Below are 55,322 nucleotides of genomic sequence, written 5' to 3'. Positions count from 1 at the left end.
TAATTGCAGCGCGACTGCCGTGCGCCTGGCGAAAACGCTTATTGATAATTTGTAGATAATTTATCGACAATGTACGCTAGGAAGGAATGGCACCGGCACCGTCTGTGCATCTTTCGTGCGCTTATTTCCGACCGGTCAAACCGTCCCCTGATCGATCCAACATGCCGAATTCTGACCCTCGCATTTTTCCTCTCGGTGACGAAGCGCTCGTCTGCGAAGCGCCGCCGCCCGCCACGCTCGAGGTCCAGCGCCGCGTCTGGGCCGTCGCCGCGCTCGCGCGCGGCTGGGCGCCGGTGCGCGAAGTGGTGCCCGGCATGAACAATCTGACGATCACCTTCGATCCGCTCTCGGCCGACGCCGCGGCGCTCGCGCTCGCGCTGCGCGACGCATGGCGCGAGGCCGAAGACGCGAGCGCGGCAGGCCGTGAAGTCGAGATACCCGTGGTCTACGGCGGCGAAGACGGCCCCGATCTCGAAGCGGTCGCGCAGCATTGCGCGCTCGCCGCCGCCGACGTCGCCGCGCGCCATGCCGCGGGCGTCTACACGGTGTTCTTCCTCGGCTTCCAACCCGGCTTCGCCTATCTCGGCGGTCTCGAACCCGCGCTGCACACGCCGCGCCGCCGCGAGCCGCGCCTGGCCGTCCCCGCCGGATCGGTGGGCATCGGCGGCGAGCAGACGGGCATTTATCCGGCCGCCTCGCCAGGCGGCTGGCAACTGATCGGCCGCACCGCCGCGAAGTTGTTCGACCCTTCGCGCAATCCGCCTTCGCTGCTCATGCCAGGCGACCGCGTGCGTTTCACCATCGCGGAGCTCCACGCATGATCGAAGTATTGCGCGCGGGCCTGCTCACCACGGTCCAGGATCTCGGCCGCCCCGGCTACCGGCATCTGGGCGTCGCCACCGGCGGCGCGCTCGATACGCTCGCACTCGAGGTGGGCAACCGTCTCGTCGGCAACCGGCCCGACGCCGCCGGCGTGGAAATCACCTTCGGCCCCGTCGCGCTGCGCTTCGCGCGCGCCACCCGCATCGCCATTACCGGCACCGACTTCGGCGCGACGCTCGGCGGGCGCCCGGTCTGGTCGTGGTGGAGCCTGCCCGTGGCCGCCGGCGAGGAACTCGTGCTGAACGGCGCGAAGCGCGGCATGCGCGCCTATGTGTGCGTGGCCGGCGGCGTCGACGTGCTGCCCATGCTCGGCTCGCGCAGCACCGACCTCGCGGCGGGCTTCGGCGGCCTCGCAGGTCGCGCGCTCAAGGACGGCGACCGTCTCGCCACGGGCGCCTCGTTCGCGCCGGGCCGCGAGCGCGCTGCGCTCGACCCGGGCGCGCCGGCCTTCGGCGTGAAGGCGCCCGTGTGGTGCAACTTCGCGCTCGCGGACGAGCCGCATCACCGGCGCGGACGCCATCCGGACGGCATGGCCTGGGCCGTGCCCGTGCGCGTGCTGCGCGGCCCCGAGTACGACAGCTTCACACCCGAGGCGCAGCGCGCGCTCTGGTCCGACGAATGGCAGATCACGCCCAACAGCAATCGCATGGGCTTTCGGCTCACGGGCACGCCGCTCGTGCGCGCGAACGGCGTGGATCTGCTGTCGCACGCGGTGCTGCCGGGCACGATCCAGGTGCCGCCGAGCGGCCAGCCCATCGTGCTGATGGCCGACGCGCAGACCACGGGCGGCTACCCGAAGATCGGCTCCGTGATTCGCGCCGACTGGTGGAAGCTCGCCCAGGTGCGGCTCACCGGTGGCGTGCGTTTCGTGGAAGCGACGCCGGCCGCCGCGCGCGCGGCGCTGGAAGAGGAACGGGCGTATTTGCGGCAGATCGACACCGCGATCGCCATGCACGACGAACGCCTTGCGAACCGCCGCGCGAACGCGGCCGCGAGCGCGTGATTTTCAAGCACCATCGGTAAGACAGGCAGTAAGAGGAACCCATCATGACCACCATCGATCTGAACGCCGATCTCGGCGAAGGCTGCGGCTCCGACGAGGCGCTGCTCGACCTCGTGAGCTCCGCCAACATCGCGTGCGGCTGGCACGCGGGCGGCGCCAACGCCATGCGCGAATGCGTGCGCTGGGCCGTGGAGAAAGGCGTGTCGATCGGCGCGCATCCGAGCTTCAACGACCCCGAGAACTTCGGCCGCAAGGAGATGAACCTGCCGCCCGAGGAAATCTACGCGGGCGTGCTGTATCAGCTCGGCGCCCTCTCCGCCATCGCCCAGGCCGAAGGCGGCCGCATCGCCCACGTGAAGCCGCACGGCGCCCTCTACAACCAGGCCGCGCGTGACCCGCAGATCGCCGAGGCCATCGTCTCGGCCGTGCACGACTTCGATCCGTCCGTGACGGTGTTCGCGCTCGCGGGCAGCGGCCTCGTGACGGCGGCGCGCGAGGCGGGGCTCGTCGCGATCGAGGAAGTGTTCGCCGACCGCGGCTATCGCGCGGACGGCTCGCTCGTGCCGCGCAGCGAGCCGGGCGCGTTGCTCGACGACGAAGACACGGTGCTCGCGCGCACGCTCGCGATGATCCGCGAGCAGCGCGTGCAGGCCGTGAACGGCGCCTGGGTGCCGCTGAACGCGCAGACCATTTGCCTGCACGGCGACGGCCCGCACGCGCTCGCGTTCGCACGGCGCATCCGCACGGCGCTGGACGACGCAGGCATCGGCGTGCGCGCGGCGGGGGCCGGCGAAGTTTGACCCACGCGCGTTCGAACGCAGCAAAGCGCGCGGCATGCGCCGCGCGCCGCTAGAGACGTATCACCGAAGGTTTTCACAAGGCAAACCCCCGGCAGCGCAAGCTTGCCAGGCGTAGTTGTACCGAGCAGGTTCGTAGTTGTGCGAATGGCCGACAGAGCCACGAAGTCAACGCCGCTATCCGCGGCAATCAATGACAAGCCAATACGTTTGGAGATCTACATGCAGAGCACCGTCAACTTATGGCCGCTGATCGGCGTGGCCGTCATCATCGCCGGCTTCTTGCTACGCTTCAATCCGATGCTGATCGTCGCCGCGGCGGCCGTCGTCACCGGCTTTGCCGGGGGCTTTCCGGTGGCGAAGATTCTCGCCGCCATCGGCACCGGCTTCATCAAGACCCGCAACATTCCGCTCATCATCCTGTTGCCGCTCGCCGTGATCGGGCTGCTCGAGCGCCACGGCCTGCGTGAGCGCGCGCAGATCTGGATTGGCAGCATCAAGGCGGCCACCGCCGGGCGTCTGCTGATCGTCTATCTGCTCGTGCGCGAGCTGACCGCCGCGGTCGGCTTGACGGGCCTCGGCGGCCATCCGCAGATGGTGCGCCCGCTCATCGCGCCGATGGCCGAAGGCGCCACCGAAAACCGCTTCGGCAAGCTGTCCGACGCCGTGCGCTACAAGCTGCGCGCCTACTCGGCCGCGACCGACAACGTGGGTCTCTTCTTTGGCGAGGACATCTTCGTCGCGTTCGGCGCGATCGTGCTGATGGTCACGCTGCTCAAGGAAGCGGGCGTTTCGGTCGAGCCGATCCACGTGGCGTTCTGGGGCATTCCGACGGCGATCTGCGCGTTTCTGATTCACGGTTTCCGGCTCTGGCTGCTCGACCGCAAGCTCGAACGCGAACTGGGCGCCATGCGCAACGCGAGCGACGCCAAGGCTGCAAACCGTGCACAGGGAGACGAAGCATGACGCTCACCCTCAACTGGCTCTTCTGGCTGCTCGGCATCGTGCTGCTGATCGTCGGCGGCATGATCGTGATGGATCGCGAGCATCCGCGCCGCTTCACGGCAGGCGGCTTCTGGCTGCTCTACGCGCTCATCTTTCTCGTCGGCGATCTGCTGCCCGCCGAAGTCGTGGGCGTGCTCGTGCTCGCCATGGCGCTGATCGCCGGCCTCGGCGGCGTGACGGCCGCGAAGCCCAAGGTGCTCGCGCTCGAAACGCGTATCGCCAGCGCGAAGCGACTGGGCAACAAGCTCTTCGTGCCCGCGCTCACCATTCCCGTCATTACCGTCGTGCTCACGCTCGCGGCCAGCCATCTCGTCTTCGGCGGCAAGCCGCTCTTCGACCCGAAGAACGTCACGCTGATCGGCTTCGGCATCGGCTGCGTGATCGCGCTCGCGATTGCCTGCATCATCACGCGCGACAGCGTCGGCCAGTCGATGAAGGAAACGCGCCGCCTCGTCGACGCGCTTTCGTGGGCCGCCGTCCTGCCGCAGATGCTCGGCATGCTCGGCCTCGTGTTCTCGGACGCGGGCGTCGGCAAGGCCGTCGCGCACGTGACGACGTCGTACATCAACATGGACGTGCGCTTCGTGGCCGTGGTGGTCTATTGCGTGGGCATGGCGCTCTTCACGATCATCATGGGCAACGGCTTCGCCGCGTTTCCGGTGATGACGGGCGGCGTGGGCGTGCCGGTGCTGGTGGGCGTGTTCCACGTCAATCCGGCGATGATGGCCGCCATCGGCATGTTCTCGGGCTACTGCGGCACGCTCATGACGCCGATGGCCGCGAACTTCAACATGGTGCCCGTCGCGCTGCTGGAGCTGCCCGACAAGAACGCGGTGATCCGCGTGCAGGTGCCCACGGCGCTCGGCATCCTCGCGGCGAATATCGTACTGCTGAACGTGTTCGGGTTTTGACCCGCGTACGCATGCGCTCGCAAGAAGAGCCGGCGAAAGCCGGCTTTTCCGCATTCAGGCCGCGCGCGAGCACAAGATGCGAGCGCAAAGGCCCGGCCTGGCTCAACCCGGGTCGACGTTGAACCCACGCTGGCGCAACAGCTGGAGCACGCCTTTAGGTCCGCCCAGATGCAACGCGCCGACGGCGACGAAGAGCGGCTTGTTGGGCGCCACGTACTGCTGCATGCGCGAAACGAAGCGCCGGTTGCGCTCGTAGACGATGCGATTGTCGACCGACGCCGCCACCCGCGCGTCGTGCGAGAGCTTTTCGGTGCGCGCCGATTCCCATGCGGCGATCGCATCGGCGTCGCCCACGCGCCAGAGGTGCAGCAGCGTCTGCACGTCGGACACGTTTTGCGCCGGCGTCTGCGCGAGGTCCTGGGCGAGCATCTCGCGCTGCTGCGCGAGGCTCAGGTTCGTAAAGGCGCGCATCTGCTCGCCGAGCGTCTCCAGGCCGACGATGCGGCGGCCCTTCCAGCGCAGGAACACGTTCTGCAACTGCGCCTCGGTGCCGAACTCGGTCTGCAGGCCGGCGCTCAGCGAATCGTAGGTTTCCACCAGCAGCGAGGCGAGCCACGGCCGCATCTTGCGGATCTCGGCGAGCGCCTCGGGATTGCCGCGCATGCGCGCCTCGAGTTTCTGCCAGAGCGGATCGGGCAACAGGCCCGGCAGGCAGGGCCGTTTGCACACCCCGTATTTCGAGACGTCGTCCTGGGAAACCAGCAGATCGTCGGGGGAAAGCTCGAGCGCGAGAATGGGCGACGCGGCGAGCGCCGCGAGAATCTGCGGGCGAAACGGCTGGGCGGGCGGGTAGTCGGCGGGGTCGCCCACATGGAGCGTGCCGAGCAGATAGATCGTGAGGTTGCCGCGCGTGGCGACATAGAACGGCATGCGCGCAGGCTGGGTGCGCACCGGGCCGCCAGCCGTCGTGCCCGATGCGTAGCTCGGCACGGCGGGCGCGGCGTGAAAGCCGGGAATGCCGCCGTTCGCGCCGCGTGAGGTGCCGGGCGGCATGGGCACGGCCGGATGCACACCGGGCGTGTTGGCGACGGCGCCGCCGGCGAACACCGGGCCCGAGGCGCCCGCGAGAACGCCGATCGCCAGGACCAGCGTGAGCGCCGCGCGCGCCGCAGCGCTCGACGCCTGCTTCAACGCCGCACGCAACGCCACCGCGAATGCCACACCAAAAGCCACACCGAATGTCACCCGAACAGCCGTACCCAGCCCGGCCGCCACGATAACGGCGGCAGCCGGAACGATTGAAAGAGCGGCGGAGAAAACGGTGGGAAAACCAGTGAAAAAGGCGGCACGACGGCCGCCCATCAACTGGCGGCGCGTAGCAATAAAACGACGCGCCGCCGTCGCTTCAGGCCGGCATGGGCCGCCCATCCTCTTCCCCCACCTCCTCTGCACGATGGCAGGATACCTGACGGCCGTCCACTTCGCGAAGAACAGGCACTTCCTTACGACACCGCTCGACTGCGTATGGACAACGTTGATGGAACGTGCAACCAGACGGCGGGTTGAGCGGCGAAGGCAATTCGCCCTCGAGCTTGATCTTCACGCGGCGGTCCGCTTCGAAGATCGCGGGCGTGGCCGAGAGCAGCGAGCGCGTGTACGGATGGCGCGGCCGCGAGATCACCGTGTCCTTGTCGCCCAGTTCCGCCACCCCGCCCAGATACATCACCATCACGTCGTCGGCGATGTGCTCGACCACGGCCAGGTTGTGCGAGATGAACACGTAGCTCGTGCGGAACTGCTCCTGCAAGTCCATGAACAGATTGAGAATCTGCGCCTGGATCGAGACGTCGAGCGCGGAAACCGGCTCGTCGGCCACGACGATCTGCGGGTCGAGAATCATGGCCCGCGCGATCGCCACCCGCTGGCGCTGGCCGCCCGAGAACATGTGCGGATAGCGCTTGGCGTGCTCGGGGCGCAGGCCGACGATGCGCATCATGTGCGCGATGCGGTCCGCGCGCTCGTTTGCCGTGAGGCGCGTGTTGATGGCGAGCGGCTCGCCTAGCGTCTGCTCCACGGTCTTGCGCGGATTGAGCGAGGCGAACGGATTCTGGAACACCATCTGCACGCGGCGGCGCAGCGCGGCGATCTTCGCGGCGTTTGCGTGCGCAACGTCCTCGCCGTCGATGGTCAGCTTGCCCGCGGTGGGCGGCTCGATCATCGTGAGCTGGCGCGCGAGCGTCGATTTGCCGCAGCCGGACTCGCCCACCACGGCGAGCGTGCGCCCGCGCGTGAGCGAGAACGACACGCCGTTGAGCGCCTTCACGGTGCCCGTGCCGAACATGCCGCGCTTGACGGTGTAATGCTTCTTGAGATCGTCGGCGACGAGAACCTTGTCGTCCTGATGGTCCTGACGAGCCGCGTGTTGCTGGACTGCGTTCATCGCGCGCCTCCACTGGATTGAGTCACCGCCGCGTTCAGCGGCTTGATGCAGCGCACTTGCGCATAGCCGCTTTCATCGGTCACCGCGTCGAGCGCGGGCCGCGCCTTCATGCAGTCATCCACCACATACTTGCAGCGCGGCGCGAACAGACAGCCGCTCGGCCGGTCGTCGCGGCCGGGCACCATGCCGGGCAGCGCGGCAAGCCGCATCGCCCCCTTGTTGTGTTCGGGAATCGCGGCGAGCAGCGCTTCCGTGTACGGATGATGCGGACGCGAAAAGATGTCCGGCACGCGGTTCGTTTCGATGATCTCGCCCGCGTACATCACGGCCACGCGTTGCGCGACTTCCGAAACCACGGCCAGATCGTGCGAGATCAGCACGAGCGCCATGCCGCGCTCCTTCTGCAGACGCACGAGCAGTTCCATGATCTGAGCCTGGATCGTCACGTCGAGCGCCGTGGTGGGCTCGTCGGCGATCAGCAGCTTCGGGTTGCAGGCCACGGCCATCGCGATCATCACGCGCTGGTTCATGCCGCCCGACATCTGGTGCGGGAAGTTGTCGATGCGGTTCTTCGCGTCGGGAATGCCGACCTGGTCGAGCAGTTCCAGCGCGCGCGCGTTGAGCGCGGAGCCGCGCAGCCCTTCGTGCAGCTTGAGCACTTCCTTGATCTGATAGCCGACGGTGTAGCTCGGGTTCAGGCTCGTGAGCGCGTCCTGGAACACCATGGCGATGTCCTTGCCGACGATGCGGCGGCGGTCCTTGCCGGTGGCGTTTAGCAGATCGCGGCCGTCGAAGGTGATCGAATCCGCGCTCACCTTGCCGGGGGCGTCGATGAGGCCCATCAGCGCCATCATCGTCACGCTCTTGCCCGAGCCCGATTCGCCGACGATGCCGAGCACTTCGCCAGGCGCGACCGACAGATTGACGCGGTCGACGGCGGGCAGGCCGTTGAAGTTCACCGCCAGATTACGGATGGTCAAAAGTTCGTTGTTCATGTCAGTCCTCGCCGGGCCGCCCCAAGAGGACTGACGCCCCCTCGGGGGGCAACGACCGAAGGGAGTGTGGGGGTCGTTTTCATGTCAGGCCATCCGCTTGAGCTTGGGATCGAGCGCGTCGCGCAGCCCGTCGCCGAGCAGGTTGATCGCGAGGACCGAAATGAGGATGGACAGACCCGGCATCGTGACGATCCACCATGCGCTGTCGATGTAGTCGCGCGCCGAGGCGAGCATCGCGCCCCACTCCGCACGCGGCGGCTGTACGCCGAGGCCGAGGAAGCCGAGCGCGGCGGCGTCGAGAATCGCCGAGGAAAAGCCGAGTGTCGCCTGCACGATGAGCGGAGCCGTACAGTTGGGCAGCACCTGCGAGAACATCAGGCGCAGCGTGCCGGCACCGGCCACGCGCGAAGCGGTCACGTACTCCTTGTGCAGTTCGCCGAGAGCCGAACCGCGCGTGAGACGCACGTAGCCGGGCAGCGCCACGATCGCGATCGCGAGCATGGTGTTCGTGAGACCCGGTCCGATGATCGCGACCACGGCCACCGCGAGCAGCAGCGAAGGCAGCGCGAGCAGCACGTCCATGAGACGCATGATCGGCGTGTCGGCCCACTTCTCGAAGAACGCGGCGACGAGCCCGAGCACGATGCCCGGAACCAGCGCGAGCACGACCGAGACGCAGCCGATCCACAGCGAAAGCCGCGCGCCGTACATGAGACGCGAGAGGATGTCGCGGCCCGCTTCGTCGGTGCCGAGGATGAACTTCCAGTTGCCGCCGTCGAGCCAGGCGGGCGGAATCTTCACGTAGTCGCGGTATTGCTCGATGGGGCTGTGCGGCGCGATCAGCGGCGCGAAGATCGCGATGACGATCAGCGCGAGCACGATCACGCCCGCGCCCACGGCGCCCCTGTTGCGCGAGAAGTTCGCCCAGAATTCGCGCAGCACGAGTGCGCGGCCCGAAGGCGGCGTAACGGCGCGAGGCACGGTGTTCTGAATGTCAGCCATCATGCCTCCTGGTGTTGAATGGTGTGTTGTGGGGTTCGCATTTTCATGGCTCGCTTACCTCGTATGTCGAATGCGCGGGTTGAGCACGCCGTACAGCAGATCGACGAACAGGTTCACGACGATCACGAGCGTCGCGATCATGAGAATGCCGCCTTGCACCACCGGGTAGTCGCGCCGGCTGATCGCGTCGATCAGCCATTTGCCGATGCCGGGCCAGGAAAATAGCGTTTCGGTAAGCACCGCGCCCGCGAGCAGCGTGCCGACCTGCAGGCCGATCACGGTCACCACGGGAATGAGCGCGTTGCGCAGCGCATGCACGACGATCACGCGCACGGGCGAAAGACCTTTGGCGCGCGCGGTGCGGATGTAGTCCTCGCGCAGCACTTCGAGCATGGACGAGCGCGTCATGCGCGCGACCACGGCGAGCGGAATCGTGCCGAGCACGATGGCCGGCAGGATCAGGTGGCTCAGCACCGACCTGAACGCGCCTTCGTCGGTGCCGGGCAGCAGCGAATCGATCAGCATGAAGCCGGTCACGTGCGGAATGTCGAATTCCACCGCGATGCGGCCGGACACCGGCGTCCAGCCGAGTTTCGACGAGAACACCATGATGAGGATGAGCCCCCACCAGAAGATCGGCATGGAGTAGCCGGTGAGCGCGGTGCCCATGACGCCGTGATCGACGGCAGTACCGCGCCGCAGCGCCGCGAACACGCCGGCGGGCAAGCCGATCACGAGCGCGAAAACGAGCGCGCAGATCGACAGCTCGACGGTGGCGGGAAAGCGCGCGAGAAACTCGCCCATCACGCTCGTGTTGGTGATGATCGAGGTGCCGAGATTGCCGTGCACGGCGTGCCAGACGTAGTGCACATACTGCATCGGCAGAGGCTCGTCGAGCCCCAGGCGGTGCATCGCCTCGGCGTGCATTTGCGGATCGACGCCGCGCTCGCCCATCATCACTTCGATGGGGTCGCCCGGAATCAGGTGGATGAGTGCGAACGCAAGGATGGTGATCCCGATGAACGTGGGTATGACCATGCCGATGCGGCGCAATACGAAGCGGAACATGTGGTGTTCCCCCAAAAGCTTGAAATGAAACGCAACCGGCGACAGGGGCTCGTGACCCCGGTCGCCGGACCATTTTCCGCCGGTCCTGGCTGATATGCGGACCGAGCGGAAAGTCTTACCCGATTATCCTTACTGCATGCCCACGCCGTCGAAGCGCGCGTAGCCAAGCGGCTCGATGCGCATGTCGGTCACCTTCTTGCTGACCGGCTGGTAGACGGTCGAGTGAGCGATCGGCGAGAACGGCAGTTGCTGCGCGAAGATCTGCTGCGCTTCCTGGTAGAACTTGGTGCGCTGCGCCACGTCCGAGGTCTGACGGCCCTTCTGGATCAGGTCGTCGAACGGCTTGTAGCACCACTTGCCGAAGTTGTTGCCGTTCACGGCTTCGCAGCCGAGCAGCGTGCCGAGCCAGTTGTCCGGGTCGCCGTTGTCGCCCGTCCAGCCGATCAGCATCGAATCGTCTTCGCCTGCGTGAGCGCGCTTGATGTACTCGCCCCACTCATACGTCACGATCTTCGCCTTCACGCCGATCTTCGCCCAGTCGGCCTGGATCATTTCGGCCATCAAGCGTGCGTTCGGGTTGTAGGCGCGCTGCACGGGCATGGCCCACAGCGTGATCTCGAAGCCGTTGCCCTGACCCGCCTTCGCGAGCAGCGCCTTGGCCTTTTCCGGATCGTACGAATTGGCCGGCAGGTTCTTGTAGTACGACCACTGCGTCGGCGGCATCGGGTTGGTTGCGAGCTGGCCCGCGCCCTGGTACACCGAGTCGATGATCGCCTTCTTGTTGATCGCCATGTCGAGCGCGTGGCGCACGTCCGCGTTATCGAGCGGCTTGTGCGTGACGTTGTACGACAGGTAGCCCAGGTTGAAACCCGGCTGCGACGGCATCGCGATGTTCGGCTCGGCCTTCAGCGGCGCGATGTCGGCGGGACGCGGATAGCTCATCACCTGGCATTCGTCGCGCTTGATCTTCTGCACGCGCACGCTGGCGTCCGGCGTGATCGAGAAGATCAGCTTCGAGAGCTTCACAGCGCCCGGCTTCCAGTAGTCGGGGTTGCCGTCGTAGCGGATCGTCGCGTCCTTCGTGTAGCTCTTGAAGATGAACGGACCCGTGCCGACCGGGAACTGGTTGATGTCGGCGGCCTTGCCGGCCTTCATCAGTTGATCCGCGTATTCAGCCGAGAGGATCGAGGCGAATTCCATCGCCATGTTCTGGATGAACGGCGCGTTCGGCTCGTTCAGCGTGAACTTGACCGTGTACGGGTCGACCTTTTCGACCTTGGCGATCAGCTTGTCGAGGCCCATGTCGGTGAAGTACGGGAACGACACCGGGTACGCCTTGCGGAACGCATTGTTCGGGTCGAGCATGCGGTCGAACGAGAACACGACGTCGTCCGCATTGAATTCGCGCGTGGGCTTGAAGAACGAGGTGGTCTGGAACTTCACGCCATGACGCAGATGGAACGTGTAGGTCTTGCCGTCCGGCGAAACGTCCCACGATTCTGCGAGACCCGGTTCGACCTTGGTGCCGCCGCGCTCGAACTCGACGAGGCGGTTGTAGACGGTGAACGTATTCGCGGTGAAGTCGGTGCCGGTCGTGTATTGGGCCGGGTCGAAGCCAGCGGGGCTGCCTTCCGAGCAGTAGACGAGCGTCTTGTTCGGAATGCTTTGCGCGGCGTGCGCGAGCGGGGCTCCAGCAATCGATGCCGCTGCGAGCGCCACGAGAGACGTCATTCGTGCAGCACGCAACAGTTTGTTTTCTTTCATGTTTCCTCCAGTTCAGTGCCGGCTTGCGCCAGCGTAGCGCGATCTTACACAGCAGGTGCCGCAGTCACAAGCAAGCCAAAAGTCCCGTCGCTTGTGGAAAACGCCGGGTTGACAGGCGTTGCGGTTGCAGCATGCTGCGGTGCAACGTAGCTTCACCCCCCTTTTTCTCTTGCCGATCAGGAACATAGCGCGCCGAAATGCCGCGCGCAGCCGGGGCGCGCAGCCTTGCTGATGCAAATCGCGCAATCGCGTCTCAATAAAAAACCGCGCGGCCCGGGAGTCCGGGAACCGCGCGGTTTGTTGCCGTTTGGCGGGTCGAGCGTGCGGGCCCTAGAAGCCCAGCCGCTCGCAAATGGCCTTGGTGGCCGGCGCCGCGTTGAGCGTGTAGAAGTGGATGCCCGGCACGCCCGCCTCGACGAGACGGCGGCACAGGTCGGTCACCACGTCGAGCCCGAATGCGCGGATCGACTCGCGATCGTCGCCGAAGCTTTCCAGACGCTTGGCGACCCAGCGCGGCACTTCGGCGCCGCACATCTCCGAAAAGCGCATGAGCTGCGAGTAGTTCGTGATCGGCATGATGCCGGGAACGATGGGAATATCCACGCCCAGTTTCTTCGCGTCGTCGACGAAGCGGAAATACGCGTCCGCGTTGAAGAAGTACTGCGTGATCGCCGAATTGGCGCCCGCTTTCACCTTTTGCGCGAACGCTTCGAGGTCGTGACGCGGCGAACGCGCCTGCGGGTGGTACTCGGGATACGCGGCCACTTCGATGTGGAACGCGTCGCCGGTTTCCTCGCGGATGAAGGCGACGAGTTCCGACGCGTAGCGCAGTTCGCCCACCGCGCCCATGCCCGAGGGCAAGTCGCCGCGCAGCGCCACGATGTGGCGGATGCCGTGCGAGCGGTACTCGCCGAGAATCGCGCGCAGGCTCTCTTTCGAGGAGCCGATGCACGAGAGATGCGGCGCCGCCTCGATGCCAGCCTTCGCGATGTCGACGACGGTGTCGAGCGTGCCCTGTTGCGTCGACCCGCCCGCGCCGAACGTCACCGAGAAAAACTTCGGCTTGAGCGTGGCAAGTTCCGCCCGCGTAGCGCGCAGCTTTTCCAGGCCGTCCGGCGTCTTCGGCGGGAAGAATTCGAATGAGAGTTCGATCGGTTTCATGTTGATGAGGCCAGTGAGGCCGGGCCGCGAACGTGGGCGGCCCGGCCCGCGTCAGCCGAGGCTGCGGTTGCCGAAAATCAGCGCCGACAGCAGCCACGACACGATGCTGTACAGGATCGAGCCGAAAAATGCCGACCAGAAGCCCGACACCTCGAAGCCCTTGAGGAGCGACGCCGCCAGCCAGAAGCACAGCGCGTTCACCACGAGGATGAAGAGGCCGAGCGTGAGGATGGTCACGGGCAGCGTGAGCACGATCAGCAGCGGGCGCAGCACGGCGTTGATGAGGCCGAGCACGATCGCGACGATGAGCGCGGTGCCGAAACTGCGAATATGGATCGACGGAACGAGCCAGGTGATGATCAGGAGCGCGAGCGCGTTGATCAGCCAGGTCAGCAGCACGGTCATAAGGACTCCTTTTGCGTCGTTGCTTTTGTATCGCCAGGTGCCGGCGGCGGATGCCGCCCGCAGTCCCCACGCGTTGCGCGCGCAGGGATTGGGGTCAGCATCCGCCTGACCGCTTAAAGCGGGCTTAAAACAGCGACCCGCTTTGTATCGCGTTGTATCGGCTTAATAGCGATAGTGGTTCGGCTTGAACGGACCGTTCTTGTCGACGCCGATGTACGAAGCCTGGTCGTCCGACAGCACGGTCAGGTTCGCGCCGATGCGCGCGAGGTGCAGGCGTGCAACCTTTTCGTCCAGGTGCTTCGGCAGCACGTACACCTTGTTCTCGTACTTCTTGCCCTGCGTGAACAGTTCGATCTGCGCGAGCGTCTGGTTCGTGAACGAGTTCGACATCACGAACGACGGGTGGCCCGTGGCGCAACCGAGGTTCACGAGGCGGCCTTCGGCCAGCAGGATCACGCGCTTGCCGTCCGGGAAAATGATGTGGTCGACCTGCGGCTTGATGTTTTCCCACTGGTACTGGCGCGTCGACGCAACGTCGATTTCCGAGTCGAAGTGGCCGATGTTGCAGACGATCGCGTTGTGGCGCATCGCCTTCAGGTGATCGTGGTTCAGCACGTGGTAGTTGCCCGTGGCCGTCACGAAGATGTCGGCCTTGTCGGCGGCGTATTCCATCGTCACGACGCGGTAGCCTTCCATCGCCGCCTGCAGCGCGCAGATCGGATCGATTTCCGTGACCCACACCGTGGCGCCGAGACCGCGCAGCGACTGCGCGCAGCCCTTGCCCACGTCGCCGTAACCGGCCACGACCGCGATCTTGCCCGCGATCATCACGTCGGTCGCGCGCTTGATGCCGTCCACGAGCGACTCGCGGCAGCCGTACAGGTTGTCGAACTTCGACTTCGTGACCGAGTCGTTGACGTTGATGGCCGGGAACGGCAGACGGCCTTCCTTCTCCATCTGGTACAGGCGGTGCACGCCGGTCGTGGTTTCTTCGGTCACGCCCTGGATGTGCGAAAGGCGCTTCGAGTACCACTGCGGATCGACGTCGAGGTGCGCGGCGATCGACTTGTAGAGCGCGACTTCCTCTTCGTTCGTCGGCTTGGCGATGACCGAGCGGTCCTTTTCAGCCTTCGAGCCGAGGATCAGCAGCAGCGTGGCGTCGCCGCCGTCGTCGAGGATCATGTTGGCGAACTCGCCGTTCGGCCATTCGAAGATGCGGTGCGAGAACTCCCAGTACTCGTCGAGCGATTCGCCCTTGAACGCGAACACCGGCACGCCGCCCTGCGCGATCGCGGCGGCGGCATGGTCCTGCGTCGAGAAGATGTTGCACGAGGCCCAGCGGACATCGGCGCCGAGCGCGGTGAGCGTCTCGATCAGCACGCCCGTCTGGATCGTCATGTGCAGCGAACCGGCGATGCGCGCGCCCTTGAGCGGCTGCTGCGCCTTGTACTCTTCGCGGGTTTGCACGAGGCCCGGCATTTCGGTCTCGGCGATATTGAGTTCCTTGCGGCCCCAGGCGGCAAGCGACATATCGGCGACGATGAAATCTTTGGCTTGATCTTGCGGAACTGCGGCGTTCATCACGCCCTCCTTTCTAAAAGTGACTAGAAATTAAAGACGTGAGCGCCGTTTCAGTGCGGTTGATTCAGTGGATTCAACCGGATTGAAGCACTTTCGAGCCTGGCGGGTTACAGAAAACCCGTCGCAACGCTCCTCGAAAGCGAGCCGAGATTGTAGCAAATCGGGATGGCGTCCGCGCGCGTGCGCATTGCCGATAAAAGCGGGCGCGAACGCGCCCGCAGGACTTTAAACCGGCAAGAAACTGAGCGCCGGCGCGAGCAGCACCATCACCACGCCCGCGATCATCATCGTGAGGCTCGCCACCACGCCTTCTTCGCTGCCCAGCTCGCGCGCCTTCGCCGTGCCCACGCCGTGCGCCGCCGCGCCGAAGAGCGCGCCGCGCGCGAGGCGCGTGCGCAGCGGCACGAGGCCCAGCACCAGTTCGCCGAACAGCATGCCGCACACGCCCGTGGCGATCACAAAGAGCGCGGTGAGGTCACGCGGCGCGTGGATCTTGTCCGACACCGCGAGCGCGAACGGCGTGGAGATAGAGCGCGTCATCAGGCTGCGCTGCAGATCGGGCGACAGGTGCAGGAGCTTGGCCAGCGCGAGCGAGCCGCCCACTGCCACGACGATGCCGACCGTCACGCCCACGGTGAGCGAGATCCAGTGGCGTTTGAGCAGGTCGCGGTACTCGTAGATCGGCACCGCGAAGGCCACGGTGGCCGGCCCGAGCAGCCACATGAGCCAGCGCGTGTCCTGGAAGTACACGGGGTACGGAATATGGAGCACCAGCACGAACACGCCGAGCACGGCGGGCACCGCAACGAGTGGCGTGAGCCAGGGCGAGCGAAAGCGCGCATAGAGCGCCTTCGAGGCGAAATAGAGCGCAACGGTGAGGATGAAGCAGCCGGCGGCGATGAGCCGCGCCGCGTCGTCGGCGAACAGGGACGAATAAAACGTGTTCATGACGGAATCATCCTCACTCTATTCAGGACGTTGCAGCCTCAAGCCCGCGCCAGATGGCGCGAGTGCCGCGAATCGCGCACGCGGCGCAGCGCGAGGCGCCGCTCGAGCTTCGCGGCCTGTTCGACCGCAAACGCCACGGCCACCATCACCATCAGCGTGCCGCCGACCACGACGAGCGCGAGTCGCCAGCCATCGGCGCGAAAGAGGCCGCCATACTTCACGGCTGCGACGGCAGCCGGAATGAAGAACAGCAGCATGTCGGAAAGCAGCCAGTCGGCGCCCGCCTTGACCCAGCGCGGCGTGACGCCGCCGCAAAAGAGCAGTGCGAGCAGCAGCACGAGGCCCACCACGCCACCCGGCACCGGCAGGTGCGTGAAGCGCGTGAGGGCGTCGGCGGCGTACCAGACGCCTGCGAGCAGCGCCGATTGCACGGTAATGCGGCCGATACGGCGCCCGAAGCTCGCCATGCCGCCCGCTTTACGCTCGGCGTTTTCGGAGACTTTCGCGGTCGCGTTGGAGGTAGTCATGGCAAACCCTAAGTGACACTGGAATGGAAGTCAGTATAGGGTGCAGCGCAGCATAAACATAATGACTTAAGATCATCTGCTACATTCCATATTGGAATGCACCAACTCTGCACCCGGCTGAGCGTGCTTCCTGCACATTTATGGAGTCCCGATCGTGGAACTGCGCGCGCTTCGCTATTTCATCGAGGTGGTGCGGCAACAGAGCTTCACCGCCGCGGCCGAAAAACTGCATGTCACCCAGCCGACCATCAGCAAGATGGTGAAGGCGCTCGAAGACGAGACCGGCACCCAGCTCCTGCTGCGCGACGCGCGCCAGATGGTGCTCACCGACGCCGGGCGCATCGTCTACCAGCGCGGCCAAAACGTGCTCGCCGCGCAGGCGCAGCTCCAGGCCGAACTCGCCGATCTCGGCACCCTCGGGCGCGGCGAACTCACCATCGGCATCCCGCCGATGGGCGGCTCGCTCTTCACGCCCGCCATCGCCACGTTTCGCCAGCGCTATCCGAAGATCGAGCTGAAGCTTTTCGAGCAGGGGTCGCGTGCCATCGAAGCCGCGCTGATCTCAGGCGAGCTGGAACTGGGCGGCGTGCTGCTGCCCGTCGATCCCGCACTGATCGACGTCCTGCCGATCTCGCACGAGGTGCTGTGGCTCGTCGCGCGGCGCGGCTCGCGCTGGGACAACAAGCTCGCCGTGCCGCTCGCGGAGCTGGCCGGCGAGCCGTTCGTGTTCTACGGCGAAAGCCTCGCGCTCAACGACGTCGTGCTGAACGCGTGCCGCACGGCCGGCTTCGTGCCGCAGGTGGTGGGACGCAGCGGCCACTGGGACCTGATGGCCGCACTCGTGCTCGCGGGCGTGGGCATTGCGCTGCTGCCCGCGCCGTACGTGCGCCGGCTCGACGCCGAGCGCTTCACCTGCCTGCCCGTGAGCGAGCCGCAGATCACCTGGGACATGGCGATCGGCTGGAAACGCAGCGGCTATCTCTCGCACGCGGCGCGCGCGTGGCTCGACGTCGCGCGCTCGGAGTATGGCAAGCCCTTCACGTTTCTCGACGACTTCGTCCATCCGCCGGGGATGGAAAAGCAGCCGGGCAAGCCTGGCTGAAGCCTGCGACGAGCGAAGGCGAACCCTCAGGCGTCGACGTGCTGAAGCGCCGTATCGCGCTCGCATCTCGTTTGTGCGATGAAGTCGGCCGCCCGCTCGCCGATCATCACGCAAGGCGCATTCGTGTTGCCGCCGATGAGTGTCGGCATGACCGAGGCATCGGCGATGCGCAGCCCCGTCACGCCGCGCACGCGCAACTGCGGATCGACGACGGAACGCGCGTCGCCGCCCATGCGGCAGGTCGCGACGGGGTGATAGATCGTGTCGGCATGGCGGGCGATCGTCTCGCGCAAGTGCGCGTCGCTCTGCTCGCCATGCGTGTAGAGTTCGCGGCCGCCCAGCTGCGCGAGCGCGGGCGCGTCGAGTATGCGCCGCGCGAGCCGTGCGCCCTGCACGAGCGCGTCGAGGTCGCGCGGATCGCAGAGAAAGCGCGGGTCGATCGTGGGCGCCACGCGCGCGTCGGCGCTCGCGAGCGTGACCGTGCCGCGGCTCGCCGGGCGCAGCACGCACACGTGCAGCGAATAGCCGTGGCCCCAATGCAGGCGGCGGCTGTGATCGTCGACGAGTGCCGTGCAGAAGTGCAGCTGCAGGTCGGGCCGGTCGAGTTCCGGGCGGCTCTTCAGAAAGCCGCCCGCCTCCGCCACGTTGGTCGTGAGCATGCCGCGCCGCCCCTGCAGATAGCGCACGAAGCCCGCCGTCATGCGCGCCGCGCCGCGCAGCGAGTAGCCCACGGTGTCGCTCGAACGCACGCGCTTGTTGAAGGTGAAATCGATATGGTCGATCAGGTTGCGGCCGACCTCGGGCGCGTCGTGGCGCACCGCAATGCCGAGCGCGCGCAGTTCGTCGGCGGGGCCGATGCCCGAGCACATCAGCAACTGCGGCGAGTTGAACGCGCCCGCCGCGAGGATCACCTCGGCACGCGCCCGCAGGGTCTCGATTGCACCGCCGCGCGCAAGCTCCACGCCGCTCGCGCGCGCGCCGTCGAAGCGCACGCGCAGGACCGTCGCATCGGCGATCAGATGCAGGTTCGGCCGCTCGCGCCCATACAGATACGCGCGCGCCACCGTGCAGCGTTCGCCGCCGCGCTGCGTCACCTGATAGAAGCCGACGCCCTCCTGTTCCTCGCCGTTGAAGTCGTCGTTCATACGAAAGCCCGCCTCGCGCGCGGCCTCGACGAAGCGCGCGGCCACCGGATTGCGCTCGCGCAGGTCGGCCACGCACAGCGGGCCGCCCGCGCCGTGCCAGGCGCTCGCGCCGCGCTCGTTGTCCTCGGCGCGCAGAAAGTACGGCAGCACGTCGCGCCACGCCCAGCCCGTGCAGCCGAGCTGCGCCCATTCGTCGTAATCGAGCGGATGGCCGCGCGTGTAGATCATCGCGTTGATGGTGCTCGACCCGCCGAAGCCGCGGCCGCGTGGCTGGTAACCGCGCCGTCCGGCGAGTCCCGGCTGCGGCACGGTTTCATAGGCGTAGTTGTTTTTAGTGCGAAACGGGACGAGCGCGGCGACGCCGAGCGGCATGTTGACGAACGGGTTGCGCGCCGTATGCGGCCCGGCTTCGACGAGCGCGATGCTCGCCTGCGGGCAACGGTCGGCCAGCCGGCCCGCCAGCGACGCGCCACCCGAGCCGCCGCCTACGATGATGTAGTCGTATTGCATCGTCTCCGTCTCCTGCCCCATGCCTGCCTCTTGCGAGGCCCGGCGCGCTAATTGCACGCTCGTTCGTTTTCGGCTTCAATGGCGCATTGTAGGAAGCGTCTGATTCGGAGGTCAGCTTTTATGTCAGAGCATCTCCTCTAAACCTGACAGCGGATCGACGCCTATGATGGAAGGCGGTTCAGCCGCCAGAGCTGAAACCCGCGAGATTCCAGCAAGCGGCAAAGGGAGGGCTGGAGCGCACAAGAATCACACACCTCACGGACGCTTCCCATGGAGCGGCCGCTGCGCACGCCTCCCCGTCACGAGAGCGAATACAACACGAACGGCCGCGCGTGAAGCACGCCGCACGCAGCAGCCTTGCATCGGAGACAGGCAGATGAACCCGACGGAAGTCACGCATCGCCCCGACACGACCCACGAAGTGACGAACCAGGCGCCGCCGCTCGCCGACTACAACCTCTTCACCACCGACGCAGCACTCGGCGAGGCCCTCGCGCGCGCTGGCGCGAACTGGCACCGCGAAACGCTAGCGCGCCATGGCGAGACGCTCGGCAAGGCGCAAACGCTCGCGCTCGCGGATCTCGCCAATCGCCATGAGCCCGAACTGCACACGCATAGCCCGCGCGGCGAGCGTATCGACGCGATCGAATTCCACCCCGCCTGGCACGAGCTGCTCACGCTGCTGCGCGAGCAGGGATTGCACGCGCTGCCCTATTCGGACCCGCAGCCTGGCGCGATGGCCGCGCGCTGCGCAGGCTACTTCCTGCACGCGCAGCTCGAATCGGGGTCGTTGTGCCCGCTGACCATGACGTTCGCGAGCATCGCCGTGCTGCAGCGCGAACCGGCGCTGTTCGAAACGCTGCGCGCGCCGCTCTACACGCGCGAGCACGACGCGCGCGACCTGCCGCTCGCGCAGAAGCGTTCGATGATGATCGGCATGGGCATGACGGAGAAGCAAGGCGGCTCGGACGTGCGCAGCAACCGCACCGAGGCGCGCCCCGCGGGCATCGAAGCCGGCCGCGGCGCGGCGTATCTGCTCACCGGCCACAAGTGGTTTTTCTCGGCGCCGCAGTGCGACGCGCATCTCGTGCTCGCGCGCACCACGGAGCACGACGGACTTTCCTGCTTCTTCGTGCCGCGCTACCGGCCGGACGGCACGAAAAACGCGGTCGATGTGCAGCGCCTGAAGAACAAGCTCGGCAACCGCTCGAACGCGAGCAGCGAAGTGGAGTTCTGCGATGCGTACGGCGTGATGATCGGCGACGAAGGCCGCGGCGTGCCGACCATCATCGAGATGGCGAACTACACGCGGCTCGACTGCGTGATCGGCAGCGCGGCGCTCATGCGCGCGGCGCTCGTGCAGGCGATCCACCACGCGCGCCACCGCAGCGCGTTCGGCCGCGTGCTCGCCGAGCAGCCGCTCATGCAAAACGTGCTCGCCGATCTCGCGCTCGAATCGGAAGCGGCGACGGCGCTCTTCATGCGGCTTGCGCGCGCCTTCGAAGACAGCGCCGAAGCGAAACCCGGCGATACCGACGACACGTTGCTCGAAGCACGCGCCTGGCGGCGCATCGTCACGCCGGCGGCGAAGTTCTGGGTCTGCAAGCGCGCGCTCGCGTTCACGGGCGAGGCCATGGAAGTCTGGGGCGGCAACGGTTACGTCGAGGAAGGGCCGATGGCGCGCTTCTATCGCGAAGCGCCCGTCAATTCGATCTGGGAAGGCTCGGGCAACGTGATGTGCCTCGACGTGCTGCGCGCGCTGGAGCGCGAGGCCGACGCCGCCCAGGTGCTCTTTCTCGCGTGGCGGCGCGACGCGCAGACTCACCCGGTCCTGAACGCCGCGCTCGACCGCCTCTCGGTGCTGCTCAATGGCGCGCCGGGCACGCGCGAGGCGAGCGCGCGGCGCATCGCACAGCAGATCGTGCTGATCGCGCAGGCCATGCTGCTGCGCGACGGTCCGCCGGAGATCGCCGAAGCGTTCATCGCCACGCGCCTCGACGAGCACGACGCCGACTGCGACCGCGTATTCGGCACGCTGCCCGCGCGCTTCGATCACGCCGCGATCATCGAGCGGGCGTTTCCGTCGCGCCCGGTGTGACCCTCAGCGCCTCAGATAATACGAACCGATTTTTCCGTTCGTCCGCGCCAAAGCGTGGGCGAACCCAAGAGGACCGACCATGAAGCAGGACCTGCCCGAAGACTTCGCGATCAACGCACACGACGCCCCCGACGACCCGCGCGCCGCGCTCGACACGCTGCTCGCCGCGCAGCGCGAAGCCTTCCTGCGCGACCCGTTCCCGTCGTGGGACGCACGCGCGCGCCATCTCAGGGCGCTGCGCGACGTGCTGTTCTCGAACCGCGACGCGCTCGCCGAGGCGATGAACGCCGACTTCGGCCAGCGTTCGAAGGCGGAGGTCGCGCTCGCGGAATTCGTCGTCCTCAAGCAGGAGATCGACGCGGCGCTCAGGCACGGCGCGCGCTGGATGAAGCCGCGCCGCAGACCGGTCGGTAAATGGCTGCTGCCCGGACGCGCGAAGCTGGTGCCGCAGCCGCTTGGCGTGGCGGGGATCGTGGTGCCGTGGAACTATCCGCTGCAGCTGGCCGCGAGCCCGCTCGTGTGCGCGCTCGCGGCGGGCAACCGCGCCATGATCAAGATGTCGGAGCTGACGCCGCGCACGTCCGCGCTGTTCGCGGAGCTGATCGGCAAGACCTTCGCGCGCGACCACGTGGCGGTCGTAAACGGCGACGCGTCGGTGGGCGCCGCCTTCAGCGCGCTGCCGTTCGACCATTTGCTATTCACCGGCTCGACGCGCGTGGGGCACGAGGTCATGCGCGCGGCTGCCGCGAACCTCACGCCGGTCACGCTCGAACTGGGCGGCAAGTCGCCCGTGATCATCGGTGAAGACGCGCGCCTGAACTACGCCGTGGACAGCCTGCTGCTCGGCAAGACGCTGAACGCGGGGCAAACCTGCATCGCGCCCGACTACGTGCTGCTGCCGCGCGGCCAGGAGGCGGCGTTCATCGCTCGCGCGCGCACGCGCTTCGCGCAGCTCTATCCGGACTTCGCGAACAACCGCGACTACACGTCGATCATCTCGGCGCGCCACTTCGAGCGCCTGCAACGCCTCGCCGACGAAGCTCAGGCGTGCGGCGCGCAACTGCACGCGCTCGGCACGCACGACGCGGCCACGCGGCGCTTCGCGCCCGTCATCGTGACGAACGCCGGCGCGCAGACGGCGCTCATGCAGGAGGAAATCTTCGGGCCGCTCTTGCCGCTCGTGCCCTACGACACGCTCGACGAAGCGTTGCGCTACGTGAATGCGCGCCCTCGCCCGCTCTCGCTCTATCTCTATGCCGACGACCCGCGCACGGTCGAGCGCGTGACGCACGAAACGGTGGCGGGCGGGATGTCGGTGAACGAGACGCTCATGCATATCGCCGCCGAGGGGCTGCCGTTCGGCGGCGTCGGCCCGAGCGGCATGGGCGCGTATCACGGCTACGAGGGCTTCGTCACGTTCTCGAAGATGAAGCCGGTCTTCACCCAGGCGCGGCTGAATGCGCGCGGGCTCATCGCGCCGCCCTACGGCAAGCGCGTCGCCTGGCTGATCAAGTTGATGTTGAGGGGTTGAAGGGCAGCGCGGGGCGGGTGCCGGCGATCCGGCGGATGTCGCTGATATCGCGTGGGGCGCCGCCGGCGGTCGCTCCGGCGGCTTGCGTTTGCGCGGCGGCTTTGACCTTCGCGTCGTTATCCGCTTCGAGGCGGTGCAGCCACGCCAGCAGTTCGGCCACCGCCTGATAGAGCTGCGGCGGGATCTTGGCGTCGAGGTCCACGCGCATGAGCAGCGAGACCATCTCCGGCGCTTCGTGCACGTAGAGGCCCGCTTCCTTCGCGCGTTGCACGATCATCTCCGCGACGAGGCCGTAGCCCTTCGCGACCACGCGTGGCGCGCCGTCGCCGTCGGGGGCGTCGTAGGCGAGCGCGGCGGCGCTCTTGCGGTGCGTGCGGCTCATCACAACTCCCAGTCGTGGTGGAGGCGGTGGCTCCGCTGATCGGTCGCGTCGGCGCCCGGTCGCGCGGCGGACGCCTCCGCCGCGGCGCCAGCCTGCGCGGTCTGCGTGGTGGATGCGGCGGAAGTGGTTTGTGCGGCGTAGGCGCTCGCAGCGCTCGCGGCCCTGGCCGCCTCGGCGGGACTTGCCGCCGCGCCGCTGCCGATCTCGCGGATCGAGAGCCCCGCGAGCGTGAGCCCGAGCGCTTCGAGCCGCCCGCGCAGCGATTCGCTTTCTGCGGTCAGGCGCGCGGCGCCGCCCGCATTCGCCTGCACGCGCACGGCGAGCGTCGAGCCTGTGAGCGTCAGTTCCGCGTCGACCGTGCCGAGCTTCGGCAGCGCAAGCGTGAGCCGCGTGCGCCATGGGATGTCGTCGGCATCCACACCGCCTGCACCCGAGTGCGGGTCGCGGGCATCGTAGTCGTCTTGCTGGATGCTCCAGTCCACCCGCACGCCCGGCCAGGCCTCGCCGTTCCAGCGAAACTCACCAGTGGCGAGCAGATCGAGCTGCTGGCGCACGAGCGGAATCACGGCCGGATGGACCGTCGGCCCGGCGCCCTGCGCGGCGGCCTCATGCATCGCGGGCAACAGGGTGTCGGCGAGCGTCGCGCGCGCCTGGGCCTGGTTCGCGGCCGCGTCGCCGTGCAGATCGGCCAGCCCGGGAAAGGCCCGTGCCAGTGCGGCATTGAGCGCGTTTGCCGCGTTCTGGGCATTGCCCGTTTCGCCGCGCACGGCGCCCGGCGCGTCGGCGAACGTCTCGGTCCATTGCACGTCGTCGATCTCGTCGTCGGCCGGGCTCCAGTCGAGCGGCAGTTGCGAGTGCGCGCCGAGCAGACGGTTTTGCGGCTCGTCGGCAAGGTCGGCGGGCGAGAGCTGGCCGCGCAACCATTGCGCGAGGTGGGCTTCGTAGAAGAGTCCGCTCGAGCTGACCGTCTGCGCGAGCGACGCCGCGAGCGCGGCGACCGGGCCGGCCTGTGCGGCGGCGGCGGTTTGCGCGGTTTGAGCGGTTTGGGTGGTTTGTCCGGCCTGCGGGTTTTGCGAGGACGCCGTCTGCGCGGAAGCATCGGTCCCGGCGTCGGCCGCCGCGGCCAGCGCCTCGCCGGCCAGACCCTGGGCCGCGAGCGCCACGTCCGCGAGCAGCGCCGCTTGTGCCGCCTGCGCCTGCTCGCCGGCGAGACCCGGCAGCGGCAACGTGGCCGCGCCGCCGGGCGCCGCGTCGGCAGCGGGGCTGGCCCAGAGCGGCGCGCGGCCCACTACGGCGGGCGTCGCTTCGCCGCCCGAGCGGATGATGGCGTCGAGCGCCAGCGCAACCGCCGAAAGGACGGTCTCGGTCGAGTCCTGCGTACTGCTGGTGTTGGTCGCGGTGTCGGCGAGTGCGGCAGTGCCCGTTGCGAGCGCGGAGACGCCCGTCTGCGCCGCGCCGGAGGCGCTCTGCGGCCCGACCGGCGTGAGCGCCGCAATGCGGCTCGCGAGGAGCGCGGCGGCTCCGGTGTCGATTCCGTTCATGGTGTTCCGGATCTGCGCACGGCGCTGACCTGCCGGTTCATGGGGCGTTGCGCGCCGTTGCCTCGCGAGGCGCCACGCGCCGCGCTAGCGGGCGCCGTAGATTTCCTGCAAGACCCGCGCGGGCTGCACGGTGCCGTAAAAGAGCGCCGAAAGCCGTGCCATGCAAGGGCTTGCGAGATCGCGAATGGCGGCGTCGTCGGCGAGGATCTGGCGGATCAGCTCGTACTTGCGAGCCCGTTCGGTAACCGTGAGCCGCACCGCGGCTTCGGCGTCCTTCAAGGCATCGACGAGGATCCGGTACTCCTCCTGCAAGCCGATCAGATCGTTCCAGTGCGCATCGCGCGCCGCATGGAGCATCTGCTCCGACACGGCCGCTATCGCTTCGTAGCGGGCGAAGTAGTCTGCTTTTGAACTCATCTCATCAATGAGCCGGACGCTGACGCGGATGCCTGTTCGGCCATCCTCGCCACTTCCGGCGCTATCCCCAACCAGGCTTCTTCGAGCGTAGCCAGCAGTCGATCGACCTCGACCAGCATGGTCTCGCTCTGTTTAATATTGGCTTCCAGCAGGCGCTTCGTCATATAGCTGTACAGCGCATTCAGGCGTTGAGCGATCTCGCCGCCCGCCTCGACGTTCAACGCGAGCTGAAGTCCGCTCTCGATAATCCGGATCGCCTTGGCGATCGCCTCGCAACGCGGCCCGACGTTGCCGGCCTGCAAATGCATACGTGCCTGCGCAATGGCCTGGCGCGCTCCCTGGTACAGGAGAACGATCAGCTTGTGCGGGCTCGCACCCATGACCCCCGTTTCGACGCCCACGCGTGCATAGGCGTTAGCTCCAGACTGGGCAGGGGAAAACATCGGCGCTTCTCCTTGATACGTTTGGCTTGAATGCGGTCGTCCGACGCGCTGTGCAAGCACGAGCGACGGACTCTTCTAGCCGGGTTATCGGAACGTAGGGGGAGAAGCTTTAGCGCGTTGCGCGGGCAAAGGCTTCGGGCACCGTCACACCTGAATCTGCATGATGTCGGTGTAGGCGGCCACGAGCTTGTTGCGCACCTGCAAGCCGAACTGGAAGCCGATGTTGGCTTTCTGCATGTCGACCATCACGTCGTTGAGCGACACGTTGTTCGCGCCCAGTTCGAACGCCTGCGACTCGCCAACAGCCTTCTGCTGGGCGTCGCTGATCTGGTCGAGCGACGACTTGAGCGCCGCCGCGAACCCGCCGGCCGTGGCCGCGCCCGATTTTTCGTCGGCTGCGGTGGGGCCGCCGGCCGCCTGGGTCGCCATCGACTGCATTTGCGCCAAGGCGGACGTGAGCGGGGATACTGGCACGGTCATGTTTGCTCCACGAAAAGAGGACGGCAGGGTATTCCGGGGACGAGCCCCAATGCCGGAGTTTCAGCGATTGCGCCGCAATCTTCAGCGATTGCACAGCGATCCTGCGGGCCCGGCCGAGACGGCGCGCCGACAGATGCCGAATCTGGAGGAGAGCATAGCAGCGGGTCCGTTTCGGCAGCCCCGAAACTAGGGGGAAAACCCGGCTCTATTCGCGCAATCGGCTTGCCAGTGGCCCCGGATAATGCGTCTCGTGAAAGTCTCCGCCATGCAAGGCGAGACCTGGAAGCCTCCGGAGATACCCGTCGCATGGATTCGACTGCCAATTCTTTGATCAACCCCGACGCCCGCATGGGCCTCGCCACCTCTGGCGCGGGCGCCGCGCCCGGCGCTGGCGCGGGCGCAGGCCTGGGCGGCGCGGATGACCTCGGCGGCGGCTTCGCGCAACGCCTCGGCTCGCTCTCGTCGCTGCGCAACGTGCGCGGCAACCCGCGCGCGCCGCTCATTTTTGCCGTGGCGGTGCTCGTGGCCGTGGTCGCGGGTCTCGTGCTGTGGTCGCGCGCGCCCGACTACAAGGTGCTGTACAGCAACCTGTCGGACCGCGACGGCGGCGCCATCATTACTGCGCTCCAGGCCGCAAACGTTCCCTACAAGTTCTCGGACGCCGGCGGCGCCATCCTCGTGCCCGCCGAGCAGGTCAACGAAATGCGCCTGCGCCTCGCCTCCCAGGGCCTGCCGAAGAACGGTTCGGTCGGCTTCGAGCTGATGGACAACCAGAAGTTCGGCATCAGCCAGTTCGCCGAGCAGGTGAACTACCAGCGCGCGCTCGAAGGCGAGCTCGAACAAACGATTCAGTCGATCGCGAGCGTGAAGTCGGCGCGCGTGCATCTGGCCATTCCGAAGCCCTCGGTGTTCGTGCGCGAGCGCGAAGCGCCCTCCGCCTCGGTGCTCGTGAACCTGTATCCGGGCCGCATCCTCGACGACGGCCAGGTCGCCGCGATCACGCACATGGTGGCTTCGGCCGTGCCGGACCTGCCGGTGCGCAACGTGACGGTGGTCGACCAGGACGGCAACCTGCTCACGCAGAGCGCCACGGGCGTAGGCCTCGATGCCTCGCAGCTCAAGTACGTGCGCCAGGTCGAGCACGACACCCAGGCGCGCATCGATGCGATCCTCGCGCCCCTGTTCGGCGCCGGCAACGCACGCTCGCAGGTGAGCGCCGACCTCGACTTCTCGAAGCTCGAGCAGACCTCCGAGGCCTACGGTCCGAACGCCAATCCGCAGGCCGCCGCCATCCGCAGCCAGCAGCAGAACATTTCGACGGAAATGCAGCAAAGCGGCGCGGGCGGCGTGCCCGGCGCGCTCACGAACCAGCCGCCGCAGCCGGCTTCGGCGCCCATCAGCGCGCCGGCGGGTGCCAACGGCGCGTCGGCTCCGGTGCCGGTCTCCGATCATCGCGACACCACCACGAACTACGAGCTCGACAAGACCGTGCGCCACTATCAACAAGCGCCGGGCGACGTGAAGCGCCTGTCGGTCGCCGTGATCGTGAACTATCAGCCGAAGATGGACGCCAAGGGCCACGCCACCATGCAGCCGCTCGACGCGCAGAAGCTCGCGCAGGTCGAGCAGCTCGTGAAGGACGCCATGGGCTACGACGCCAAGCGCGGCGACTCGGTGAACGTGGTGAACGCCGCGTTCCAGACCGAAGTGGACCCGAACGCGAACCTGCCGTGGTGGCGTCAACCGGACATCCTCGCCCTTGCGAAGCAGATTGCGACGTGGCTCGGCATTGGCGCGGTGGCTCTCTTCCTCTATTTCGTGATGGTGAAGCCGGCGCTGCGCCGCGCGTTCCCGCCGCCCGAGCCGGTTGCGCCCGCGCTGCCCGGCATGGGCGACGGCGAGCCGCTGATGCTCGACGGTCTCCCCGAAGCGGTGCGCATCGGCGGCACCGGCGCGGAAGGCGAAGACAGCGCGGAAAGCGAAGCCGCCCTGCTCGCCTTCGAAAACGAGAAGAACAAGTTCGAACGCAACCTGGAATACGCGCGCAACATCGCGCGCCAGGATCCGAAGATCGTCGCAACCGTCGTGAAAAGCTGGGTGAACGATGAACGCTGAAGGCGCAACCAAGAGCGCGCTGCTGCTCATGTCGATCGGCGAGCAAGAGGCCTCCGAGGTCTTCAAGTTCCTCGGTCCGCGCGAAGTGCAGAAAATCGGCGCCGCCATGGCGGCGCTCAGGAACGTCAAGCGCGAAGAGATCGAAGTCGTGCTGCAGGAATTCGTCAAGGAAGCCGAGCAGCACACCGCCTTCTCGCTCGACTCGAACGACTACATCCGCAACGTGCTCAACAAGGCGCTGGGCGAGGACAAGGCCGGCGCGATCATCGACCGCATTCTGCAAGGCGGCGACACGAGCGGCATCGAAGGCCTCAAGTGGATGGACTCGGGGTCGGTGGCCGAACTCATCAAGAACGAGCACCCGCAGATCATCGCGACGATCCTCGTGCACCTCGACCGCGACCAGGCATCGGAAATCGCTTCGTGCTTCACCGAGCGCCTGCGCAACGACGTGCTGCTGCGTATCGCGACGCTCGACGGCATCCAGCCGCAGGCGCTGCGCGAACTCGACGACGTGCTCACGAACCTCCTCTCGGGCAGCGACAACCTCAAGCGCAGCCCGATGGGCGGCATCCGCACGGCGGCCGAAATCCTCAACTTCATGACGAGCCAGCACGAAGAAGGGGTGATCGAGAACGTCCGCCAGTACGACGCGGAACTCGCACAGAAGATCATCGATCAGATGTTCGTGTTCGAGAACCTGCTCGACCTCGAGGACCGCGCGATCCAGCTGCTGCTCAAGGAAGTCGAGTCGGAGTCGCTCATCATTTCGCTCAAGGGTGCGCCGCCCGCGCTGCGCACCAAGTTCCTCTCGAACATGTCGCAGCGTGCGGCCGAACTGCTCGCCGAAGACCTCGACGCGCGCGGTCCGGTGCGCGTGTCGGAAGTCGAGGCACAGCAGCGCCGCATCCTGCAGATCGTGCGCAACCTCGCCGAGAGCGGCCAGATCGTTCTAGGCGGCAAGGCAGAAGACGCTTATGTCTGACACGAGCTCCGCGAACAGCCATCGCTCGGCGTACCAGCGCTGGGAGATGGCCTCGTTCGACCCGCCGCCTCCCCCGCCGCCGCCGCCCACGCCCGACGAAACCGCGGCGTTCGAGGCCCAGCTCCATGCGCTGCGCGACGCGGCCCACCAGGAAGGGTTGCGCTCCGGCCACGTGGCGGGCCAGGCGCTCGGTTATCAGGCCGGGCACGAACAGGGCCGCCAGCAGGGCTTCGAGCAGGGCCAGGCCGAGGCGCGCGCACAAGCTGCACAGCTCGCGGCGCTCGCCAGCCGTTTTAGCGACGCGCTCGAAACGGCGCAGGCCGGCGTGGCCGAGACGCTCGTGGAACTCGCGCTCGACATCGCGCAGCAGGTCGTGCGCCAGCACGTCCAGCACGACCCGACGGCGCTCGTCGCGGTCGCGCGCGAAGTGCTCGTGGCCGAGCCGCAGCTCGCCGGTTCCCCGCAGCTCGTGGTGAGCCCCGCCGATCTGCCGATCGTCGAGGCTTATCTGCTGGACGACCTTCAGACGCGCGGCTGGAGCGTGCGCACCGACCCGACCATCGAGCGCGGCGGCTGCCGCGCGCAGGCCGCGACGGGCGAAACCGACGCCAGCATCCGCACGCGCTGGGAGCGCGTCACGGCCGCGCTCGGCAAGGCACGGCCATGGTGAACCACCCGCAACCGCCGAGCCATCAGACCATCCACACGGGCGGTCTCACGCCGCTCGAGCAGGAACTCGCGCTCGCCTCGTTCGGCCCGCTCGCGAGCGACCCGGCACAGCTTGGCGCGTTGCTCGTGGGCGACCTCGACATTCCGGGCATTCCGGCCAAACGCGAGGCACGCGAGCAAGGCGCCATCGATGCGATCGACGCCGCGCTCGCCGCGGACGCCGCCGATGCGCCGCCAGGCATGACGGATCACGGCGCGCCGGTCGTGGCGGCCGAAACCCCGAGCGCACCCTACGTACCGCCGGCGAACTACGACCCGGCCAACCCGTTCCTGACCTCGTGGAACGCGCAACTGCGCGGCGTGCGCGAGCGCAATGCGCTCGCCCTGCCGCTGCGCGGCTGCGGGCGCCTCACGCGCGCGGCGGGCCTCGTGCTCGAAGCCGTGGGGTTGCGCCTCTCCGTGGGCGCCGAGGTGATGATCGAGCTGCCGCCGGGCAGCTCGCTGCCGATGGCCGAAGCGGAAGTGGTCGGCTTCGGCGGCGACAAGCTCTTTCTGATGCCGACGACCGAAGTCGCGGGCCTGTTGCCCGGCGCGCGCGTCTGGCCGCTGGAAACCGCGCCGATCGCCGACCCGAAGGCCGGTGCGAAACGCCTGCCGGTGGGCTGGGGCATGCTCGGCCGCGTGGTCGATGCCTCGGGCCGCCCGCTCGACGGCCTGGGCCCCTTGAACACCGAGGCCGACGCGCCGCTCACCTCGCCCGTCATCAATCCGCTGAACCGCGAGCCGATCCACAAGGTGCTCGACGTGGGCGTGCGCGCGATCAACTCGCTGCTAACGGTCGGGCGCGGCCAGCGCATGGGCCTCTTCGCGGGCTCGGGCGTCGGTAAATCGGTGCTGCTCGGCACGATGGCGCGCGCAACCAGCGCGGAAGTCATCGTGATCGGCCTGATTGGCGAGCGGGGCCGCGAAGTGAAGGAATTCATCGAGCAGATCCTGGGCGAGGATGGCCTTGCGCGCTCGGTCGTCGTGGCCGCGCCGGCCGACGTTTCGCCGCTCCTGCGCTTGCAGGCCGCCGCGTACACGACGTCGCTGGCCGAATATTTTCGCGACCAGGGCAAGCACGTGCTGCTGCTCATGGACTCGCTCACGCGTTACGCGATGGCCCAGCGCGAGATCGCGCTCGCCATCGGCGAGCCGCCCGCGACCAAGGGCTATCCGCCTTCGGTGTTCGCCAAGCTGCCGGCGCTCGTCGAGCGCACCGGCAACGGCCCCGAGGGCGGCGGCTCGATCACGGCGTTCTACACCGTGCTCACCGAAGGCGACGATCAGCAGGACCCGATCGCCGACTCGGCGCGCGCGATTCTCGACGGCCATATCGTGCTTTCCCGCGCGCTCGCCGAAGCGGGGCATTATCCCGCCATCGACATCGAGGCCTCGATCAGCCGCGCGATGACCGCGCTGATCGACGACCAGCATCTGAACCAGACGCGCGCGCTCAAACAGATGCTTTCGCGCTACCAGCGCAACCGCGACCTCATCAACGTGGGTGCGTACGTGAGCGGGCGCGACGCCGTGCTCGACCGCGCGATCGCGCTGTATCCGCGCATCGAGGCCTTTCTTCAGCAGGGTTTTCGCGAAACCGCGAACTATGATCAGAGCGTCGAGATGCTCGGCCAGCTGATTGGAGCCAGGACATGACGAAACAAACCGCGCTGCAAACCTTGATCGGCCTCGCGCAAGACGACGTCGACGCCGCCACGCAGAAGCTCGGGCGCGTGCAGCGCGAGCGCGTCGAGGTCGAAAAGCAGCTCCAGGCGCTCATCACCTACCGTGACGAGTACCACACGCGTTTCACCGAATCGGCGCGCAGCGGTATGGCTGCAGGCAACGTGCGCAACTTCCAGGCGTTCATCGACACGCTCGACGCGGCGATCGAACAGCAGCGGCGCCTGCTCGAGCAGGCCACCGCGCGCGTGGAGGCCGCCAAGCCCGAGTGGCAGCGCAGCAAGCAGAAGCTCGGCTCGTACGAGGTGCTGCAAACCCGCCATGACGATGTGCAGGCCCGCAAGGACGCCCGCCGCGAACAGCGCGACGCCGACGAGCACGCCGCCCGCGTGCTGCGCATGCGAACGTCGCAACATCCGTAACACGTTTTCGAGGCCGCCAGTATGTCGCTCCTCTCTTCCCTTTCTTCACTGTTCGGCGCCGCCACGGACGCCGTGACGGGCAATTCCACCTCGAACGCCGTGTCGAACACGGCAGCGAACGCCATCAGCCAGGCCGATGCCGCCAGCCAGGGTTTCGCGCAGACGCTGCAGCAGCAGATGAACGCGCAAAGCGCGCAGGCGAACCAGAACGCCCAGGCGGCGCAAAGCGCGCAGTCGAATGCGTCGGCGCAGTCCAATTCGAACACGTCGAGCAGCAGCGCCTCGCAAAGCAGCACCAACAGCAACAGCGGTGCATCGCAGACGTCCAGCTCGAGCTCGAGCCAGGCCTCGCAGGGCACCTCGAGCGCCGATCGCCGCGCCGCCGCCGCGCGCGCCCAGCAAAAGCAGGCCACTGACGCAGGCGCGCAGGCCGCCGCGGCTCAAGCCCAGCAGGCGCAGCAAACGCAGCAAGCGCAGCAAGCGCAGCAGGGCCAGCAGACCCAGGACAACACGAGCACCGACGCGAACGCCGACGGCAGCCAGGCGAGCAGCGACAGCACGCTCGCCGGCGTCGCCTCCGCGGCGGCAGCAGCGGCCGCCACGGCAGCCACAGCAGTTGCCGGCGCGGCAGGCGACGGCACGGCCACGGGCAGCGCCGCGAGCAGCGCCTCGACGTCGGTGCACGACGCCCTGCAAGCCGCGCTCGCGCAGCTGCGCGGCGGCGCGGCTACGCTCGCCACGCATGCGGTGAGCACGGCCGGATCGGCTGCGAATGGCGCAACCACGGCCAGCACGGGCTCGGGTTCGAACATCGTCAGCAGCTTCGCCTCGCATTTGAGCGCGACCGCCCAGAGCAAGGCGTTCAGCACGGCCGCAAGCAGCGGCGCGAGCGCCGACGCGGCCAAGGGCGCCACGACGGCCGCGACCGACGCCGCGAAGGCCGCCACCGACGCGCTCACGGCAGCGGCACAGCAGCAGGCAGGCGCCGCCACGCAGACCGACGCCACGGCGAGCACCGCGACGACCGACGCGCTCGCCGCGACCCAGGCCGCAGCGGTCGCCGCCGCGACGGCCGCGCAGGCTCAGGCCGCCCAGGCGGCCAGCGCAAGCGCGAATCCGGCGGCGGCGGCCGCCTCCGCGTCGATCGCGCCGCAGGTCGGCACGAACGACTGGGAAGACGCGCTCAGCCAGAAGGTCGTGTTCCTCTCGAACGCACACCAGCAGTCGGCGGAACTCACGCTCAATCCGAAGGATCTCGGACCGCTCCAGGTCGTGCTGCAGGTCTCGGACACCCACGCGCACGCCCTCTTCGTCTCGCAGCACCAGCAGGTGCGCGAGGCCGTCGAGGCGGCCCTGCCGAAGCTGCGCGAGGCCATGGAGCAAAACGGCATCGGCCTTGGCAGCGCGAGCGTGAGCGACGGCTTCTCGCGCCAGATGAACCAGCAGGCGCAGCAGGACGGCAGCGGTTCGGGCCGCTCCGGCCGTTCCGGTTCCGGCTCGGGCAGCACGCTCGCCGCAACGGATGCCGTGGACGATACGAGCAGCGCCGCGAGCGTCACGCAGCGCTCCGTCGGCCTGATCGACACCTTCGCCTGACACCTTCCTGACATCCTGCCTTACGCAGCCGCGCCCAGCGGCTGCGCGCCCTGACCTCTCGTCCTTGCGCGCCCGGCTTGCCGCGGCGCGCAACAAAACCACGAGATAGCCGGAATTCCCCCGTCTATTCCTCCCATCGCTGAAAGGCAAAAGCCGGAACAATGCAGCATGCCCGGACTGACCACCAGGTCGGTGCCCCGGACCCTTGCAAGCATCCAGGCTGACTTTCGACATGGCGACCACCACCGCATCCCAGCAAGCCGCGCCCCAGGGCGCGAAACCCGGACCGATGAAGCGCATTATCGTCATCGCGCTCATTGCGATCCTCGCCGCCGCCGCGGCGGGCGGCGCGACGTGGTTCTTCATGTCGCGCCACACGGCGAGCGCACCGGTCACGCCGACCGCCGCGCCGCCGGCAATGCCCGTGTACTACGCGCTCGAGCCGATGACCGTCAATCTGCAGGCCGACGACGGCGAGTCGCACTACCTGCGCATCGGCCTCACGCTCAAGCTCGACAACCAGGCCACCCAGGACGCGCTCGTCGCGCGCATGCCCGAGATCCGCAGCCGCCTGTTGCTCGCGCTCTCGAACAAGCATCCGTCCGACCTCGCACCGCTCGACGGCAAGCGTGCGCTCGCCACGGAACTCGCCGTGCTGATCTCGCAGCCTGCCGGCGCGAACGAGAAGCCGATGCACGTCGACGACGTGCTGTTCACCGAATTCGTCGTCCAGTGAGCGTGACTGACATGATTCCCGCGATGGAGGGCCAGTCATCATGACGATGGGTCACGACGAGTTCATGTCCCAGGAGGAGGTCGATGCCCTCCTCAAAGGCGTCACCGGCGAAGTCGATTCCGATTCGAGCGGCTCGGAGAAGCAGGGCGTACGGCCCTACAACATCGCGACGCAGGAACGTATCGTTCGCGGCCGGATGCCCGGCCTCGAAATCATCAACGAGCGCTTTGCGCGCCTGTTGCGCGTCGGCATCTTCAATTTCATGCGCCGCACTGCCGAAATCTCGGTCGGTCCGGTGCGCGTGCAGAAGTACAGCGAGTTCACCCGCAACCTGCCGATCCCGACGAACCTGAACCTCGTGCACGTGAAGCCGCTGCGCGGCACGTCGCTGTTCGTGTTCGACCCGAACCTCGTGTTCTTCGTCGTGGACAACCTGTTCGGCGGCGACGGCCGTTTTCACACGCGAGTGGAAGGCCGCGACTTCACGCAGACCGAACAGCGCATCATCGGCAAGCTGCTCAATCTCGTGTTCGACCACTACACGACCGCGTGGAAAAGCGTGCGGCCGCTTCAGTTCGAATACGTGCGTTCTGAAATGCATACGCAGTTCGCAAACGTTGCCACGCCCAACGAGATCGTGATCGTCACGCAGTTCTCGATCGAATTCGGGCCGACGGGCGGCACGCTGCACATCTGCATGCCCTACTCGATGATCGAGCCGATCCGCGACGTGCTCGCCTCGCCGCTGCAAGGCGAAGTGCTCGACGTGGATCGCCGCTGGGTGCGCGTGCTCTCGAAGCAGGTGCAGGCCGCCGAAGTCGAGCTCACGGCCGACCTCGCGCAGGTGCCCGTGACGTTCGAGCAGATCCTGAACATGAAGAAGGGCGACGTGCTGCCCATGAACATCGCAGAGCACATCACCGCCAAGGTGGACGGCGTGCCCGTGATGGAGTGCGGCTACGGAATTTTCAATGGTCAATACGCGTTGCGGGTCCAGAAGATGATCAGCGCAGCCGACACGATGAAGGAAGGTGGATATGAGTGACATCAACGGCACGAGCGCAGACGAGCCGGTGCTCGACCCGGGTTTCGAGGCTGCGGCGCCGGAAGCGGGCAGCGACTCGATGGACGACTGGGCGAGCGCGCTTGCCGAGCAGAACAGCAACGAAGCGCCCGCCGCGCAACCGGCGGCCGTGTTCCAGCCGCTTTCGAAGGTCGATTCGACCAGGACGGCCAACGACATCGACATGATTCTGGACATTCCCGTCCAGATGACCGTGGAGCTGGGCCGCACCAAGATCGCCATCCGCAACCTGCTGCAACTCGCGCAGGGCTCGGTCGTGGAACTCGACGGCATGGCCGGCGAGCCGATGGACGTGCTCGTGAACGGCTGCCTCATCGCCCAGGGCGAAGTGGTGGTCGTGAACGACAAGTTCGGCATTCGTCTCACCGACATCATCACGCCGTCCGAGCGGATCCGGAAGCTGAACCGATGAAACCCCAGGCTGTTCCCGGCGCCAACGCGCGACGCACGCAGAAGTCCCGCGGCGCGCGCGTGCTGCGATTCTCGTGGCGCCTCGCTGTACACCTCTCGCTCGCCGGCGCCGCCGTCTTCGCGGTCATGAGCGCGCGAGCCGCCGACCTTCAGGCGCTCAACGAAGCCACGCGCGCGGCATCGACTGCTTCGGGCGCCTCCGCCGTGATCGCCGGCAGCGCGGTCCCCGCGCTCGGGTTCGGCGCGGTGGTGCAGACGGTGCTGGGTCTGGCGCTCGTGATTGCCGTGGTATTCGGCTGCGCCTGGCTCGCGCGGCGTCTCGGCCTCCAGGGCGGCCCGAAGAACGCGCTCGTGAAGACCGTGGGCGGCGCATCGCTCGGCGGCAAGGAGCGCGTGGCCGTCGTCGAGATCGGCGACACCTGGCTCGTGCTGGGCGCCGCGCCCGGCAACGTGCGCCTGCTCCACACGCTGCCCGCGGGCGAGCTTCCCGCAGGCGTCGCCGCGGCTGCCCCCAACGCCCCCGCCCTCTCGGGCACCTTCGCACAGCGCTTTCGTGACGCGCTGAAAAGCGAGGCGAACAAACGCATCAACGCGCGTTTCATGCGTCACGACGGCGGAGCGCAGTAAATGCACGGCAGTTCCCTTCATGCGCCGGGCGCAGGCGGCGATGTCCGCGCGCGCGCGGCTACCCTCGCGAAGATCGCCAGAACGGCGCTTCCGTTCGCGCTGATGCTCGGCGCGGGCGCCTTCGCCCTCGCGCTGCCGCACCTGGCGCACGCGCAGAGCGCGGGCGGCCCGCAAGGCCTCCCCGCCTTCAACACGAGCCCCGGCCCCAACGGCGGAACGACGTACTCGCTGAGCGTGCAGACGATGCTGCTGCTCACGATGCTGTCGTTCCTGCCGGCGATGGTGCTGATGATGACGAGCTTCACGCGCATCATCATCGTGCTCTCGCTGCTGCGCCAGGCGCTCGGCACGACGACCACGCCGCCCAACCAGGTGCTCGTGGGCCTGGCGCTCTTTCTCACGCTGTTCGTGATGTCGCCGGTGCTCGACAAGGCCTACAACGACGGCTACAAGCCGTTCTCGGCCGGCACGATTTCGATGGACGACGCCGTGACGCGGGGTGTCGCGCCCTTCAAGACCTTCATGCTGCGCCAGACCCGCGAGTCCGATCTTGCGCTCTTCGCGCGCATCTCGCACGCGGCGCCCATGCAGGGACCCGAGGACGTGCCGCTCACGCTGCTCGTGCCCTCGTTCGTCACGAGCGAGCTGAAGACGGGCTTCCAGATCGGCTTCACGATCTTCATCCCGTTTCTCATCATCGACCTGGTGGTGGCGAGCGTGCTGATGTCGATGGGTATGATGATGGTGTCGCCCGCGACGATTTCGCTGCCGTTCAAACTGATGCTGTTCGTGCTGGTGGACGGCTGGCAACTGCTGATCGGCTCGCTCGCGCAGAGCTTTACCTGAGGACACAGACATGACGCCCGAAATGGTCATGACGCTCTCTCACGAGGCGATGTATGTGGCGCTCCTGCTTGCTGCGCCGCTCCTGCTCGTCGCGCTCGTGGTGGGCCTGGTGGTGAGCCTTTTCCAGGCGGCCACGCAGATCAACGAATCCACGCTCGCATTCATCCCGAAGCTGGTCGCCATCGCGGTCACGCTCGTGATCGCCGGCCCGTGGATGCTCACGACGATGCTCGACTACATGCACCGCATCTTCACGAGCATTCCGCAGCTCGCGGGCTAAGCGCAGCCCCGGCCGCCCCTCTGCGCTTTCGGCGCTCGTCTTCCGGCACACGATGTTTACGGTCACCTACGCGCAGCTCAACGCCTGGCTCACGGCCTTCCTCTGGCCGTTCACGCGCATTCTGGCGCTCGTGGCGGTCGCGCCGTTGGTGGGCAACCGCTCCGTGCCGACGCGCGTGAAGATCGGCCTCGCGGGCTTCATCACGCTGATCGTCGCGCCTACGCTCGGCGCGATGCCGCAAGTCACGGTGTTTTCCGCCGAGGGCGTGTGGATCCTCGTCAACCAGTTCCTGATCGGCGTGGCGCTCGGCTTCACGATGCAGCTCGTGTTCGCGGTCGTCACCGCGGCGGGCGACATGATGAGCCTCGGCATGGGTCTGGGCTTCGCGAGCTTCTTCGACCCGCAGGCCAACACCAGTTCGCCCGCGCTCTCCTCCTGGCTGAACATGATGGCGATGCTGGCCTTCCTCGTGTTCGACGGCCATCTGCAGATGATCGCGGCGCTCGTCGCCACGTTCCAGACGCTGCCCGTCACGGCGAGCGTGCTCGGCGCCTCGGGCTGGCAGCTGATTGCCAGCTATGGCGCGACGATCCTCACCTCGGGCCTGCTGCTTTCGTTGCCGGTGGTGGTCGCGCTTCTCATCACCAATCTGTCGCTCGGCATTCTGAACCGCGCGGCCCCGCAAATCGGTATCTTCCAGATCGGCTTCGCGCTCACGATGCTAGTGGGCCTGCTGCTCATTCAGCTGATGATGCCGAACCTGATTCCCTACTTCGCGCGACTGTTCGACAGCGGTATCGACCAGATGGGCCGCGTGGCCGGCGCGCTGCGGCCGCACGGTTGAAACGCGCTTCGCACGACGCGCGCGCAGCGCAATAAAAAAGCGGATCGGAGTCCGCTTTTTTTTCGACCGCTCAATGCCTCACGATCAAGGATTGATGTACTGGAACAGCGAGAGATTTTGCGTTGCCGCGAAGCTCTTTTGCGAAGCCGTGAGCGCGTTCGACAGCTGCTCGAACTGGCTGATCGCTGCCACCGTGTCGGTGCTCATGAGGTCGGAGAGGTTCGACGTGACCTGCAGCGAGTTGGTCGACGTGACCGTTTGCAGCGCCTTCACTTCCTGCTCGCGGCCGCCCACGGAAGCCTGCACCGTGATCACGTTCGACAGCGAGTTGCCGATCTGCGTGAGGCCCGTGTTCAGCGCGTTGTTGAGGTTCGCGACCGCGGCGGTGGAGCCGCTCGTGGGCGTGTTCAGCGCAGCGATGATGCTGTCGATGCTCGCGAACACGTCCGTGTTCTGCGACGCCGTGGCCGGCGTGACCGAGAACGAGTCGCCCGCACTGGGCGTACCCGACATCGTCACGCTCATGCCCGAGCCGAGCGAGATTGGATTGCCTTCGGTGTAATTGGCCGGCGTCGTGGTCGTCGCCGGGCTGACGCTGTTGTCGGTCACCGTGTAGGTGAGCGCGCCCGTGGTCGCGTCGGTGGCGAACGCGATCGAGTAGTGGTCGTTGTTGGTCGCCTGGGTCGGGTCCGTCACCGTCACGCCGCTGATCACGCCCGTGCCCTTGTTCGACGAACTGCCCGAGGCCACGTTGGCCGAACCCACGGCCTGCACGCTCTGGAACACCGTCGTGCCCGTGTCGCCGACCGCGATGTTGCGCGTGCCGGCCACCTGCATCACGCGCTGGCCCGCGTCGCCGTTGTAAGTCACGCCGCCGCCCGACTTGTTCGAAAACACCTGCGAGGTGCTCTGGAAGCCCGAGAAGATGTAGTTGCCCGCGCCGTCCGTGGTATTGGCGAGCGTGAGCAGCTGGTTGCGGTCGCCTTGCATCTGCTGGGCGATCGCCTGGCGCGCCTGGTCCGTGAGCGAGCCGTTCTGCGCTTCGATGATGAGCGAGTGAATGCTCTGCATCGTGCTCGTCACGCTCGAGAGCGTCGTGTCCTCGAGCTGCAGCGCAGTGAGCGCCGTGGTCTGGTTCGACGTGTACTGCGTGAGCGTCGCGCTCGTGGCGGAAAGCGTCACGGCCTGCGCGGCGCCGAGCGGATTGTCGCCCGGGTTCGAAATCGCCACGCCGGTCGAGATCTGCTGCTGGACCTGAAGGAGCTGAGACTGCTGGTTCTCCATCGTCGACAGACTGGAGGAAAAAATCTGGGAAGTCGCGATACGCATGGGTCAGCGCCTCACTGGAAAATGCCGAGCAGGGTCTGGAACAGCGATGCCGCCGTCTGGATCACCTTGCTGTTGGCCTGATAGAGCTGTTGATACTGCAGCAGGTTCGCGGCTTCCTCGTCGAGGTTCACGCCCTGCACCGACTGCTGCTGCGAGGTGAGCTGCGTCACGAGCGACTGCTGCGACGTGTTCGACGCCTTGAGCTGGCTTGCCGTGTCGCCGATCGAGTTCACGTAGTTCGCATACGCCGTGGTGAGCGTGGTCGATCCCGTGTACGCCGTGCTCGACGTGAGGTTCGCGATCGCGAGCGCGTTGCGGCCGTCCTGCGTGCCGCTCTTGTTGCCCGCCACCGTGAACGTGTCGTTGTTCGAGGGCGTGCCCGTCATCGTGAAGCTTGCGTTCGTGACGGTGCCCGTGGAATCCATGATGGCGATCGTCGCGCCCGTGGTGGCGTCGTAGCTCACCGGCGTCGTGTTGCTCGTGATCGTGTACGTCGTCGGCGTGCTCGAGCCGGCCACGGTGACCTGCACCTTCGAACCGACGGGGAAACCGCTCAGCGTGCCGGTCGTGGTGCTCGTCGAGGCGTATGAGAGCGTGACAGGCAGCGCGCTGGTCGAGTAACCTGCGCCGACCGTGCCCTGCGAAACCGTGGCCGTGCCTGCGTTCTTCGTGGACGCCGACACGACGACCGGCGTGGCCGCCGCGATCGCCGCGGGGTCGCTGGTCGCGACCGAGAAGCTCGCGAGTGCGCCGGCCGTCGGCTGGATCATGAACGAGTCGCCCGCGCTCACCGTGCCCGAAGGCGTAATCGAAAAGCCGCCGATCTTGATCGGCGCGGTGCCGTTCGGCTGGGTCGCGACCAGCGAGTTCGTCGTCGTGTCGGTGAGGTTCCAGTTCGTGCCGTCGTAGCTCAGCTTGTAGTTGTCGGTGAGCGGCTGCGTGCTGTTCGTCAGCGTCGCGCTGACCGTGGTCTGCGTGTCGGGATTCGTCGAGCTGGCCGTGACGAGCGGGTTGCCCACCGTGAACAGATTGCCGCCCGCACCGCCCGAGAGCGTGAGACCGAGTGCGTTCTGCGAGTTCACCTGCGCGGCGAAACTCGTCACGATCGCGCCCAGTTGCGACTCCGCCGGATCGAGCGTGGACGAGACGAACGAAACGAGGCCGCCCACGGTGCCGCCCTGCAGTGCGGCCGACGACAGCACCTGCGGCGCGCCTTGCGATGCGGCGCTCGCGCCGTTCAGGCCCTGCCAGGTCACGGCCAGTTCCTGCGGGTTGGTGCTCGAAGGCTGCGTGCCGAGGTTGTAGCTCTGGCTGCTGACCACGAGCGGCTGGCCGTTGCCGAGGAACACGCTGTAGCCGGTGCTGCCCTGCACGACCTGGACGCCCACGAGCTGCGAGAGGTTCGCGACCGCTTGATCGCGTTGATCGAGCAGCTGGTTCGGCTGTTGGCCGCTCGAGCTCGCGGACGTGATCTGCGCGTTGAGGTTCGCGATCTGCTGCGTGTAGGTGTTGATTTGCGAGACCGCGCTCGTGAGCTGCGTGTTCACGCTCTGGCGCATCGCGTCGTACTGCTGGCTCGCGGCGTTGATCTGGGTGGCGAGCGTCTGCGCGTCGGAGAGCACGGTTTGCCGCGCTGCGGTATCCGAAGGCGAATTCGAGACGTTCTGCAGGCCCGTGAAGAAGTTCGTGATCGCGGTGGCGATGCCCGAGGTCGGGCTGCCCACGAGATTCGAGAGCTGCGTGGCGAGGTTGTACGAAGCCGTGTACGAGCTGCTGGCCGTCTGCGCATTGTTGACGGCCGTCGTGAGGTACTGGCTGTACGCGCGCTGCACGGTCGCGGTGGTGACGCCGCTACCGAGATAGCCGTTCGACGTGTACTGGCCTGCCGATTCCTGGTACACCGGCTTCTCGACGGTGTAGCCCGCGGTCGTCGAGTTGCTGATGTTCTCGCCGGTGGTCGAGATACCAATCTGCGCCGCCTGCAGGCCGCTCAGACCGATCGAGAAAATGTTGGACATGCGTAATCCTCGAAAGCGGCCTGCCCCCCTGGCAAACCGCGTGGTGTACTCACGGTATAACGGCAACGCACTGCAAAAATTGAGCGCCCGATGGGGACGAAAACGTTAGCGAGTGGGCGCGTGCGCGGCTGCCGCGCGGCGGGCGCGCCGGCGCAGCATGCGCTGCGCCGTCCGGGGTGTGGCGGATCGTGCGGGCGAGGCGCGTGCCGCTCAGGCACGCGCGAGCGCGCGGCGCTTCATCTCGAGCTGCGTGATATAGCGCTGCAGCGTGTTCTCGGAGGCGCCGGGCAGCGCGTCGAAGCGAAAGCCCATGTGATAGCGGCGGTCGCCGTTGGGCAGATCGATGAAGCGCAGCACGACGAGCGCGAGATCCACGCGCAGCTTGCCGTGCGCGCGCAGGTCGAGTTCGACGTCGGGCAGCACGAGCCCCATGGCGAGGTCCGCGACGCGCTCCTCGGTCGTACGCAGTCCGAGGCCGCCGAGCGAGAGGTCATGCACCTCGTACGCAAAGCGCGGGCCGCCGCTCGGCAGCTCGCCGCGGCAGATGCACGGCTCGAGCACGGGCGTGTCGACGCGGAAGTACTCGCGCCGCTGCACGTAGAACAGCACTTCGGGGAAATCGGCTTCGAACGCGGGGTGCCCTTCGAACTCGGTGCGCCGCGGCGTAGCCGTCTTGAACTCCACGCGTACGCCGTCGGGCGAGGCGTGGAACAGGCACTCGGGCGCCGCGAGCACGCCCGTGTTCTGCTCGGGCATCGCGCCCCAGTCGAACACGAAAGTGCGCTCGCGTCCGTTGACGGCCAGAATGCGCGTGACGAGCTGTCCGCCGCGATACTGGAGGGTCAGGAAGTCGCCGCGATTGACGAGATTGCGTAGCTGGACGCCGATCTCGAGCGGATTGCGGCGCCCAAAATCGTGGGAGCCGTCGGCACCCTCGGCGCCCTCGCCTGCTTCCTGTGGATTCGACTGAACGGTATTCATCGGCCTGCCGGAAATTCGTGAACGTGCCGGCGCGAGAGCGGACCCTTTCCGCACGCGCCGTTCGGGCGGTCCGACCGCCCGGATTGCTTTTCCATCTCGCCTGCATTAGCGGCAGACATGACGAAAAATTTAGGGATTGGGCGTAAAAAAAATGTGCCTTTTCCCTGCATGAAACACGCGTGCGCAGCTTCTTCCGGCAACTGCGCCGAGCCAACGTTTGCGGTTGCCTAATTGACGTCAACCGTGGCGCCGGGCGTCGAATCGATCTTCAGGCCATCCGCTGCATGATGGTCAGCAGCTTTTTCGCATAGTGCGGGTCGGTCGCGTAGCCCGCGCGCTGCATGCCGTGCGCGAAGCCTTCGGCGCTCTTCGAGCCGTTGATCACCGACGCGTAGCGCGGATTGTTCTTGAGCAGCGTGGCGTAGTCGGTCATCGCGTCTTCGTACGAGTCGTAGGCGCGGAACTTCTCCACCACACGATGCGGCTGGCCGTTCACGTACTCGGTCGTGACCGTCGAGACGGTCTTGCCGGTCCAGTCCTTGCTCGCCTTGATGCCGAACACGTTGTGGCTCGCCGAGCCGTCGGCGTTCTTGATCTCGCGCTTGCCCCAGCCCGATTCGAGCGCAGCCTGGCCGAGAATGAAGCGCGCCGGGATGCCCGTGGTCGAGCTGGCCTGCTGCGCGGCGTTGGCGAGCTTGTCGACGAAGGCGTCCACCGAAGCGTCGCCGTTGCCCTTGACCGGCGGCGTGAGCGCGCTGTTGCCGCTGTAGCCCGAGCCGTTCGCGAGCGCGCCATTGGCGGCAGTGTTGCCGTAGGCGCGGCCGAGCGCATTGAGCATGGCGAGGTTGCCCTCGCTCGCGTCCTTGCCCGAAAGCCCCGAGATCGCGCCCGCCACGCCGCCCGCACCACCGGCACCACCCGCGCCATCGGCACCGGCAGCGCCCCCCATGCTGCGCATGAGTTGCTTGAGCATCGCGTTCGCCACGCCGATGCCCTTGTTCGACATCTGCTGGGCGAGCTGCTGATCCATCATCGAGGTGAACTGCGCGCCGTCGTGCGAGTCGAGCGGGCCGTCGTCGGGCGTCGCGTCGCGCATGCTCTTGAGCATCATCTGCGTGAAGACCGCGTCGAACTGCTTGGCGGCCATCTTCACGCCCTGCTGGGGCGAGGCGTTCGCCGCGGCGCGCATCGAGTCGAAGCCCTGCACGTCGAGCGCGAAGCGGTTGGTGAGGTCGAGGCTGCCGCCGCCGATGTTCTTCGTATTATCCAAGTTACACCCCTTAGATGATCTCGAGGTCGGCGCGCAGTGCGCCCGCCGCCTTCATCGCCTGCAGGATCGACATCAGATCCGCCGGCGTGGCGCCCAGCGCGTTGAGCGCTTTCACGACCTCGGCGAGATTGGCACCCGCCGTTACGAGCTTGAGCGACCCGTTGTCCTGCTTCAGCTGGATCTGCGACTGCCGCGTCGCCACCGTCTGGCCATTGGAAAACGCACCGGGCTGGCTCACCGCCGTCTGCGTGTTCACGACGACCGAGAGATTGCCGTGCGCGACCGCGCAGCTCTCCAGCGTCACCATCTGGTTCATGACGATCGAGCCGGTGCGCGCGTTCAGGATCACCTTCGCGGCCGGCGTGGCCGGATTCACGTTGAGGTCCTGGATCTGCGCGATGAAGCCCACCTGCGACCCCGGATCGGCCGGCCCGTGCACCTGGATCGTGCGGCCGTCGAGCGGCGAGGCCGTGCCCGGGCCGAACATGTTGTTGACGGCCGAGACGATGCGCTGCGTCGTGTCGTAGTCCATGTCGTTGACGGTCAGCGTGAGCAGACCGCCTTGCTGCGAAACCGGCGAGATCACCGCGCGCTCGACGATCGCACCGCCGGCAATGCGCCCCGCGGCGAGCTGGTTCACCTGCACCTTGCTGCCGTTGGCCGAGGCGCCCGCGCCGCCCACGGCCACGTTGCCCTGCGCGAGCGCGTAGACCTGGCCGTCGGCGCCCTTGAGCGGCGTGAGCAGCAGCGTACCGCCGCGAATGCTCTTCGCGTTGGCGAGCGACGACACCGTGATGTCGATCTGCTCGCCCGGCCGCGCGAACGGCGGCAGCACGGCCGTCACCATCACGGCGGCGACGTTCTTCAGCTGCATGTTGTTGAGCGTCGACGAGGAACCCGACGAGCTCGACGTGTTGTTGATCGAGATGCCGAGGTTCGCGAGCATGTTCGCGAGCGTCTGCGTCGTGAACGGCGCCTGGGTCGTCTGGTCGCCGGTGCCGTCGAGACCCACCACGAGGCCGTAGCCGATGAGCGGGTTGTCACGCACGCCCTGGAAGGTCGCGAGGTCTTTCACTCGCTCGGCGCGCGCCGGCGTCGCGTAGGCGACGAGCGCTCCGCAGGCCACCACGAAGCCGAATGCCACGCCGAGCGCGGCGAGCACGTCCTTCATGCGCGAGCGGCGCGAACGATGGAAGCGGATCTTCACCATGGCGCGATGTTCAGGAAAAAGCGTTGCAGCCAGCCCATCGTCTCGGCCTCGTCGATCACGCCTTTCGCGGAGTATTCGATCTTCGCGTCGGCGACGTCGGTCGATAGCACGGAGTTGTCTCCGGCAACGGTGTTCGGATTGACGACGCCGGAAAAGCGCACGTATTCATTGCCCTGGTTGATGAGCATCTGCTTCTCGCCGGACACGACGAGATTGCCGTTGGGCAGCACGTTCGTCACGGTCACGGTAATGACGCCCGTGAACGTGTTCGAAGCGTTCGCGCCGCCCGTGGCGTCGAACTGGTTCGCGCCCGTCGTATTCAGGTTCGCGCGGTTGAAGAAGCCCGGCAGGAAGTTCGCGGTGCCCGAGAAGCTGGCGCTGGTGCCGCGCTTGGTGGCCGCGCCCGACGACTTGGTCGCATTGATGTTTTCGGAGATGACGATCGTGAGGATGTCGCCGGTATTGCGCGGACGCTGGTCCTCGAAGAGCGGCCGTCCCGCGTAGCCGGGGTTGTAGATCGCGCCCGGCGAGGTGTTCGCGGGCGGCGGGGGCGGCACGGCCGTCATGGGCTGCTGCGTGATCGGCTGCCGGTTGGGTAGGTAGGCGCAGCCCGCCAGCATCGCGAGCGCCACAGCCGCCACGAGCGCCCGGGGGGTGCCCGGATGCCGCGCGCGGATGCGAGGATGGTTTCGAACGGACTGCGACATATTCTTCACCGACTTGATTAACCAGGGAGACCTCAGACCTGCATCTGGCTGAGGGTTTGCAGCATCTGGTCAGAAGTGGTGACCGCCTTGCTGTTGATTTCGTAGGCGCGCTGCGTCTCGATCATGTTCACGAGTTCCTGCACGACGTTCACGTTCGACGATTCCACGTAGCCCTGATTGAGCGTGCCCGAACCGTTCTGGCCCGGCGTGGAAACCGTGGGCGCGCCCGACGATGCCGTTTCCGACAACAGGTTTTGCCCGTTCGACTGCAGCCCGGCCGGGTTGATGAACATGGCGAGCTGCAGCGTGCCGATGGTCGTGTTATTGCTCGAGCCCGGCGTCGTGACCGTGACCACGCCGTCGCTGCCGATGGTGAGCGAGGTGGCGTTGGCGGGCACCGTGATCGCCGGCATCACCTGGTAGCCGCTCGCCGTCACGAGCTGGCCTTGCGCGTTGGTCTGGAACGAGCCGTCGCGCGTGTAGGCCGTCGTGCCGTCGGGCATCTGCACCTGGAGGAAGCCGGCGCCGTTGATCGCCACGTCCTTCGAGTTGCCGGTCTGCTGCAGGTTGCCCTGCGTATAGAGACGCTCGGTCGCCACCTGCTGCACGCCCGTGCCCACCTGGCTGCCCGAAGGCAGTTCGGTTTGCTGGGTCGAGTTCGCACCCGGCTGGCGCAGCGTCTGGTACATGAGGTCCTCGAACACCGCGCGCGAGCCCTTGAAGCCATTGGTGCTCACGTTCGCGAGGTTGTTCGAGATCACGTCCATCTGCGCCTGCTGGGCGTTCATGCCGGTGGCGGCGATGTAGAGCGATCGGTTCACGGTGTCTTTCTCCCGGTCCGGCCTCGCGCTGCGCGAGGCGGCCTTCATTTAACTTGAAATGGCTTAGCTGAAGTTGAGCAGCTGGTTCGCGCTCTGCTCGTTCTGGTCCGCGTTCTGGAGCAGCTTGGTCTGCATCTGGAACTGGCGCGCGTTGGTGATCATCGAGACCATCGCCGCCACCGGGTTCACGTTGCTGCCCTCGAGCGACTCGGTTGCGACCTGGACGGTCTGGTCCGCGTCGGCGGGGTTGCCGTCCGACGTGTGGAACAGGCCGTCGTCACCGCGCGTAATCGCGCCTGCCGGCGGGTTGACGAACTTGATCTGGTCGATCATGGCGATCGCGTTGGCGGGGCTGCCCGGCGCGATGGCCGATACCGTGCCGTCCTTGCCGATCGTGATCGCCGAGCCCGGCGGCACCGCGATCGGGCCGCCGCCGCCGATCACCTGCAGGTTGTTGGCCGTGACGAGCTGGCCGTTTTCATCGACGTGCAGATTGCCCGCACGCGTATAGGCCTCGTTGCCGTCGGCCGTCTGCACGGCCATGAAACCCTGGCCCTGAATCGCGATGTCGAGCGGGTTGCCGGTATGCGAGATCGCACCGGGCGTCATGTCCGAGCCAGGCGTTGCCGAGAGCACGTAGGTGCGCGTGGTCTGGTCGTTCACCGTCGAGCCGTCGCCGAACGACATCGGCACGGCGCGAAAGTTGGCGAGCTGCGCGCGAAAGCCCGTGGTCGAGACGTTCGCGAGGTTGTTCGCGACGACGGCCTGCTGCTCGAGCGCCTGGCTCGCGCCCGTCATCGCGGTATAGATCAGTCGGTCCATGATGTGCCCGGTACGTGGTTAGCCGCGTTACATCTGCAGCAGCGTCTGGTCGACGGTCTGCTGCGTCTTGATGGTCTGCGCGTTCGCCTGGTAGTTGCGCTGGGCCGTAATCAGGTCGACGAGCTGGTTCGTCAGGTCGACGTTCGACGCTTCGAGCGCGCCGCCCGTGAGCGTGCCGTGGTTCGTGCTGCCCGGCGTGGAGACCTGTGCGACGCCCGAGGCCGCCGTTTGCTGGAACTGGTTGCCGCCCAGGTTCAAAAGGCCGTTGGGGTTGTTGAAGTTGGCGAGCACGATCTGGCCGAGCGACATGGTCTGGCCGTTCGAGTAGTTGCCGGTGATGGTGCCGTCCGCGGCGATCGAGAAGTTCGAGAGCGTGCCGCTCGCGTAGCCGTCCTGGGCGAGGTTGTTCACGCCGTTGGCCGAGCCGTACTGCGTCGTGCCCGCGAGGTCGAGCGTCAGCGACTGGGGCTTCGTGGAGCCGTCCGTCGGGTTGATGTTGAAGGTGAACGACGTGGTGCCGTTGGTCGTTGCCGGGGCGCTGGCCGTGATGCTCTGGAGCGCGCCGGACGAGCTGAACTGTGCGGTGCCGAGCTTCGTCACCGAGCCCGGCTGACCGGCATACACGTCCCATTGGCCGCTCGTCGCGTCTTTCGCGAAATACATGTTGACCGTCTGTGCGCCGCCGAGCGTGTCGTAAGCCGTGACCGACGTCGAATACGTGTAGCTCGTCGAGTCGGTTTCGCTGAAGGTCGTCGTGGTAGGCGTCGTGGCCTGCGCGTTCAGGTTCAGCTGCGCCGTGATGTTCTTGGTCGCAACCGGCGCGATGTTGGTGGTCGGCACCTGCAGCGGCACGGTCTGCGCGGTGTTGATCACGCCCGTCGAACTGGCGGCATAGCCCATCAGGTCGTTGCCCGACGCGTCGGTGATAAAGCCGTTCTTGTCGAGCTGGAACACGCCGTTACGCGAATACGTGATCGTGCCGTTGTGCGACATCTGGTAGAAGCCGTTGCCGTTGATGGCGACGTTCAGCGCCTGGCCCGTCGTGCTGATCGTGCCTTGCGCGAAGTCCTGCTGCACGGTCTGGAGCGAGGCGCCGAGGCCGATCTGGTTGCCCACCGACGTCGCGATGGTGTTCGCGTAGACGTCGGCGAACTGCGCCGTGCTCTGCTTGAAGCCGACGGTGTTCGCATTGGCGATGTTGTTGCCGATCACGTCGAGGTCGTTCGACGACGCGGCGAGGCCGCTCAATCCTTGCTGGTAGCCCATGGTTGTCTACTCCGCGTTTATCGTGTTCAGAGAATGGCGCCGACGCTCGTAAGCGCGACGGTCTTGCCGTTGGCGAGCGAGAGGCTCGGGGTGCCGTCCGACTTCTGGACCACGCCTTGCACCTGGCTCGCGACGAGCGCGGTTGCCGTGGCTGACTGGCCGTTGGTCGTCGCGCTGGCGCTGATCGTGTAGGTGCCGTCGGCGACCGTATTGCCCGAGCTGTCCTTGCCGTTCCAGGTGACCGGCACGGTGCCGGCCGACTGCGCGCCGAGGTCGAGCGTGTTGACGACCTGGCCTGCCGAATTGGTGATCGTGAGCTTCACGTCCGAGACCGCCGAAGGCAGCGTCACGCCGAGTTGCGGCGCGCTGCCGCTCGACACGGCGGCGCTGCTGCCCGGGGCGAGCACGGTCGAGCCGATCAGCAGCGCGGCCTGCGCGTTCTGGCCCGCCGAAAGCTGCGTGGAGAGCGACGACAGCGACGTGTTGAGCTGCTGGATGCCCGACACCGTGTTGATCTGGGCGAGCTGCGAGGTCATCTGCGAGCTGTCCATCGGATTGGTCGGGTCCTGGTTCTGCAACTGCGCGACGAGCATCCGCAGGAACGTGGACTGCAGGTCGCTCGCGCTCGTGCCGCTCGACGACGCCGACGACGAACTCGAGCTCGTGCCGTTCATGGTGTCGAGCAGTTGCTGCGACACGGTGGCGGTGCTGCCGCCGATGGTTGTGTTGCTGGAACTCAACGCGTTCTCCCTCGATTGCGCTTCGTGCTTTGGCGTGTGGTGGTGGCAGGCGCTGCTTCATTTCGCGCCCGCTGGTCTCTGTATGTACTGCAGTGTCCGTACTGACTGCGGCTTGCCGTGCTTCAGGTTGCCGCTTTACGTTCCGATCGTGAGCGTCTTGAGCATCAGCGTCTTGGCCGTGTTCAGCGTTTCGACGTTAGCCTGGTACGAGCGTGACGCCGAGATCATGTTCACCATCTCCTGCACCGGATCGACGTTCGGCATCGTCACGTAGCCGTCCGCGTTGGCGGAGGGATTGTCGGGATCGTAGGTCTCTTTCATGGGCGTCGGGTCGTCCACCACGCCGGTCACCCGCACGCCGCCCACCTGCTGGCCCGAGGCCGTGCGCGCGCCGCCGAGCGGGTTCACTGCGAACACGACCTGCTTCGCCTTGTACGGCTGGCCGTCGGGGCCGGTCGTACTGTCGGCGTTGGCGAGGTTGGACGCCGTCACGTTCAGGCGCTGCGATTCCGCCGTCATGGCGGAGCCCGCAACGCTGAAGATGTTCATCAGGGATGGCATGGTTTCGTAGACCTCACATCAGGTGCGCGTCACGCGCGCGTTGGTCGTTCATGGCTTCGTTACTGCGTCTTCCGGTTGCGTGCGGCGATCAGCTCGAACCCGAGGTGATCGCGGAGAGCATCGTCTTGATCTGCTGCGAGACCACCGTCATGCCCGACTCGAAGTGCAGCGCGTTGTCGGCGAACTGCACGCGCTCGGTGTCGAGATCGACCGTGTTGCCGTCGAGCGCGGGCTGCACCGGCGTGCGGTACATGAGCTGGCTCTTGTAGGTGTCGGCGGGGCCGCCCGTCGGGATCAGCTTCGCGTCGCCGGCCATGTGGCCCGACTCCGTGGACGCCATCTGCATGCCGCTCGTCACGCCCGCGGGCTGCGCCATGGCGAGCGGCTGGGCGTTGCCGCCCGAGGTGGCCTTCATGCCCACCGTGCCGCCGGCGCCCTGCTGGCGCAAAGCGCCGGCGAGCGACGCCGCGAAGTCCACGTCGCGCGCCTGGTAGCCCGGCGTGTCGGCGTTCGCGATGTTCGAAGAGATCAATGCCTGGCGCGTGGCGCGCACATCGAGCGCTTCGCGCCCAAAGGCGAATTCGGCATCGAGTTTGTCCAGCATCGGGCGTTCTCCGTGAAACGAAAAGGATTCGGCGTGAGCGCGGCGGGCTCGCCAGGCGGCGGGGAAACCGGCGCAAACGTTAGGCGCGTGGTCCGAAGGCCTTTGCGCATGGAGTGGAATATTAGGCGGGGGTGGCAAGAACCAATCGGACGAATAGCCGGTAAAGCGCCCCTCTATTCGACGCAAGCGCGCGGGGGGCGCCGCCTAGAATGCGAGGCGTGTCAATGCAATCGATGGAGAACGACAATGCCGCAGACTGCCCCTTTCCGTAGGCCGCACGCCGGCCTGGAGCGGCGTGCGCGCGCGCTGTCGTGGCGCGCGTCCTGGACATGCGTGCTGGCCTGCGCCCTTGGCAGCGCGCTCTTTGGCGGCACGCTCGCTCATGCACAAACTCCGGCGCAACCTGAAGCCGCCGGCAGCCAGATCTTCATAGCGGGCCCCGGCGACCGCTCGGGCGCCGACGCCGCGCAGATGAACGCGATGCTCGCGAGCAATGTGAAGAAGCCCGCCGCGGCTGTGGCCAGCGTTGCTCCCGCCAATGAGGCCGCACCGTTGCGCGCGGCCAGCTACGCCGATCTGAATTCGCGCGGCGTGCCGGAGGATGCACGCGCGGGCGTCGAGTCGAACGGCATGATCACGATACCGGGTCCCGGCGAGCGCGCACCCCAAGGCGACGCGCCGCGCATCGTCACGGTTCCCGCGCCGGGCGCGAGCGCCCAGCCCATGCGCGTGCCGGCGGCCAACGCGAACAACGCGGGCACGCTGCAGCGCGTGAACCTGTCTACCGCCGCGAACCGCGTCGCCCCGGTGGTCGTGGACGCCGGCGCGGCGACGCTCGCGAAGCCGGTTGCCAGCGCAAGCGCCGGCGCGCCGCCGAATCCCAATACCAGCGCCGTCGCCACGAACGTGCAGGCCACGCCGCCGGGCCAGCAGGACGGCGAATCGATCCGCGCCGCCGCGCTCGCCTTCCTGCAGCAGCAGTCGGCTGGCTTGCCGGGCCACGTGAGCATCACGGTCGCGCCGGTGTTTCCGCGTGGCCTCGCAGCCTGCACGTCACTCGAGCCGTTCATGCCGCCGGGCGCGCGCACCTATGGCCACACGACCGTGGGCGTGCGCTGCATCGGCGCGAAGCCGTGGACGCTCTATGTGAGCGCGCGCATTGCGGTGGACGTGACCTACTACGTGGCCTCGCGTCAGATCGGCGCGGGCGAGGCGCTTTCAGCCGCCGATTTCATGCCGCGCGCGGGCGACCTCGCGAACCTGCCGCAGACCATCATCACCGATCCCAACCAGGCGACCGGCGCCGTCGCGCTCGCCCGGATTTCCGCGGGACTGCCGCTGCGCACCGACATGCTGCGCAGCGCCGCCTCGGTGGTCATCGGCCAGACGGTCAAGGTGATTGCCGTGGGCAGCAACTTCACGATCTCCGCCGAGGGCAGCGCGCTCAACAACGCCGAGCCGGGCCAGCAGGTGCGCGTGCGCACGAGCGGCGGCCAGATCATCTCGGGCGTGGTCAAGGACGCGGGTACCGTGCAGGTGCAGATCTAGGGCCGGTAAGCGCCGGTAAGGGCCGGAACAGGGGGCGCCCAGCCCCGTCCGGCGGCCCGATCCGGCCGTTTCCGGCTTTGTGCGCCAGCACACGTAACAGCATGTAACGGTGGGATTTTTCGGCTAAAGTTCGGCCCGACCTGTGCCGTTATCAAGGTCAAATCGATCAGGAACGCCCATCGTGAAAGTTGACTCCTCCACCCGCAATGATCCGCGCACGCTGCAGGATGGCCTCGCGCGCTCGCAAGCCGATTCGACCGGCGTAAGCACCGACACCGCTACCACCTCCGGCGCGGCAGGCGGCACGACCGCCGCCGCTCAAGGCGGCGCGAACGTGAGCCTGTCGTCGCTCTCGTCGACGATGCGCTCGCTCGCGGCGAGCGGTTCCGCTGACATCGACACGGCGCACGTGCAGTCGATCAAGGACGCGATCCGCAACGGCACGTTGCAGATTGACTCCGGCAAGATCGCCGACGGCGTGATCCAGACCGCGCGCGACCTCATGAAGCCGACGTCGGGCAACTGACGCCCGATGCGCGAGCGCCGCGCAAACCTCGCTTTTTTTGGTGCCTTGCAATGAAAGATGCCCTGTTGGCCACACTGATCGACGAACACGCCACGGTCGAGGCGTTCGCGTCGCTGCTCGCCTATGAAGAAAAGGCGCTCGTGTCGGCCGATGGCATGGAGGCGCTCCCGCAAATCGTCGAGCAGAAGACGACGCTCACGCAGCGTCTCGCGGGCCTCGAAAAAGCGCGCGACGCGCAACTGGCCGGCCTCGGCCTGCCGGGCGGCCGCAAGGGCATCGAAATGGCCTGCGACGGCGACGCGCGTCTGGCAAGTCAGTGGGCGCTGCTCAAGGGGTCGACCGAGCGCGCGCGCCGCAAGAATCTCACCATTGGCATGATGATCCGCACGCGCATGGAGCATAACCGCCGCGCGCTCTCGATCCTGCGCGGCGAAACGGGCAACGGCTCGATGCTGTACGGTCCCGATGGGCGGTTGCCGGCGTTCGGGCTGTAAGCGCGCGTAGATCGTCCGCCAAAGACAAAAGCCGAAGCAGTGATGCTTCGGCTTTTTTGTTTCGCGCGAGTCCAGTCCACCAACAAAAAAGCCGGGGCGCTCTCGCACCCCGGCTCTTTCATTGCAACTTCAGTCCCGCTCGCGCTGGCCGCCGCGCGCGCCGTCTACCGCCTCAATTCTCCTGGCCGGCCCAAGACATCTCGCGCAGTCGCGTGCGCAGGCGCGCCACCGCCTGGCTGTGCAGCTGGCACACGCGCGACTCGCTCACCTCCATCACCGCGCCGATTTCGCGCAGGTTCATGCCGCGCTCGTAATAGAGCGACATGAGCAGCTTCTCGCGCTCGGGCAGCCGGTCGATCGCCTCGATGAGCGCGCCGCGCAGACTGTCGTCGAGCAGCGCCGAAAGCGGGTCCGAATGATCGACGCAGTAGCGGTCGAGGAACGGTTCGTCCTCGGCGGAGCGGTCGAAGTCTTCGTAGTAGATGAGCTGGCTGCCATGCAGTTCCTGCAGCATGCTCTGATACTCGTCGAGCGGCATGCTCAGATGCTCGGCGATCTCCGTCTCGCTCGCCGAGCGCCCGAGCCGCTGCTCCACCTTGTGCACCGCGCTTTCCACTTCGCGCGAGGTGCGGCGCAGGCTGCGCGGCAGCCAGTCGTTGCTGCGCAGCTCGTCGAGCATTGCGCCGCGAATGCGCTGGCTCGCGTAGGTCTCGAACTGAGCGCCCTGATCTTCCTTGTAGCGGTTGGCCGCGTCGAGCAGGCCGATCATGCCGGCCTGGATCAGGTCGTCGAGGTCCACGCTCGCCGGCATCTTGGCGACGAGCTGCAAGCCGAGCCGTCTGACGAGCGGCGCGTATTTCGCGAGCACGTCGGCCTGCGAAATTTTTCCTTGAGCGTTATACATCGTGCTCTCCACTTCTCATCTCCCTGTTGGCGTCGTCGTGCGCACGTCAGACGTGCTGCGGCGACGTCCGCTGCGCGGGCGTATCGGTCCGCCAGCCCACATGGGCCGGAGCGGACGCGGATGTTGCGTTGGGTGCGGGATGCACACCCGTCACGGCCGCTACGAACGAATCGGCGTTCGCGGCGAGCGTGCTGTGTGCGGCGTTTGTTGCATGGGTAGCGTGGGGCTGGACGCCGGCTTGCGGCGCGCCGTCCGGATCGTCGACGGGTGCGTGGCCCGCCGCTTCATGTTCTTCGTCCTTCGCGCCGAACAGTGCATTGGCGCGTGCCGTGGCCGGCGAGCACGCCGAGACCGCGGGTCGCATCGGCCAGTGCGGCAGCTCGGCGGCCACGTGGCGGAAATCGCGCGCGGCGGCCGTCGACGGAAACGCATCGACGATGCAGCGCGCAAGCCTGAGCGCCTGCGCCATGTGCTGATCGGCGGCGACGCTTCCGGCGCTGTCGAGCGACACGCTCAGGTAGCGGCTCGCCACCCCTGCGAGATTCTCGATCGCGGCCTGCGCGTCGCTCGCGTTCGCCACATGATTCGCGAGCACGCGAAACTGCGCGATCGCATGCGCGAAGTGCAGCCGTTTCATGCACGCGTAGGCGTCCGTGATCGACTGCGCACCGATGCGCATCACGATCAGCACATCGTGCGCATGCATGGCGAGCGGCGAAAGCGCGCCATCGGCGTCGAGCTGCGCGTCGATCAGTACGATGTCCGCGGGGCCCGAAATGACCTTCTGCAGCTGGGCGGACGTGTACTGCGCGCGATTGTCGCGCGAGGCGGCCAGCACGCCGAAGCCGAGCGCATGGCGCCCCACGGCTTCGTCGAGCGTGCGCTCGCCGCGCACGACGGCGGCGAAGTTGCCTGCGCCGCGCACACCGCCCACCAGCGCACAGACCGAGCGGGGTCCCAGACACTCGTCGATCACGAGCACGTCCTTGCCCTGCGCGGTGAGCGCCGCCGCGAGATTGACCACCGTGGTCGTGCGTCCGGGC

At 67.1% G+C, this 55,322-nt stretch carries 54 protein-coding genes, 1 pseudogene and 1 riboswitch (1 of these 56 cut by a window edge); of the genes and pseudogenes, 24 read left to right on the top strand and 31 right to left on the bottom strand.

Going from position 1 to position 55,322, the window contains the following annotated elements; genetic code table 11:
• Nucleotides 1-161 precede the first annotated feature (161 nt).
• The 5 genes from pxpB to AB3X98_RS27725 all read left to right on the top strand — a co-directional run bounded on the left by pxpB (nt 162) and on the right by AB3X98_RS27725 (nt 4,598).
• Nucleotides 162-821 carry a 5-oxoprolinase subunit PxpB gene (gene pxpB, locus AB3X98_RS27745; protein WP_069264268.1) on the top strand — a complete coding sequence of 220 codons (660 nt, stop codon included), beginning with the start codon at nt 162-164 and terminating at the stop codon, nt 819-821.
• A complete protein-coding gene (locus AB3X98_RS27740) occupies nt 818-1,885 on the top strand; it encodes a biotin-dependent carboxyltransferase family protein (protein WP_069264270.1) in 1,068 nt (355 codons plus the stop codon). The genes pxpB and AB3X98_RS27740 overlap by 4 nt, the downstream gene beginning before the upstream one ends.
• 44 nt (nt 1,886-1,929) lie before the next feature.
• Nucleotides 1,930-2,685, top strand: coding sequence for a 5-oxoprolinase subunit PxpA (gene pxpA, locus AB3X98_RS27735; RefSeq protein ID WP_069264272.1), 756 nt, complete (start codon nt 1,930-1,932; stop codon nt 2,683-2,685).
• A gap of 219 nt (nt 2,686-2,904) precedes the next feature.
• The gene (locus AB3X98_RS27730) at nt 2,905-3,648 is read left to right on the top strand and encodes a DUF969 domain-containing protein (protein WP_069264274.1); all 744 of its coding nucleotides are present in this window, start codon (nt 2,905-2,907) and stop codon (nt 3,646-3,648) included.
• Nucleotides 3,645-4,598 (top strand): DUF979 domain-containing protein, encoded by a 954-nt coding sequence (locus tag AB3X98_RS27725; RefSeq protein WP_368606132.1) that lies wholly within the window; start codon nt 3,645-3,647, stop codon nt 4,596-4,598. The genes AB3X98_RS27730 and AB3X98_RS27725 overlap by 4 nt, the downstream gene beginning before the upstream one ends.
• A gap of 102 nt (nt 4,599-4,700) precedes the next feature.
• Here the strand turns inward: AB3X98_RS27725 and AB3X98_RS27720 are convergent, their stop codons facing one another.
• From AB3X98_RS27720 to AB3X98_RS27670, 11 genes are all read right to left on the bottom strand, one after another.
• Nucleotides 4,701-5,819, bottom strand: coding sequence for a TraB/GumN family protein (locus tag AB3X98_RS27720; protein ID WP_368606144.1), 1,119 nt, complete (start codon nt 5,817-5,819; stop codon nt 4,701-4,703).
• A 184-nt stretch (nt 5,820-6,003) separates the two neighbouring features.
• Nucleotides 6,004-7,038 carry a peptide ABC transporter ATP-binding protein gene (locus AB3X98_RS27715; RefSeq protein ID WP_069264281.1) on the bottom strand — a complete coding sequence of 345 codons (1,035 nt, stop codon included), beginning with the start codon at nt 7,036-7,038 and terminating at the stop codon, nt 6,004-6,006.
• Complete coding sequence (locus AB3X98_RS27710) at nt 7,035-8,033, bottom strand: ABC transporter ATP-binding protein (RefSeq protein WP_368606133.1); 999 nt, start codon at nt 8,031-8,033, stop codon at nt 7,035-7,037. Before AB3X98_RS27710 ends, AB3X98_RS27715 begins: the two co-directional genes overlap by 4 nt.
• Before the next feature lie 84 nt (nt 8,034-8,117).
• Complete coding sequence (locus AB3X98_RS27705; protein ID WP_069264285.1) at nt 8,118-9,035, bottom strand: ABC transporter permease subunit; 918 nt, start codon at nt 9,033-9,035, stop codon at nt 8,118-8,120.
• A 54-nt stretch (nt 9,036-9,089) separates the two neighbouring features.
• Nucleotides 9,090-10,103 carry an ABC transporter permease subunit gene (locus AB3X98_RS27700; RefSeq protein ID WP_069264287.1) on the bottom strand — a complete coding sequence of 338 codons (1,014 nt, stop codon included), beginning with the start codon at nt 10,101-10,103 and terminating at the stop codon, nt 9,090-9,092.
• A 129-nt stretch (nt 10,104-10,232) separates the two neighbouring features.
• Nucleotides 10,233-11,867 carry an ABC transporter substrate-binding protein gene (locus tag AB3X98_RS27695; RefSeq protein WP_368606134.1) on the bottom strand — a complete coding sequence of 545 codons (1,635 nt, stop codon included), beginning with the start codon at nt 11,865-11,867 and terminating at the stop codon, nt 10,233-10,235.
• A gap of 330 nt (nt 11,868-12,197) precedes the next feature.
• Nucleotides 12,198-13,028, bottom strand: a complete 831-nt coding sequence (gene metF / locus AB3X98_RS27690) for a methylenetetrahydrofolate reductase [NAD(P)H] (RefSeq protein WP_069264291.1) — start codon at nt 13,026-13,028, stop codon at nt 12,198-12,200.
• A gap of 51 nt (nt 13,029-13,079) precedes the next feature.
• On the bottom strand, nt 13,080-13,433 hold the full coding sequence (locus AB3X98_RS27685; protein WP_028203399.1) for a phage holin family protein: 354 nt from the start codon (nt 13,431-13,433) through the stop codon (nt 13,080-13,082).
• 162 nt (nt 13,434-13,595) lie between these two features.
• The gene (gene ahcY / locus AB3X98_RS27680; protein WP_069264292.1) at nt 13,596-15,014 is read right to left on the bottom strand and encodes an adenosylhomocysteinase; all 1,419 of its coding nucleotides are present in this window, start codon (nt 15,012-15,014) and stop codon (nt 13,596-13,598) included.
• Nucleotides 15,015-15,047: 33 nt separating this feature from the next.
• A riboswitch (S-adenosyl-L-homocysteine riboswitch) is annotated at nt 15,048-15,155 on the bottom strand.
• An 84-nt stretch (nt 15,156-15,239) separates the two neighbouring features.
• The gene (locus AB3X98_RS27675) at nt 15,240-15,962 is read right to left on the bottom strand and encodes an LrgB family protein (protein WP_368606135.1); all 723 of its coding nucleotides are present in this window, start codon (nt 15,960-15,962) and stop codon (nt 15,240-15,242) included.
• Nucleotides 15,963-16,000: 38 nt separating this feature from the next.
• Nucleotides 16,001-16,429, bottom strand: a complete 429-nt coding sequence (locus tag AB3X98_RS27670; RefSeq protein ID WP_035512721.1) for a CidA/LrgA family protein — start codon at nt 16,427-16,429, stop codon at nt 16,001-16,003.
• Between the two features lie 214 nt (nt 16,430-16,643).
• On the opposite strand from AB3X98_RS27670, the gene AB3X98_RS27665 reads away from it, so the two are divergent.
• On the top strand, nt 16,644-17,591 hold the full coding sequence (locus AB3X98_RS27665) for a LysR substrate-binding domain-containing protein (protein ID WP_368606136.1): 948 nt from the start codon (nt 16,644-16,646) through the stop codon (nt 17,589-17,591).
• Between the two features lie 26 nt (nt 17,592-17,617).
• Here the strand turns inward: AB3X98_RS27665 and AB3X98_RS27660 are convergent, their stop codons facing one another.
• Nucleotides 17,618-19,246 carry a GMC family oxidoreductase gene (locus AB3X98_RS27660; protein ID WP_368606137.1) on the bottom strand — a complete coding sequence of 543 codons (1,629 nt, stop codon included), beginning with the start codon at nt 19,244-19,246 and terminating at the stop codon, nt 17,618-17,620.
• Nucleotides 19,247-19,622: 376 nt separating this feature from the next.
• On the opposite strand from AB3X98_RS27660, the gene AB3X98_RS27655 reads away from it, so the two are divergent.
• Nucleotides 19,623-21,344: an isovaleryl-CoA dehydrogenase gene (locus AB3X98_RS27655; protein ID WP_368606138.1), complete on the top strand. Its 1,722-nt coding sequence runs from the start codon at nt 19,623-19,625 to the stop codon at nt 21,342-21,344.
• A 79-nt stretch (nt 21,345-21,423) separates the two neighbouring features.
• Nucleotides 21,424-22,875, top strand: coding sequence for a coniferyl aldehyde dehydrogenase (locus tag AB3X98_RS27650; RefSeq protein ID WP_368606139.1), 1,452 nt, complete (start codon nt 21,424-21,426; stop codon nt 22,873-22,875).
• Here the strand turns inward: AB3X98_RS27650 and AB3X98_RS27645 are convergent.
• The 5 genes from AB3X98_RS27645 to fliE all read right to left on the bottom strand — a co-directional run bounded on the left by AB3X98_RS27645 (nt 22,853) and on the right by fliE (nt 26,138).
• Nucleotides 22,853-23,257 carry an EscU/YscU/HrcU family type III secretion system export apparatus switch protein gene (locus AB3X98_RS27645; protein WP_368606140.1) on the bottom strand — a complete coding sequence of 135 codons (405 nt, stop codon included), beginning with the start codon at nt 23,255-23,257 and terminating at the stop codon, nt 22,853-22,855. The two genes, AB3X98_RS27650 and AB3X98_RS27645, sit on opposite strands and share 23 nt — an antisense overlap.
• The gene (locus tag AB3X98_RS27640) at nt 23,257-24,798 is read right to left on the bottom strand and encodes a flagellar hook-length control protein FliK (protein WP_368606141.1); all 1,542 of its coding nucleotides are present in this window, start codon (nt 24,796-24,798) and stop codon (nt 23,257-23,259) included. Before AB3X98_RS27640 ends, AB3X98_RS27645 begins: the two co-directional genes overlap by 1 nt.
• 84 nt (nt 24,799-24,882) lie before the next feature.
• Complete coding sequence (locus tag AB3X98_RS27635) at nt 24,883-25,215, bottom strand: flagellar protein FliT (protein WP_069264304.1); 333 nt, start codon at nt 25,213-25,215, stop codon at nt 24,883-24,885.
• On the bottom strand, nt 25,212-25,658 hold the full coding sequence (gene fliS, locus AB3X98_RS27630; protein ID WP_069264306.1) for a flagellar export chaperone FliS: 447 nt from the start codon (nt 25,656-25,658) through the stop codon (nt 25,212-25,214). Before fliS ends, AB3X98_RS27635 begins: the two co-directional genes overlap by 4 nt.
• Nucleotides 25,659-25,802: 144 nt before the next feature.
• Nucleotides 25,803-26,138: a flagellar hook-basal body complex protein FliE gene (fliE, locus tag AB3X98_RS27625; protein WP_069264308.1), complete on the bottom strand. Its 336-nt coding sequence runs from the start codon at nt 26,136-26,138 to the stop codon at nt 25,803-25,805.
• A gap of 306 nt (nt 26,139-26,444) precedes the next feature.
• Here fliE and fliF point away from each other — a divergent pair, with 306 nt between their 5' ends.
• The 13 genes from fliF (at nt 26,445) to fliR (ending at nt 38,478) form a co-directional block, all read left to right on the top strand.
• Nucleotides 26,445-28,253 (top strand): flagellar basal-body MS-ring/collar protein FliF, encoded by a 1,809-nt coding sequence (fliF, locus tag AB3X98_RS27620; RefSeq protein ID WP_069264310.1) that lies wholly within the window; start codon nt 26,445-26,447, stop codon nt 28,251-28,253.
• Nucleotides 28,243-29,238 (top strand): flagellar motor switch protein FliG, encoded by a 996-nt coding sequence (gene fliG / locus AB3X98_RS27615; RefSeq protein WP_069264314.1) that lies wholly within the window; start codon nt 28,243-28,245, stop codon nt 29,236-29,238. Before fliF ends, fliG begins: the two co-directional genes overlap by 11 nt.
• Nucleotides 29,231-29,908, top strand: coding sequence for a flagellar assembly protein FliH (gene fliH / locus AB3X98_RS27610; protein ID WP_069264316.1), 678 nt, complete (start codon nt 29,231-29,233; stop codon nt 29,906-29,908). Before fliG ends, fliH begins: the two co-directional genes overlap by 8 nt.
• Nucleotides 29,902-31,605, top strand: coding sequence for a flagellar protein export ATPase FliI (gene fliI / locus AB3X98_RS27605; protein ID WP_069264317.1), 1,704 nt, complete (start codon nt 29,902-29,904; stop codon nt 31,603-31,605). The genes fliH and fliI overlap by 7 nt, the downstream gene beginning before the upstream one ends.
• Nucleotides 31,602-32,054 carry a flagellar export protein FliJ gene (gene fliJ, locus AB3X98_RS27600; protein WP_069264319.1) on the top strand — a complete coding sequence of 151 codons (453 nt, stop codon included), beginning with the start codon at nt 31,602-31,604 and terminating at the stop codon, nt 32,052-32,054. The genes fliI and fliJ overlap by 4 nt, the downstream gene beginning before the upstream one ends.
• A 21-nt stretch (nt 32,055-32,075) precedes the next feature.
• Nucleotides 32,076-33,650, top strand: coding sequence for a flagellar hook-length control protein FliK (locus tag AB3X98_RS27595; RefSeq protein ID WP_368610345.1), 1,575 nt, complete (start codon nt 32,076-32,078; stop codon nt 33,648-33,650).
• Between the two features lie 232 nt (nt 33,651-33,882).
• Nucleotides 33,883-34,386 carry a flagellar basal body-associated protein FliL gene (gene fliL / locus AB3X98_RS27590; RefSeq protein ID WP_069264327.1) on the top strand — a complete coding sequence of 168 codons (504 nt, stop codon included), beginning with the start codon at nt 33,883-33,885 and terminating at the stop codon, nt 34,384-34,386.
• A gap of 46 nt (nt 34,387-34,432) precedes the next feature.
• Nucleotides 34,433-35,431, top strand: coding sequence for a flagellar motor switch protein FliM (gene fliM / locus AB3X98_RS27585; RefSeq protein ID WP_069264713.1), 999 nt, complete (start codon nt 34,433-34,435; stop codon nt 35,429-35,431).
• Nucleotides 35,424-35,882 carry a flagellar motor switch protein FliN gene (fliN, locus tag AB3X98_RS27580; protein ID WP_069264329.1) on the top strand — a complete coding sequence of 153 codons (459 nt, stop codon included), beginning with the start codon at nt 35,424-35,426 and terminating at the stop codon, nt 35,880-35,882. Before fliM ends, fliN begins: the two co-directional genes overlap by 8 nt.
• A 125-nt stretch (nt 35,883-36,007) precedes the next feature.
• The gene (gene fliO, locus AB3X98_RS27575; RefSeq protein WP_368610347.1) at nt 36,008-36,508 is read left to right on the top strand and encodes a flagellar biosynthetic protein FliO; all 501 of its coding nucleotides are present in this window, start codon (nt 36,008-36,010) and stop codon (nt 36,506-36,508) included.
• 102 nt (nt 36,509-36,610) lie between these two features.
• Complete coding sequence (gene fliP / locus AB3X98_RS27570; RefSeq protein WP_324155045.1) at nt 36,611-37,354, top strand: flagellar type III secretion system pore protein FliP; 744 nt, start codon at nt 36,611-36,613, stop codon at nt 37,352-37,354.
• Between the two features lie 10 nt (nt 37,355-37,364).
• A complete protein-coding gene (gene fliQ / locus AB3X98_RS27565; protein ID WP_069264333.1) occupies nt 37,365-37,634 on the top strand; it encodes a flagellar biosynthesis protein FliQ in 270 nt (89 codons plus the stop codon).
• 52 nt (nt 37,635-37,686) lie between these two features.
• On the top strand, nt 37,687-38,478 hold the full coding sequence (gene fliR, locus AB3X98_RS27560) for a flagellar biosynthetic protein FliR (RefSeq protein WP_069264337.1): 792 nt from the start codon (nt 37,687-37,689) through the stop codon (nt 38,476-38,478).
• A gap of 84 nt (nt 38,479-38,562) precedes the next feature.
• On the opposite strand, the gene flgL is transcribed toward fliR, so the two are convergent.
• The 12 genes from flgL to AB3X98_RS27500 form a co-directional block, all read right to left on the bottom strand.
• Nucleotides 38,563-39,807: a flagellar hook-associated protein FlgL gene (gene flgL, locus AB3X98_RS27555; protein WP_342949214.1), complete on the bottom strand. Its 1,245-nt coding sequence runs from the start codon at nt 39,805-39,807 to the stop codon at nt 38,563-38,565.
• Between the two features lie 11 nt (nt 39,808-39,818).
• The gene (gene flgK, locus AB3X98_RS27550) at nt 39,819-41,825 is read right to left on the bottom strand and encodes a flagellar hook-associated protein FlgK (protein WP_368607131.1); all 2,007 of its coding nucleotides are present in this window, start codon (nt 41,823-41,825) and stop codon (nt 39,819-39,821) included.
• A gap of 210 nt (nt 41,826-42,035) precedes the next feature.
• Complete coding sequence (locus tag AB3X98_RS27545) at nt 42,036-42,806, bottom strand: flagellar brake protein (RefSeq protein ID WP_028203371.1); 771 nt, start codon at nt 42,804-42,806, stop codon at nt 42,036-42,038.
• 268 nt (nt 42,807-43,074) lie between these two features.
• Nucleotides 43,075-44,076, bottom strand: a complete 1,002-nt coding sequence (flgJ, locus tag AB3X98_RS27540) for a flagellar assembly peptidoglycan hydrolase FlgJ (protein WP_069264342.1) — start codon at nt 44,074-44,076, stop codon at nt 43,075-43,077.
• Between the two features lie 10 nt (nt 44,077-44,086).
• Nucleotides 44,087-45,286, bottom strand: coding sequence for a flagellar basal body P-ring protein FlgI (locus tag AB3X98_RS27535; protein ID WP_083245231.1), 1,200 nt, complete (start codon nt 45,284-45,286; stop codon nt 44,087-44,089).
• Nucleotides 45,280-45,906 (bottom strand): flagellar basal body L-ring protein FlgH, encoded by a 627-nt coding sequence (locus AB3X98_RS27530; protein WP_256094710.1) that lies wholly within the window; start codon nt 45,904-45,906, stop codon nt 45,280-45,282. Before AB3X98_RS27530 ends, AB3X98_RS27535 begins: the two co-directional genes overlap by 7 nt.
• 119 nt (nt 45,907-46,025) lie before the next feature.
• A complete protein-coding gene (gene flgG, locus AB3X98_RS27525) occupies nt 46,026-46,814 on the bottom strand; it encodes a flagellar basal-body rod protein FlgG (protein ID WP_069264346.1) in 789 nt (262 codons plus the stop codon).
• Nucleotides 46,815-46,877: 63 nt separating this feature from the next.
• Nucleotides 46,878-47,636 (bottom strand): flagellar basal-body rod protein FlgF, encoded by a 759-nt coding sequence (flgF, locus tag AB3X98_RS27520; RefSeq protein WP_069264348.1) that lies wholly within the window; start codon nt 47,634-47,636, stop codon nt 46,878-46,880.
• A gap of 27 nt (nt 47,637-47,663) precedes the next feature.
• Entirely contained in the window at nt 47,664-48,902 is a 1,239-nt protein-coding gene (gene flgE, locus AB3X98_RS27515; protein WP_368606867.1) for a flagellar hook protein FlgE, read from the bottom strand.
• 26 nt (nt 48,903-48,928) lie between these two features.
• Nucleotides 48,929-49,576, bottom strand: coding sequence for a flagellar hook assembly protein FlgD (locus AB3X98_RS27510; protein WP_083245249.1), 648 nt, complete (start codon nt 49,574-49,576; stop codon nt 48,929-48,931).
• Nucleotides 49,577-49,777: 201 nt separating this feature from the next.
• Nucleotides 49,778-50,203 (bottom strand): flagellar basal body rod protein FlgC, encoded by a 426-nt coding sequence (gene flgC, locus AB3X98_RS27505; protein ID WP_028203363.1) that lies wholly within the window; start codon nt 50,201-50,203, stop codon nt 49,778-49,780.
• 88 nt (nt 50,204-50,291) lie between these two features.
• Nucleotides 50,292-50,807: a flagellar basal body protein gene (locus AB3X98_RS27500; RefSeq protein ID WP_342949209.1), complete on the bottom strand. Its 516-nt coding sequence runs from the start codon at nt 50,805-50,807 to the stop codon at nt 50,292-50,294.
• A gap of 246 nt (nt 50,808-51,053) precedes the next feature.
• Here AB3X98_RS27500 and flgA point away from each other — a divergent pair, with 246 nt between their 5' ends.
• The 3 genes from flgA (at nt 51,054) to AB3X98_RS27485 (ending at nt 53,375) form a co-directional block, all read left to right on the top strand.
• Nucleotides 51,054-52,355, top strand: a complete 1,302-nt coding sequence (gene flgA / locus AB3X98_RS27495; protein ID WP_368606868.1) for a flagellar basal body P-ring formation chaperone FlgA — start codon at nt 51,054-51,056, stop codon at nt 52,353-52,355.
• A 181-nt stretch (nt 52,356-52,536) separates the two neighbouring features.
• Complete coding sequence (flgM, locus tag AB3X98_RS27490) at nt 52,537-52,881, top strand: flagellar biosynthesis anti-sigma factor FlgM (protein ID WP_342949207.1); 345 nt, start codon at nt 52,537-52,539, stop codon at nt 52,879-52,881.
• A 50-nt stretch (nt 52,882-52,931) separates the two neighbouring features.
• Entirely contained in the window at nt 52,932-53,375 is a 444-nt protein-coding gene (locus AB3X98_RS27485) for a flagella synthesis protein FlgN (RefSeq protein ID WP_069264359.1), read from the top strand.
• A 172-nt stretch (nt 53,376-53,547) separates the two neighbouring features.
• Here AB3X98_RS27485 and AB3X98_RS27480 read toward each other — a convergent pair whose 3' ends face one another.
• Nucleotides 53,548-54,279 (bottom strand): RNA polymerase sigma factor FliA, encoded by a 732-nt coding sequence (locus tag AB3X98_RS27480; RefSeq protein ID WP_069264361.1) that lies wholly within the window; start codon nt 54,277-54,279, stop codon nt 53,548-53,550.
• Nucleotides 54,280-54,634: 355 nt separating this feature from the next.
• Nucleotides 54,635-55,322: pseudogene (locus tag AB3X98_RS27475) on the bottom strand (MinD/ParA family protein) (its annotated part continues 95 nt past the right edge of the window); the annotation flags it as partial.

It is taken from the genome of Paraburkholderia sp. BR14312 (genome assembly GCF_040948675.1).
In the GTDB taxonomy this organism is placed as follows: Bacteria; Pseudomonadota; Gammaproteobacteria; order Burkholderiales; family Burkholderiaceae; genus Paraburkholderia; species Paraburkholderia nodosa_A.
This window is presented reverse-complemented; position numbering and strand designations above follow the sequence as displayed.

Bases quoted from the DNA above. Each gene is read 5' to 3' on its own strand.
- AB3X98_RS27645 (WP_368606140.1), bottom strand. From the start codon at position 23,257: ATGAGCCGCACGCACCGCAAGAGCGCCGCCGCGCTCGCCTACGACGCC.
- fliQ (WP_069264333.1), top strand. From the start codon at position 37,365: ATGACGCCCGAAATGGTCATGACGCTCTCTCACGAGGCGATGTATGTG.
- AB3X98_RS27650 (WP_368606139.1), top strand. From the start codon at position 21,424: ATGAAGCAGGACCTGCCCGAAGACTTCGCGATCAACGCACACGACGCC.
- AB3X98_RS27730 (WP_069264274.1), top strand. From the start codon at position 2,905: ATGCAGAGCACCGTCAACTTATGGCCGCTGATCGGCGTGGCCGTCATC.
- AB3X98_RS27480 (WP_069264361.1), bottom strand. From the start codon at position 54,279: ATGTATAACGCTCAAGGAAAAATTTCGCAGGCCGACGTGCTCGCGAAA.
- fliF (WP_069264310.1), top strand. From the start codon at position 26,445: ATGGATTCGACTGCCAATTCTTTGATCAACCCCGACGCCCGCATGGGC.
- pxpA (WP_069264272.1), top strand. From the start codon at position 1,930: ATGACCACCATCGATCTGAACGCCGATCTCGGCGAAGGCTGCGGCTCC.
- flgF (WP_069264348.1), bottom strand. From the start codon at position 47,636: ATGGACCGACTGATCTATACCGCGATGACGGGCGCGAGCCAGGCGCTC.
- AB3X98_RS27660 (WP_368606137.1), bottom strand. From the start codon at position 19,246: ATGCAATACGACTACATCATCGTAGGCGGCGGCTCGGGTGGCGCGTCG.
- AB3X98_RS27725 (WP_368606132.1), top strand. From the start codon at position 3,645: ATGACGCTCACCCTCAACTGGCTCTTCTGGCTGCTCGGCATCGTGCTG.
- AB3X98_RS27535 (WP_083245231.1), bottom strand. From the start codon at position 45,286: ATGGTGAAGATCCGCTTCCATCGTTCGCGCCGCTCGCGCATGAAGGAC.
- AB3X98_RS27700 (WP_069264287.1), bottom strand. From the start codon at position 10,103: ATGTTCCGCTTCGTATTGCGCCGCATCGGCATGGTCATACCCACGTTC.
- AB3X98_RS27655 (WP_368606138.1), top strand. From the start codon at position 19,623: ATGAACCCGACGGAAGTCACGCATCGCCCCGACACGACCCACGAAGTG.
- flgL (WP_342949214.1), bottom strand. From the start codon at position 39,807: ATGCGTATCGCGACTTCCCAGATTTTTTCCTCCAGTCTGTCGACGATG.
- flgA (WP_368606868.1), top strand. From the start codon at position 51,054: ATGCCGCAGACTGCCCCTTTCCGTAGGCCGCACGCCGGCCTGGAGCGG.
- AB3X98_RS27695 (WP_368606134.1), bottom strand. From the start codon at position 11,867: ATGAAAGAAAACAAACTGTTGCGTGCTGCACGAATGACGTCTCTCGTG.
- fliN (WP_069264329.1), top strand. From the start codon at position 35,424: ATGAGTGACATCAACGGCACGAGCGCAGACGAGCCGGTGCTCGACCCG.
- AB3X98_RS27685 (WP_028203399.1), bottom strand. From the start codon at position 13,433: ATGACCGTGCTGCTGACCTGGCTGATCAACGCGCTCGCGCTCCTGATC.
- pxpB (WP_069264268.1), top strand. From the start codon at position 162: ATGCCGAATTCTGACCCTCGCATTTTTCCTCTCGGTGACGAAGCGCTC.
- fliG (WP_069264314.1), top strand. From the start codon at position 28,243: ATGAACGCTGAAGGCGCAACCAAGAGCGCGCTGCTGCTCATGTCGATC.
- AB3X98_RS27635 (WP_069264304.1), bottom strand. From the start codon at position 25,215: ATGAGTTCAAAAGCAGACTACTTCGCCCGCTACGAAGCGATAGCGGCC.
- flgC (WP_028203363.1), bottom strand. From the start codon at position 50,203: ATGCCATCCCTGATGAACATCTTCAGCGTTGCGGGCTCCGCCATGACG.
- fliM (WP_069264713.1), top strand. From the start codon at position 34,433: ATGGGTCACGACGAGTTCATGTCCCAGGAGGAGGTCGATGCCCTCCTC.
- AB3X98_RS27500 (WP_342949209.1), bottom strand. From the start codon at position 50,807: ATGCTGGACAAACTCGATGCCGAATTCGCCTTTGGGCGCGAAGCGCTC.
- fliI (WP_069264317.1), top strand. From the start codon at position 29,902: ATGGTGAACCACCCGCAACCGCCGAGCCATCAGACCATCCACACGGGC.
- fliJ (WP_069264319.1), top strand. From the start codon at position 31,602: ATGACGAAACAAACCGCGCTGCAAACCTTGATCGGCCTCGCGCAAGAC.
- fliE (WP_069264308.1), bottom strand. From the start codon at position 26,138: ATGACCGTGCCAGTATCCCCGCTCACGTCCGCCTTGGCGCAAATGCAG.
- AB3X98_RS27675 (WP_368606135.1), bottom strand. From the start codon at position 15,962: ATGAACACGTTTTATTCGTCCCTGTTCGCCGACGACGCGGCGCGGCTC.
- AB3X98_RS27705 (WP_069264285.1), bottom strand. From the start codon at position 9,035: ATGGCTGACATTCAGAACACCGTGCCTCGCGCCGTTACGCCGCCTTCG.
- fliP (WP_324155045.1), top strand. From the start codon at position 36,611: ATGCTCGGCGCGGGCGCCTTCGCCCTCGCGCTGCCGCACCTGGCGCAC.
- ahcY (WP_069264292.1), bottom strand. From the start codon at position 15,014: ATGAACGCCGCAGTTCCGCAAGATCAAGCCAAAGATTTCATCGTCGCC.
- AB3X98_RS27485 (WP_069264359.1), top strand. From the start codon at position 52,932: ATGAAAGATGCCCTGTTGGCCACACTGATCGACGAACACGCCACGGTC.
- fliL (WP_069264327.1), top strand. From the start codon at position 33,883: ATGGCGACCACCACCGCATCCCAGCAAGCCGCGCCCCAGGGCGCGAAA.
- flgK (WP_368607131.1), bottom strand. From the start codon at position 41,825: ATGTCCAACATTTTCTCGATCGGTCTGAGCGGCCTGCAGGCGGCGCAG.
- AB3X98_RS27640 (WP_368606141.1), bottom strand. From the start codon at position 24,798: ATGAACGGAATCGACACCGGAGCCGCCGCGCTCCTCGCGAGCCGCATT.
- AB3X98_RS27670 (WP_035512721.1), bottom strand. From the start codon at position 16,429: ATGGCGAGCTTCGGGCGCCGTATCGGCCGCATTACCGTGCAATCGGCG.
- AB3X98_RS27510 (WP_083245249.1), bottom strand. From the start codon at position 49,576: ATGAACGGCACGAGCTCGAGTTCGTCGTCGGCGTCGTCGAGCGGCACG.
- AB3X98_RS27545 (WP_028203371.1), bottom strand. From the start codon at position 42,806: ATGAATACCGTTCAGTCGAATCCACAGGAAGCAGGCGAGGGCGCCGAG.
- fliS (WP_069264306.1), bottom strand. From the start codon at position 25,658: ATGTTTTCCCCTGCCCAGTCTGGAGCTAACGCCTATGCACGCGTGGGC.
- metF (WP_069264291.1), bottom strand. From the start codon at position 13,028: ATGAAACCGATCGAACTCTCATTCGAATTCTTCCCGCCGAAGACGCCG.
- fliO (WP_368610347.1), top strand. From the start codon at position 36,008: ATGAGCGCGCGAGCCGCCGACCTTCAGGCGCTCAACGAAGCCACGCGC.
- AB3X98_RS27740 (WP_069264270.1), top strand. From the start codon at position 818: ATGATCGAAGTATTGCGCGCGGGCCTGCTCACCACGGTCCAGGATCTC.
- fliH (WP_069264316.1), top strand. From the start codon at position 29,231: ATGTCTGACACGAGCTCCGCGAACAGCCATCGCTCGGCGTACCAGCGC.
- AB3X98_RS27595 (WP_368610345.1), top strand. From the start codon at position 32,076: ATGTCGCTCCTCTCTTCCCTTTCTTCACTGTTCGGCGCCGCCACGGAC.
- AB3X98_RS27710 (WP_368606133.1), bottom strand. From the start codon at position 8,033: ATGAACAACGAACTTTTGACCATCCGTAATCTGGCGGTGAACTTCAAC.
- flgE (WP_368606867.1), bottom strand. From the start codon at position 48,902: ATGGGCTACCAGCAAGGATTGAGCGGCCTCGCCGCGTCGTCGAACGAC.
- fliR (WP_069264337.1), top strand. From the start codon at position 37,687: ATGTTTACGGTCACCTACGCGCAGCTCAACGCCTGGCTCACGGCCTTC.
- AB3X98_RS27530 (WP_256094710.1), bottom strand. From the start codon at position 45,906: ATGCTGGCGGGCTGCGCCTACCTACCCAACCGGCAGCCGATCACGCAG.
- AB3X98_RS27715 (WP_069264281.1), bottom strand. From the start codon at position 7,038: ATGAACGCAGTCCAGCAACACGCGGCTCGTCAGGACCATCAGGACGAC.